The sequence below is a fragment of the Bacillus cereus group sp. BfR-BA-01524 genome, from assembly GCF_022662595.1.
Lineage (GTDB): Bacteria > Bacillota > Bacilli > Bacillales > Bacillaceae_G > Bacillus_A > Bacillus_A thuringiensis_S.
Genome location: NZ_JAKUDW010000030.1, coordinates 1 through 57,671 on the forward strand (window position 1 = coordinate 1; position 57,671 = coordinate 57,671).

A 57,671-nucleotide genomic window follows, 5' to 3' on the forward strand; every position below is an offset into this window, starting at 1 on the left:
GGGGGGGGGGTTGTTCATCCCCCACTGATTATTAGCCCTCACCAATCGGGGGCTTACTGCCCGTTAATGCGGAATAAAATGTCATATGAGGTTTCTCATCTCTATAATAATTTAAACGGTCTTGCAGTGTCCCTGAGTGAAACTCAAATTTATGACCGTCAGGATCAACAAAGTATATAGATTCACAATCTCTGATATCACGTTCTCTTCCTTGTAAAATATGAACATCATTTTCTTCTAATCGCTGTATTAAACATTCAAAGTCTTCTCGTTCAATAGAAAATGCTATGTGCGTATAGGATTGATGAATCTCATTTCTCGGAATATGCGCCTCTTCATTAAGCGCTATCCATACTCCACATATGTTAAAATAAGCTAACTTGCTTCCTTTAACTAATAATTCTCCTTCTAATACTTTTTCATAAAACATAATAGAGTTTTCTAAATTAGATACCGAAAAACAAATATGATTGATTCCCCTTAACAACTATAATTCCTCCTTATACAAATAAAAGATGAGCGAAAATTCACTCATCTTTTATTATACTATTTTTTTGTAATATATGCCCATTTATAACTGAAGTCCCCACCAAACGTATGATTAGCAATACCTTTTACAAATGGCTTCTCTAAATAAGCTGTACTTTGTTGGTACGTAGGAGAAATTGCTGCGTCTTGACCAATTAAGATTTTTTCAGCTTCCGCAAGTGCATTCCAGCGTGCTTTATCATCTTTTAATAGCTCTCCTTTTGATTTCGCTACTAAATCATCATACTTCGGATTAGAATAATCCATTTCATTAAATGAGCTTCCAGTAACAAACATATCAATATAAGTCATTGGATCCGGATAATCAGGGCTCCATGCAGATAATGAGAATTCATATTGGAATTTCTTTTCTAAATCTAGCTTCTGCTTATATGGTTGCTGTTTCAAATTCACTTTAATACCAGGCAAGTTTTTCTCTAGTTCTTCCTTAATAAAGTCGCCCACTTTTTTACGGCTACCGTTATCATCGTTTAGTAATTCAACCGTAATTGTATCTTGACCAAGCTCTTTCTTAGCTTCTTCCCATAATTTTTTTGCTTTCTCTGCATTATCTTTACTATCACGGAAATTTTTATTTACAGTACGGAAATCTTTTCCATCCGGACCTGTCGTGAATTTTTCAGGTACTAAGAAATATGCTGGCAATGAACCATCATTTAAAATAACATCAGCAATTCCTTTTTTATCATATGCTAGATCAATTGCTTCACGTACTTTTTGGTTTTTAAATGTTGCATTTTTTTGGTTAAAACGCAAGAAATACATACGTGGATCTAACTTCGTTTTAAATTCATCTGGCTTATTCTTTTTATATTTATCAACAAATTCAGAAGTTAAAATAACTCGATCTGCTTGATCACTATCATATAAATTTACTCCCGTGCTTGTTTCCTTCACAATACTTACATTAATTTCGTCTAACTTTACAGTATCTTTATCCCAATAATTAGGGTTTTTCTTCAATTGATAATTTTGTTCATGTTTCCATTGACTCATTGTAAATGGCCCATTATATACTAATTTATCTGCTTCTAATCCGTATTTATCTCCTTGCTCTTTCACATATTTTTCATTTAATGGGAAAAATGTAGGGAATGATGTAAGCTCAAGAAAATAAGGTGCTGGTTGCTCTAATTCTACTACCAACGTTTTATCATCCTTCGCTTTAACACCCAATTGATCTGATGGTAATTCTCCTTTATTTACTTTCTGTGCATTTTTCACATCAAATAAAATGAATGCATATTCTGCCGCTGTTGCTTTATCTAATGTACGTTGCCATGCATATACAAAATCTTGTGCTCGAACTGGATCACCATTTGACCATTTCGCATCACGCAATTCAAATGTATATGTCTTTTTATCTTCACTAATCTTCACATCTTTTGCCATGCCTGGTGTTGGTTTATTATCTTTATCTAGACGATATAAACCTTCCATTGCATTTACAAATACACGGAAAGATACAGAATCCGTTGATTTAGATGTATCCATTGAAGGAATTTCAGCTGTTTCTAGTAAATTTAAAACTTGTTTATCTGCCATTCCCTTATTCGATTCTTTCTTCGTTGTCGAAGCCTTCTCACCATTCCCACATCCTGCAACCAATACACTCGTCGTTAATGCAAGTGCAGCAATTGTTGTTGTCTTTCTCTTCATTCTTCCTTCCCCCAATCTATATGTATAAGTTAAATCCTATATAATATATTTTATTATACAAAAGATTCTGATTATTTTAAATATTTATTTTGACAAACATAAAAAAAGCGGTTAGAAATTTCCTTCCAACCGCTTTTTTGAATAGCATTTACTTGTAATCCATCCTCTATATCAAATGGATTTTGAACCTTAAATATTTCGTCCATCATCTTCAAAAACTCTTCTTCAGTTTTAGATTCACCATTAACCGTAAGTGAGTATGGTTCCACTTCACCCAATTTATAATCGACAACAAATTGAATCGCCACCTTTTGCCCTGGCACCTCGGCGTTATATCCTTGGAATTCTACTAATTCTAACCCTTCCGTTCCACGATAATATATCCAACCTGAATTTTGAAAATAATTTTCGAAAGATTCACCTATTGAAAAGAAAGGATATTCATAAAGCGAGCTTGTACGAACCTTTTGAATAACGTCTCGATCAGTCGGAAAAAAGAAATGACTAAAAAATATGCTAGCAACTGCTAAAATAGTAACAATTGTCGCTCCCATTTTGCTCGTTCCGCCACTATCATGAATGAGATAGTTTTCAACTGATTTATCTTTTATTTCTCTTGCTTTTATTCGGTATATACGTCTTTCCGCAAATTGATAGTATAATCCATTTGAAAAAATCCCCATTCCAAACAGAATAAAAATGAGTAATAAAAACGTAAGAGGCACCATATTAACGATTGGCAATGCTACATTAAATCCCATATAATACGAAAATGCATCACACGCTATTAATAACAACATAAATAAAGCAGCTGGTACATAATACTTACGATATCCTAGCCAGCCTATATTGAAAATAGTAGCCCAACCATTCCAGCTCCACCTAGCAATCCGCTTATTCTCAAGCTCCCATTTCCTTTTGTAATACGGATATTGTCTCCCTACATATACTTCTAGTTCTTTATCTATTAACGAGCTACCTTCATCTTGTTCATTATCCAAGTTTCGCTGACAACTTGCACAATTTAACTGTTCCTCCTCGCAAGGTTGCCCACAATTTATACATTTCAAAACAATCCCTCTTCCCATCCATTCGTCATTTCAAAATACCTTCGTGTTTTAATAACCACTCTTTCCTCCATAAACCACCGGCATATCCAACAAGCTTTCCACTCTTTCCTATTACACGATGACATGGAACGATTATTGAAATTGGATTCCGACTATTTGCCCCTCCTATTGCCCGTACAGCTTTTGTATTTCCAACCTTCTCTGCAATATCCAAATATGAAGCACTTACGCCGTATGGAATAGTATAAAGTGCATCCCATACATTTTTTTGAAATGCTGTCCCCTCAGCAGACAGCGAAACCGTAAACTCTTTTCTTTTCCCTTTAAAATATTCATCTAACTCATTTATACATTGTTCTATCATTTCATTTTTATTTTCTTCTTGTCGTTCATCAACAAATATAACAGACGTAATTCCTTCTTGATTCGCTGTAATTTCAAGCAAACCTACTTCGCTTTCATAATAAGCCTGGTACATATGTCATCCTCCAATTCGGTTCATATTAGTCATTGTAACACGAATAAACAAAATTTTTCGTATAAGCGTTTTATTAGAGAAACAAAAAAGAGAATGGTAAAATATAAGAAAATTCAATCAAGGAGGCTATTTGATGAATTCCAAGCTTTTTTCACCTTATACAATTAAGAACGTTACACTAAAAAATCGTATCGTTATGTCACCTATGTGTATGTATTCATCGGGGAATGAGGATGGTAGCGTTACGAATTTTCATCTCATTCATTATGGAACTCGCGCTGCTGGCCAAGTAGGTTTAGTTATGGTTGAAGCAACTGCGGTGTTAGCTGAAGGACGAATTTCTAACAAAGACTTAGGCATTTGGGATGACAACCTAATTGAAGGCTTACATAAAACGACTACTTTTATACATGATAACGGTGCGAAAGTTGCCATTCAACTCGCTCACGCCGGAAGAAAAGCTGAATTAGATACGAATGCTTTCGCTCCTTCTGCAATTCCTTTTAATGATACGATGAAAATACCAGTAGAAATGAATATACAGCAAATCAAAGAGACTATATTAGCTTTTCAGAAGGCCGCGTTACGTTCAAAACAAGCCGGATTTGATGTTATCGAACTACATGGTGCTCACGGTTACCTTATTAATGAATTCCTATCACCACTTACTAATAAACGAACGGATGAATACGGCGGCTCACCTGAAAACCGATATCGTTTCTTACGCGAAATCATCGACTCTGTAAATGAAGTTTGGGACGGACCAATATTCGTTCGTATTTCAGCAAATGATTATCATCCTGACGGGCTTACAGTTCAAGATTATGTTCAGTATACAAAGTGGATGAAAGAACAGGGAATAGATTTAATCGATTGTAGTTCTGGTGCAGTTGTACCAGCACATATTGATGTGTATCCTGGTTACCAAGTACAATACGCCAAACATATTAAAGAGCATACTAAGATTGCAACTGGTGCAGTCGGATTGATTACGACTGGGTCACAAGCAGAGCAAATTTTAAATAATAACGAAGCAGATTTAATTTTCATCGGACGTGAATTACTTCGCAATCCGTACTTCCCAAGAATAGCGGCCAATGAACTTGGCTTTGAATTGCAAGAACCTCACCAATATAAGCGAGCACCAGGAAAAATGCATACGAATAAATAAAACCGAGAAGTCATTCTTCTCGGTTTTATTTATTCTATCGTTGTAATTTCATTTGAATTATAAGTATGGATACCCGATTCTTCTCGCAGCGCGGTTATATACATCCCTTTCGCCACATCTTTAGCTGAAATTGGTTTATACTTTTTGAAAGCCCCTTTAAAAATAAAAGGAATAATACGAGATAACTTTTCAGCCATTCGTTCGCCGAAACGAAATTCTTGTCGGTTTCCTACTAATAATGATGGTCTAAAAATGTGAATACCACCGATCACTAACTTTTGCAATTCTTCTTCCATTTTTCCTTTCACTTGTGAATAAAAGAAAAATGATTTAGGATTCGCTCCCATAGAAGACACAACAAGGAAATTTTGCACCCCTTGTTTTTCAGCTAAACAAGCAGCTCGTAACGTATATTCATAATCTACTTTTTTAAAATTTGCTTTTGTTTTTGCTTTTTTTATTGTTGTTCCTAAGCAACTAAAAACATCATCCACAGCAAAGAACTCTTTATATTCCTCTAATACCGAAAAATCAACTTGTTTCTGCTGTAACTTCTCATGTTGCAATTGCATTGGCTCTCTTACAAAAATAGTAACCGAATCGTAGTAATCTGATTCAAGTAATAGACGCGTTATCTCTTGTCCAACTAAACCACTTGCACCAAGTATTAACGCTGTTCGCTTATTCATATATGCATATACCTCTTATTTTACTTTTCTCTCCTTCAGTAAAATACAACCTTTAGGAGTTTCCTGCTCTTATTTTACCACAAGTAAAACACTATGCGTACGCATAGTGTTTTACTCACTCTTTTTTCTCATCTCTCTCTTGTAATTTCGTTATTGTTGTAGCGTCCCCTAAATTACTTATTAATCTTCTTAAAAAAATTAATACGAAAGATAATGGCAATACTACCGCTAATATTAATAAAATAGCTTCCATTAAGTAACCCAAGCGCTCATCCCCCTCTTTAACCTCCTTTTCAATATATGAAAACAGCGTTGTCACATATGCATGCATTTGCAAAAATAATACACTTATATTTGACAACTTTATAACAAAAACAAATCGGAATGATTATTATTTATTGCAACTTTATTAAAGATGTATTATACTAAGTTCGCAAACTAAAACGTAATTATTCCGTTTTGTATTAAAATGATATTTTTCTTCTATAATTGGGGAAAATATATCCGTAAAAAAGAAAAGAGGAGAACTTCATGCCTAAAAGATTGACTATATTTTCATTCTTACTTATTTTTACCTTAATTTTCGCTGGCTGCTCAAATAAAAAAGAAAGTAATGCCAAGAAAGATGGAAAGCTAACAGTTTATACAACAATTTTCCCACTTGCTGATTTCGCAAAGAAAATCGGTGGCGACTATGTAAATGTTGAAGCAATTTACCCACCTGGTGCAGATTCACATACATTTGAACCAAGTCAAAAACAAACAGTACAAGTTGCAAAAGCCGATTTATTCGTTTATAACGGCGCTGAATTAGAACCATTTGCTGAAAAAATGGAAAAAACATTACAAAAAGAAAATGTTAAAATTGTAAATGCATCTAAAGGTATTGAGCTTCGTGCTTCTACTGAAGAAGAGCATCATGATCATGGAGATGGCCATAAAGAAGATGAACACCATCACGATAAAGACCCGCATATTTGGTTAGACCCTACTCTAGCAATGAAACAGGCAGAAAAAATTAAAAATGCACTTGTAGAATTACAACCTGAACATAAACAAGAATTCGAAAAAAACTTCGCAGCACTTCAAACTAAATTTACTGATTTAGACGATCAATTTAAGGCAGCTGTAGCGAACGCAAAAACGAAAGAAATTTTAGTTTCTCATGCTGCCTATGGTTACTGGGAACAACGATACGGCCTAAAACAAATTCCTATCGCTGGAATTTCAGCTTCTGATGAACCATCTCAAAAACAGCTTGCTGATATTACAAAAACAGTAAAAGAACATAATCTAAAATATATTTTATTCGAAACTTTCTCTACTCCAAAAGTAGCATCTGTTATTCAAAAAGAAACTGGTACAAAAGTTTTACGCTTAAATCACTTAGCTACTGTTTCTGAAGATGATGCAAAAAATAATAAAGATTACTTCACTTTAATGGAAGAAAACGTAAACACATTGAAAGAAGCAACAAACTAATCCATTATATTTTCTAGGCAGCTGAATCTAGTATTCAGCTGCCTTTTTATGTATTTATCCTTGACTTGACCAAAATAACAAGTAAAATTATCCATATTAGCTTTAAAGCTATATTAATTTAGAAGGTGAGTTGGAATTATGAATCTTCACATTTGTGAAGTAACAGCAAAAAATTGGCGTTCAGTAGTTGCTTTAGACGTCGCAAAAGATCAGCAACAATTTATTGAAAGTAACGCGTTTTCTTTAGCAGAATCATTATATGAAGGAAACGGAACGTCAGTAGGTTTATATGATGGAGAAACACTTGTAGGTTATGCAATGTATGGATGGTATTCAATAAAACATAAAAGCGTATGGCTCGATCGCTTTATGATTGACCAACAATATCAAGGGAAAGGATACGCAAAACGTTTCCTTCGCTTACTCATTCAATTCTTACAAGAAAAATTTGAATGCAAAATAATTTACTTAAGTTTACATCCAGACAACAAACTTGCAATGGGACTGTATGAATCATTTGGTTTCCGATTAAATGGTGATATTGATGATGAAGGTCCAGTTGTAGGTGTTGTAATGGAGTTACTAATAGACGAAAATACAAGCCTGTGAAAACAGGCTTTTTATTATACATGTATCAATTTTTAGTTTCTTTCCCTTATTTAATTCTGTTTTGTAATCTAATAGAATGCTCATAAAAAATAAGCCTGCAATTTACGCAGACTTATTTCACACACTCTTCAAAATGTTCTTGGAACCACTCTTTATTAATATCTCTTCCGATGAAAACTACTTCACTTATACGCTTTTCGCCCTCTTGCCACTCTCTATCGTACGAAGCGGCAAATAACGTATGTACACCTTGGAAAACGATACGTTTATCTACTCCGTCTATCGATAAAATTCCTTTGTAACGATATAAATATTCTCCTAGCTCTTGAACGACAGCTGACATCCACTCATTAAGCTTTTGTAAATCCAGCGGACGTTCTTCACGTAATACAAATGATTTCACACCTTCTAAGTGATTATGTTCTTTATGAGGGTAAATTTGCAACGTATCTTTCGTTTTAAACGTTTGGATTTGTAATAAAGATGGTATATCTACCTCACAGTTAGTCGCCTCGATTAACTTTGCAGTCGGGTTAATTCCTTGAAGTTCATGCAAGAGATTTTCTTTCTCACTCTCTTCAATTAAATCTAATTTATTTACTAAAACGACATCAGCAAACGCAATTTGCTCTTTTGCTTCTAATCCTTTTTCAAAATGTTTATGTATATGATAACTATCTACCACTGTTACAACACCGTTAATTTGGTAAGCAGATTGAATGACTGGATCTAAAAAGAATGTTTGAATAATCGGCCCTGGATTTGCAAGGCCAGTCGTTTCAATTACTAAACCATCAAAATCCATTTTTCCTTCTGCTTTTACGTCCAGTAACTGTTTTAAAGCAACAAGTAAATCTTCACGTACAGTACAGCATAAACAGCCATTTGTCATTTCCATAATTTCTTCTTCTACATTCATAATCAACTGATTATCAATGCCAATTTGCCCTATTTCATTTACAATCACCGCTAATTTCTTACCGTGATTTTCTGATAAAATACGATTTAATAAAGTCGTTTTCCCTGATCCAAGAAAACCAGTTAATATTGTTACTGGAATCATTCCTTACATCTCCTTATAGCTATATGTTTCTACATTATAGCATATAGAGAAAATCATTTTTTTAGCAAAACATATTTATTGTATGTACACCCCCCAAACTATATAATAATACGTAGTAAGAAAGCCTTTTCAAAATAATAATTATTCATCAAGGGGGTACTTATAATGGAACGAGTTCAAATGAATGAAACGCTAGAATTCTCTCGTATTATTCAAGGATTTTGGCGTTTAGCAGAATGGAATATGACGAAACAAGAATTACTTTCTTTCATTGAAGATTGTATGGATATGGGAATTACTACTTTTGATCACGCTGACATTTACGGCGGATATACGTGTGAAGGATTGTTTGGAGAAGCTTTACAATTAAAGCCTTCCTTACGAGACAACATGCAAATTATTACAAAGTGTGGAATCGCTCCCCCATCACCGAAATTTCCAGAGCGATATGTTGCTCACTACAATACTAGTGCAGAGCACATTATTCAAAGTGCTGAAGCATCACTAAAAAATTTACATACAGATTATATTGACGTATTACTTATTCATCGTCCCGATCCTTTTATGGATCCAAATGAAGTGGCAAAGGCATTTTCACAATTAAAACAAGAAGGAAAAGTTCGTCACTTCGGTGTATCTAACTTCTTACCTTCACAATTTAATATGTTAAGTTCGTACTTAGATTTCCCGCTTATTACGAACCAAATTGAAGTTTCTGCATTGCAGCTTGAGCATTTTGAAAAAGGGACAATTGATTTATGCCAAGAAAAACGAATCAATCCAATGATTTGGTCACCTCTTGCTGGTGGGGAAATTTTTACTGGTCAAACCGAACGTGCCGTACGTGTACGCGAAACTATGCAAAAAGTTGCTACTGAGCTAGGTGTTTCTAGTATCGATACGGTTATGTATGCTTGGTTACTTGCTCATCCAGCTAATATGATGCCAATCGTTGGCTCTGGTAAATTAGATCGCGTAAAAACGGCCGCTCTTGCTACAAACGTTAACTTAGATCGTCAACAATGGTTTACAATTTTCGAAAGCTCTAATGGACATCCTGTACCATAATACACAAAAAGAAGAGCTGTTTCTTTACAGCTCTTCTTTTTTATATGTATTTCTCGTCATTGCAAATACACACATATCCCTTAATCCATTTCCATCTACCGCAACACTCGCACTTTCTAACGTACCTTCTAACTTAAAGCCTAATTTCTCAGGTATCGCTCTACTCTTCTTATTTAAAGAATCACAACGAATTTCTACACGGTTTGCTTTCAATTCAGAAAAAGCGTAATCCGTTATACCTTTCGCAGCCTCTACCATATAGCCTTTTCCGCTAAACCTTGTATCAATCCAATATCCGATTTCAAATTGAGGTATATCCCAATTAATACGATGTAATCCGGCTGAAGCAATAAATTCACCTGTTTCTTTCGAAAATACTAGTAATCTTAAATCCTCACGTTGTAAAAATTGAATATGCGATTTTCTAATACTCTCTTCTATTTCTTCCTCTGTTTGCTCTTTTTGTGCAAAAACCATCCAAGGTTTTAGTTCTTGTATTGAAGCTTGAATTGCATCATATACAACTTTACCATCTCCTGGTTTCGGCATTCGAATAAAAAGCCTGTCAGTATAAAATTCAGAAGGAAAATCGAATAATAACGGATTCACTGTAAACACTCCCTATAATTCTTTTATATATAATAATATCCATCTCAAGTTATATAGTAAAGAATTTTCTGAATTAAACACATTTTACTCATTCACTTCCATCGCTACACGAATTCCAGATTCAATCGCACCTTGAATCCATCCGTGATATAGCGTTGTATGATCTCCAGCGAAGAATATTCTCCCCTCTGGTTTGACAATCACTGGTTGTAGCTCAGATTCTTGACCTGCTTGAAAAAGCGCAAATCCTCCAAGCGCATACGGATCCAATGTCCAGCTTTTTGATATTCCAGATATGAACTCATCATACACTTGACCACCTAATATTGTTGCTAAGTTGTGTAAGGCGTAATAAATACGATCGCCTTTTGATAAACCATCCCATAACAATGCGTCATAAGACCATGTATAGCTACCTAACATCATAGCAGGTCCTTTTTCTCCAATTCCATAACTTGGATAATAGGCATAACGAATTGGCAAATCTGTTATAATTCTGCCACCTAATTGTCCTTGTTCTTCCCAAAATCGGCTTTTAAATTGAATTCCTATTTTCGTCGCAGGCATGTAATGTAATTCACGAATTGCTTTCCATTTTTCATGAGATATAGAATCAAACGGATCTACTTCTACAAAGCGCATTGTCGAAAACGGGATAGTAACAATAACTAAATCTCCTGTAATACTACTATATTCAAAAGTTTCCTCGTTCCGATAGAAAGCTGTCACACCATTATCGTGTTGATGTAACTTCATTAATTTTTGATTATATATAATATTTTCTTCTAATTGCGGTAAAAATGACTTTGGTAATCTATCATTCCCGCCCACAATTTCACAAAATCCGCTCTCCTCTTGCATAATGTATAGAAAGCGTAAAGTCTCTACAAACGACCGTTCTAAAAAACCTTCTAGATCTAATAGAACACCGATCATCTCAATTGTTACTGGCGAAAAGTAAGTATTATACTGATAAGGATGATACTTCAAAAATTGTCCTGTGGAATATCTCCCAAAATCCTTCACTACAACATCCCAATTTTTCTCTGGATTTCTTTTAATAAAATTTATTATCGGCTGTACTGCTAGTAACAATAGTTCTTCAGACGTTTTTCCCACTTCGTTCATTTCCACGGGATACCTTAAAATACTCGGATCCTTTTCATATTGTTTCAACGTCGTTTTCCGTCCATTTACATAGATAATATCCGTCTCATTCCTATTAATAAAAGGACTCACCTGTAGCCCAAACTTTCTTATATATGCCATCGTTAATGTATGTGTATACGGAATTCTCATTGCTCCGACATCTAAATATAATCCGGTATCTTCCATTCTAACTGTCTCTATACGGCCACCTACCCGGTTGTTTGCTTCAAAAATTTTCACATCATGTCCTGCAGCCTTTAATAAAGATGCTGAAACTAATCCAGCCATACCAGCTCCCACTACAATAATTTGTTTTGGACTTATCGTCTTCCTCAATCCTTTATCTATAACTTTTAACGCTTCATCCATTTCAGTGTTATACATTATATCTTTCTGCACAATTCCACCCCTTACTTCATCAAATAGACGTTAGTGGTTTAGTGCATTTTATTCATAGATCCCCATAAACATAACACTATTGCAATTTGAATATTCACTAAAAGTACATAAGAGACAGATTTCATATTTCTTTATGCCTCGTATAATATAACAACCGCAACGAAGGAGTGACTAAAAAATGAAACATACTTATGATTACCACGCTACAAAAAAGCATTTAGAATTAAAGAAACAAAACTTATGTAAAAAACTTAGCAATATGACACTATCTGAAAAAGAACGTGAACAGCTAAAATGTGAAATTGACAACTATGAATATATTTTAAATCTGGTCGAAATGAATCATTATGAACGCGGATTTTCTCGTTAAAAACGGAAATAGAATTATCCGCTTTTCATTTTGAGCATTTCACTACGCATTTTTCATAAGTAAATATATAATAGGATGTACATTAAGATTGAGAGGTATATTCTATGATCAAGTTAAGTGTATTAGACCAATCACCTATTTCAGATGGTAGCACAGCAGCCCAAGCTTTTTCACATACAGTTACGCTTGCACAAGAAGTTGAAAAACTCGGATTCACACGTTTTTGGGTATCCGAACATCATAATTCCGTAAGCTTAGCTGGTTCAAGTCCAGAAATACTTATTTCTCATATTGCCGCGAAAACGGACCGTATTAGAGTCGGTTCAGGTGGTGTTATGTTACCGCATTATAGCCCATATAAAGTCGCTGAGAATTTCCGCGTTTTAGAAGCACTGTATCCAAATCGAATCGATCTCGGTGTTGGTAGAGCTCCTGGTGGTATGCCAATAGCAACTCGCGCACTTCAAGAAGGGAAAATGGTCTCACTTGATCAATATCCAGAACAAATTGCAGACGTTGCAATGTACATACATGATCAAGTACCAGAAAACCATCACTATGCAAACTTAAAAGCCACTCCAGTTATCCCAACATCTCCTGAAATGTGGATGCTCGGTTCTAGCGGAGAGAGCGCTAAAATTGCTGCAAACAACGGAGCTTCTTTCGCATTTGCACAATTTATTAATGGCTTCGGAGGCCCTGAAGTTATGAGGGCTTACCAAGAACAATATCAGCCTTCATTTTTAGGAGATAAACCAAAGTCAATCGTTTCTATTTTTGTTATATGCGGAGAAACAAATGAAGAAGCGGAAAAAATTGCTTCTAGTTTGGATTTATCAATCTTATTATTAGAGCAAGGAAAACGAACTACTGGTACACCTTCTATCGAAACTGCTCAAAATTATTCATACAGTGCTTATGATTTATTCCGTATAAAAGAAAATCGTCAACGTATGATTGTTGGTGATCCGTCTTCTGTAAAAGAAAAAATAATAAATTTAAGCAAAGCATACAATACTGACGAATTTATGATTGTCACGATTACCCATCAATTTGAACATAAATTAAAGTCTTATCGCCTACTAGCAAATGCTTTTAATTTATAACTCTAAAAAGAGATGCATCACATACGATGCATCTCTTTTTCTTACTACTTATTGTTTTTATTTCCTATATATTCAATAGCTTCTTTTAATAGTTCATCAAAGTTAATAGGATAATCATGATCTAAGTTAGGCACAACTTTATACTTATGTTTTATATTCTTATCTCTTAATAATCGTACAAATTGCTGCGTGGACTCGAAACAATCTTCATCTTGATCCCCGCATACTATATATCCTTTTATATGTTTATCCTGCAGCACTCTTAGCAACTCATCCCATTCTTCAATCTCAGGAAGCCATGGTGCCATAAAAATAAAACCATCCACATCTATATCTTTTTGTAAAATCGTATATAAAGCTACTCTTGTCCCTGCAGAAAAACCACCAATGATTACATTTTCTACTGTATGATTTTCTATAAACTTATTGTAATGCTCTTTTAATTCCCCTTTCCCTCTCTCAAGATTATCCCAAACAAATCCATCTGAAAACTGAATTTGTGAAGACTGTGGTAAAGCTAACGTGTAATCTTGTGTCAAAACTGATTTCCAATATGGCTCTACTATTTGAATATTTTCTTGGTCACCGTGTAATGTAAGTAGTAGATTTCCCTCTTTCTTGCTGTATATATATTTCACGTCTGGTCTTTCCGATTTATGTGCTAATTCTTCTCTTTCTTTACATAATTGAACCATTGTATGAAATTCTTCAAATTTATGTAGTGATTTTAAATCATCGTCCGAAATTAAATACTCATTTCCATACCAGAACCCCTTTTCTATAATGGCCTCTCTCATTAAATGTAATGCTTCTTTTTCAAGTCCCGATGCACTTGCGAGCGCATACTTAAAATTATATATTTGCGCCTCATTCCCTATTACACCTGTAGCATTTTCCATTATATAATTGTACGCTTCAAAACTTCCTTTATTTGCATAACAGCGTAACGTTTCATTTAATAATTGAATGTAAGTCATACTATTTTTCATATACCAATTCCCCCGAAACCTATTATAATATTTATTTTTCAAATCTTTATATCATTTTGTATAGCCCACGCTAACAATACCTTATTCTCAGAATGTTGCTTAATAGTTACTCTTCCCTTTCCAATATATTTAGTATAAATAAGAATAAACTGAAAAATCGATATTTTAACAAACAAAAAAAGACAACAATATATGTATTGTTGTTTTCATTACGTCTACCCGCTCTTTTGTTTTTTTCTATCTGGTTTACTTGAAACTAAATAATGTTTTTCTGAAATATATAAGTCTCTTTTTAAGCTACGATTTAAGTAAGGTCCTAGTTTCATTCCGCATATGAGGCGATCTTCGCTACCTTCAACAATTGGGAACATTTCTTTTTCTGTTACGTATTGATCTACTGCCTTTTGTACGACATCAATTTCTTTCACTAGGTTTAAATTTTCTGCTGTATGTTCAAATACCTCAAGCGTTTCCTTCGTTATGAGAAAATCATTTGTTGGAAATGCAGGTAAATATGGTTTTAACAAATCATAATTTACTGTATAATCTTCATTTACTAATACTGTATAAACGATATTAGCATTCGTTTCTAAAAACTGAGCCATCGCTTGTTCTAATTCATCTTTCGTAATTTCCCGCTCTTCTTTTCCAGTTCTGAAAAAGCGAAACATCGCATCGCCTCCTTTTTACTATATTATAGCATAAAAGAAAACTGAAAAATCATAAAAAACCCATTGAAATAATTTTTCAATAGGTTTTATATTTTTTATCGTTATTTTAAGAATGCACTTAGCATCCATACATGTTGTTCTAATGTTGTATGAATTGCTAACAGCATGTCAGCTGATGTTTCATCGCCAGCTTCACCCGCAACTTCCATACCTTCTTTTAATTCTTGAATAAGTGCAGAATAATCATTCACTAATGTTTGCACCATTTCTTCTGCAGATTCTTTGCTTGTCCCTTCGCTGACACTAGATGTTGCAAGATATTCTTTCATTGTCGCTAACGGTTTACCTTCTAAAGCTAAAATACGTTCTGCTAACTCATCAATATACGTTCCAGCTTCATTATAAAACTCTTCAAATTTCTCATGTAATGTAAAGAAGTGTGGCCCTGTCACATACCAGTGATAATTATGTAGTTTCACATATAACACATTCCAGTTTGCTACCTGCTTGTTTAATACTTCAACAACATTTGTTTTCGTACTCATACAATCCACTCCTCTTATCATTTTGTAATGTTTATCTTTTAATAACCTAATTACATTTTACCATACATTCCCTTTCCTTTCGAACAATCAGCTTATATGTAACAAAGTTTTAACACCTTTAATACTTCCCTAATATCATTTAATTCATGTATTTTTTCAAACACTTCATACGTCTAATTGTCCAAGCTCATACATATGCATAATAGTACATCAAGCTCATCATAGTAGAAAGAGGGATAACATGGACAATCAACAATGGCAAGTAGCAAAGAAAGTAGCTGCTACTTATATCGGAACTGTCGTTGGAGCTGGATTTGCTACTGGACGAGAAATTGTTGAATTTTTCACAGTGAATGGATTATACGGGACAATTGGCATATGTGTAAGTGGATTTTTTTTTATTTGGCTCGGCACAAAGATGATGTTACTTTCAACACAAATCGGGGCATTTTCAGCGCAAGAATTTAACAAATATTTATTTGGGGATGTATTTGGGAATGTTGTAAACACATTATTATTACTCGTTTTATTCGGCGTAACGAGCGTTATGTTATCAGGGGCTGGTGCAGTATTTGAAGAGCAACTTCGCTTACCAAGACAACTCGGTATTCTCATTACAGTTATCGCTTGTCTCATTATAAGTAGCCGCGGATTACAAGGTGTTTTTGAAGTAAATACACTTGTCGTACCTATTATGATGATTTTTATTATCGGACTTGCTATTACAACCTTTTTTCACGGTACACCTTCCATTAATAACACTATTCCTGCAGAGAGTTGGAATATGAAATGGATTACTAGCCCTATTACATATGTCGCCTTAAATCTTTCTCTCGCCCAAAGTGTTCTCGTCCCATTAGCCAGTGAAGTAAAGGATCGAAAAGCCATTTTTTGGGGTGGGATTTTAGGTGGTGCTGGACTTTCTTTAATTTTATTATGCAGCCATTTAGCAATCTTATCAGTCGATCAATTTTATCAATATAACATCCCAATGGCTGAAGTCATAAGAAGATTTAATGCAACTTTTCACTTCTTCTTCGTTCTCATTATTTTCGGTGAAGTTTTCACAACTTTAGTTGGTAATGTGTTCGGAATGACAAAACAGATGCAATCTATTACCGGGTGGAAAAATAACAATATTATTTTCTTCATTTTACTAATTAGTTATTGCTTTAGTTACATCGGTTACAGTGACTTACTTCACATTCTATATCCTATCATCGGATGGGTAAGTATTGTTATACTTCCAATCATTGCGTTTAAACAACTTCAAAAAACATAAAAAAGCATCCATGTTATTGGATGCTTTTTTATGTTCATTCACAATCATCACATACTTCCCAGTACGGCCCCATTTCTAATGCTAAATATGGCTTTAATTGCAACCGAATCATTCGACTAGGCATGCGCTCTAAAACAAATTGAATACCTTCTTCATCTTCGTCTAATTCAACTTTTGAAATCACAATTCTTTGTATAGTCGTAATGGGAATTCCATCTTTATATAAAGTGATTTTCACCTCATCGTATTCATTAAAATACAATTCGACACTCATTTGATTTTTCAGTATTTCATCAACAATTTTATATGTATCATTTTGTTCTTGGATTATATATTTCCATCCGCCTCTATCTTCTTTCGGAGCTGTTTGAAATAATGTCTCCAAATCCTCGTATAGCATAAGATAACCCCTCTCTTACTAAAAAACGATGAGTATTTTATATACCCTTTATCTCTATCACTATCCATAGCTATTGTACCATATATCACCGTTCTTACCGTATTCATTTGCTTTATAAATACTTATAAAATAACTAACTCTATCTCCATTATTATGTATATTACCTCATTACTCCATACACTCTTACAAGTTCAAATAACATCAGACTTTAATCCATACAAATATTGTCTACTCTCTTCTTTTATTAGCTCACAGCATTCACACTTATATATAAATAAAAAAGGAGCGTGACTTATACCACTCCCCTTAAAAGAACTTCCCTATAGCTGCTAAAACTAATACGATTATTAAAATTGCAAATAATAATGAGACAATGAAACTAAAAATAGGTAACGCTTTCTTTTCATTCTTCTTAAATAGTAACTTTAAACTAAGAAAAATATTTACTGGTACAAGTATAAAATAAAAATATTTAACAATTTGTACCGAGCTATTCGAAAGTGTTTTTAATATAAACACTTCAATTAGAAAAACAATAAAAAATGAAATACTTAGCCAAAATGAGACGTAACTAAGCCAAGAATGTCTTTTTGTCCCCCAATACACTCCCATAATACTCTCCTTTTATTTGTATTCTATACGTTAATAATTATACACAAAGCTAACAAATACCTCTATTTTTCGACAAACATTATGCAAAATGCCATTTTAAACGTCATAAAGGAAGTCTACATCCCTATTTGATTTTACACAATAAAACAGACTACCCTCTAGTGGCATAATGCTACTAGGGGATAGTCTGTTCTCTATTAAACTTTAAATCTGTCAATTAGTCCTTGTAACTCTTCAGCCATTTGAGATAACGTGCCCGCTGCGGATCCAATTTCCTCCATCGAAGCTAGCTGTTCTTCAGCTGAAGCCGCAACATTTTGTGTGCTTGTCGCATTATTTTGCGCTGTCATTGCAATTTGTCCTACCGAGATAGATACTTCATTTGCCCCTTTTGACATTCCATTAGCCGTTTCAACCATCGTCTTAATTTGATTAGCTATTTCATTTGTAGATTGTAAAATTTCAGCAAAGTTTTGCTTCGTTTCATTTGCGATAACAAGTCCAGATTGAACTTCCTCATTTACATGATTCATAGATTTGACTGTCTTACCCATATCATCTTGTATTTCACATATTAATTTACTAATTTCACTAGAAGATACGCTAGACTGCTCTGCCAATTTACGCACTTCATCTGCAACAATTGCGAAACCTCTTCCATGCTCACCGGCTCTTGCGGCTTCAATCGCCGCATTTAGAGCTAGAAGGTTTGTTTGATCTGCAATATTTTGAATTACTTCTAAAATATCACCAATTTGTTTTGATTTATTATTTAGTAATTGTATAACTGCATCTGATTGTGACACAGATTCTGCAATAGACTGCATCTGGTTTACTGTTCTTCCTACTAGTTTCCCACCATCTTCTGCTTTTTCACGAGTATGTGCAGAAGCCGTATTAATAGATGATGAACTATTTGCTACATGTTGAATTCCTTCCGTTACATCAAACAGTAACATAGCGCCATTTTCTACGCTTGTTGTTTGCGTCGTTGCCCCACTTGATATTTCATCCATTGCGATTGTGATTTGCTCAGTCGCTTCACTTGCTTGCCTTACACTTGCAGTTAGCTCTTCTGATGCCGCTGCAACATGCCCAGCTGAATCGTTAATTCTTCCGATTAACGTCCGTAACGAATTCGTCATCTCATTAAAGCCTTTAGCAAGTTGGCCGATTTCATCATTAGAATGAATTTCAATTGTTTGCGTTAAATCCCCCTCACTTATTTCTTTAGAGGTAACAACTAATCTCTTTAAAGGCTTCGTAATTGAAAGTGTTACAAAATAAATAAGTGCTCCACCTATTACTAATGAGATAAGCATAACAATTAACATATTATAAAATACAGGTTGAGCAGCTTCAATTACTTCACTTGAGTACATAGTCCCACCAATTTTCCAACCTGTTTTTACATTTGTAGCAAATACCATATTCTTTTCACTACCGCCATAAGAATATGAAAAAGCACCGTGATTATCTTCATAAATTTTCTTTGCCCAAGAATCAGCCGCTTTTTCCCCTGATTTTTCTTGTGGATGAGCAATTATTTTTTGCTTTCCATCTAAAATGAAGGCATATCCTTTTTTACCAATATTAATTAACTTTGATGTTTTTAATAAATTATCTAAACTTAAATCTAGCGCAACAACCCCATTTTTATCTTCTGTTTGTTTTGCGATTGTTACGACAATATGTCCATTTCCTTTTGCCTTATATGGCTCAGTAACAACAATACCACCTTGTTTTGCAACCGCATCTTTATACCAAGAACGCTCTGTTGGATCATAGTCTGCTGCCATTTGTATATTTGGTTCTTGTACAAATTTTTTATCATTTCCGGCAACATATACTTGTTCAATATCTTTATTTAAATTTATATATTGAGATAACATTTTTTTTAATTCATCCTGATTATCTCCTTGATACATATTCCCCTGAATCACCCGTGCAAAATTATTCACATCATTAAATTTTGCATCAATCATTTGATTGATTAAATTATCCAGTATTTTTATATTGTCGTTGGCACTACTCTTAATTTGCGATTCAAAATTCTTTTTGGCTGTTTGATAAGACATGCCTCCGATAATAGATACAGCCGCAATTAAAATTACAAAGAATGAAATTAATAGCTTTTTTGCTACTTTCATATCACGAAACAAATTTAATAGTTTACCCATTATGAACCTCCTAATTTTCAAATTTAAAAGTTAAATTGAGTTAATTATGAATATTTCCCAATCCCTAATTATTATTTTCATAACCTATTATGATGAATACTTTGTAAAGTTTAAACAATTAATTTCCCTTTGTCTATATATATAAATAATATTATTATAAAATTTACAAATAGAAAAAACCAAAGGGGCACCCTTTGGTTTTTACATTTTTTTATGTTGTTTAGAAAGCTTTTTCCACTTATCACGCTCTGCTCTGGCAAGGATTGCATCTTGTTTTCTCATAAAATACGCCAGTTCTCTTTGTAATTTTTTATAGCTTTTCAAACGATCTATCGTAATAAGTCCGTTATCAATTGCACTATGCACCGCGCATCCTGGTTCATTCTCATGCTTACAATCACGGAAACGGCATGTTGTCGCAAGTTTTTCAATATCAGAGAATGTTGTTTGAATCGCTTCGCTTCCTTCCCAAAGTTGCAATTCTCTCATGCCGGGAGTATCAATTACGAGAGCGCCACTTGGCAATTGAAATAACTCTCGATGCGTTGTAGTATGCCTCCCCCTACTATCCTCTTCACGTATATCTCCCGTTTTTGCTACCTCAATTCCTATTAGCGCATTTAACAAAGTTGACTTTCCTACCCCTGATGACCCAACTAAAGCAATTGTTTTCCCTGAAGAAACGAATTGTTTCAACGAATCAATACCTGTATGCTCTAAACTATCAACAACGAAAATAGGAACACCAATTGCTATAGCTTCCGTTTCTACAATTTTCTGTTCTACATCATTACATATACTACTCTTTGTTAAAACAATAACTGGCATAGCGCCACTTTCATACGCTAATAATAAATAACGTTCCATCCTTCTAACATTAAAATCATGATTAAGTGCATTTACTAAAAATAAATAATCTACATTTGCTGCTATTACTTGTTCTTCTGTTCGAGTACCAGCCTCTTGTCTAGAAAAAGAGCTTCTTCTCGGAAAAATACGATGAATGATAGCTTTCTTTTCATTCTCTATTTTCTTTATATACACCCAATCACCAACAGCTGGATAATCTCCCTTCGTTACTGCTTCATGCCGAAACTTTCCAGACAGTTCTGCCATATATTCACCGTCATTACAAATAATTCGATATATATGCTTATGCTCAAGTAAAATACGCCCTACTTCAAAGTTCTCTACAGCTTGTTCCTCAAAAAAAGAATCCCAGCCATACGATTCTAAAATATTTTGATTCAAATTGATATCCTCCCTAGTTTAAGCTAAGTGGAAGGATAGTGCGCTCACTTATATCGTTTCGCCCTTTCCATCCACCTTTGTATTTGGTTTATTATTCATATAAGTTATTTTCGCCATAATACATCACCCCGTTCTTATTTTAATTACTCTCATTATATGGAATTCTCCTATAAAAAGCTACATCATTTAACGCAATTTTCAAATAACTTGTTTTTGAGCATTCTAATTTGTCCTCGGTGACTAATTTCATCTTCTAGCACATGAAACCAAAGATAGTGCTGGTTATATACTACACCGTTAGGCCACTTTCTTTCTGACATGAGCCACTCATTACCTTGTTCACTTAAATACTTCAGAGATTCTTCTCGAACACTTTGTAGAAGTTGTACATAATACTGTATTTCATGACCACAGATCGCTCTACCTGCTTCCCCTAAATACAATGCATCTTCCCATATTTCTAATTCTTCTTTTGTAAAGTCACGATCTTGAAATGAAATAAGCTGATGAACTTTTTCAATAGCTGCTATATGCTTTAATAAGGCGCCAATTGAATTTCCGCTGCTCTGCATAATTAAATCTAATTGCTCAACTGATAAATTTTTTACTTCGCCTAATGTTACAGCTCTCGTATGCTCAAGCATGCTTACTAATTCCCCTATTTTTTTTGTATAACCATCTACACTTCTTATTCGATAATCTATATTCATATGACGCACCCCTTTCTGCATTCATATTATTGTAAAAATGATTCATATAATAGACTGAAATCTATCGGAATTTTCTGTTATAATTAAATTGAATACAAAATATACCCAAACAAACTTTCTCAATATGCTTATATGAAATATTAAAAGGAATCAATATAAAATAATCGAATCTTATTCACTAAAAGGAGTGGATTCGATGGAAATGTATCAATGGCTAACCGCTGTTCTCGTTGGTGGCATTACTGGCTTCGTTTCCCATCTAATCAATAACCAAGGTAAGTTATTGCTTCCACGCCGTTTGAAAACTTTTTTTCACTTTGGATTTTTAACTGATGTTTTTACCGGTAGCCTAGCTGCACTTCTTGGACTCGTTTTATTCGATGTCACCGCAATAAAAGAAATTATAAAAGTATCCATTGTAACTGCTATTTCCGGTCAAACTTTCTTACTACATCAAGCTCTTGGTGGCGAACAGGCTAAAAATACACAAATTGGGAAAGCTGATGAGAAGATTCAAGAAATTGACAAATTATTGCGACGTTAATGTATACTTTCTTTTAAAATTATTGTTATAATGAGAAATAAATATTTTCTATTGCGTCGTTTGTCAGGAGAAAGGGTGTTTCGTATGACAAAAAAGAAAATAGAAGATTTCTTAACAAACTCCGAAAAAGAGGAACTGCTAGAAAACTATAAATGTTTACGAGAAGCCCGCACAAAAAGCGAAGCTAACTATTTTGGTGAAGCAGTAAACCATCTATTAAATAAAGCAAAACAACGAATTATTAAAGATGCAGGTATACATGATGAAAATGCTGCAACTGTTCAATCAAAGAGAAAAGCACTGTTTTAGCTACATTAGCTAAAACAGTGCTTTTTATTACAACATTTTTCACATTACTTTCACATCTATTTCACAATAATAAGTACTCCTATATGTTAAACTAGGTATATCCTTTTCCGAGGAGCTATATGCCGATATATAAACCCCTATCTATTTAGGGGTTTTTTATTTTCCCATAATTTTATTACAAATCCTTTTCAATCATACAGCTCAACGACGAATTATTAAAAATACAGCAACTAAGCAATCAAAAAGCAACTTTTAGACTTATCCTAAAAAATTGTTTTTTGATTTGCTAAAACTTTATGATGCAATTCCTTTTTCATTATCTTTACTAATGTTTTCACTTTTTCTAAACAGAAATAAAGCTACAACATATAATAACGCAGTAAAGCTACCTACTAGTATAAAATTGTGAGATGTTGCAAATAACATTCCTGCTATTACCGCACCAATCATTTGACCAATGTACATCGAGGCGTTAGCAAGGGCAGCACCTGTTCCCCGTGCTATAGTAGACATGTTTTGTAAATGTCCCATCATTAATACAAACAAAATTCCTGTCACAAAAAATAAAACAAAGAAAAAGAATTCAACAAAAATAAGATTCTTTAAATAGGGAAGTATTACATATAACACTGCCGTAAATACAATTCCAACATAGAAAGAAAGATTGTATCCAATTTTATTTACAAGTCTAGGGCCAAAAATATTACCAGCTAAATTTCCTAATCCTAGTACAAGCATAGCCGTACCTACTTCATGAACCTGTAAGCCAAATTGCATGGAAAGCCATACACCAAAGAATGAAAATGCAGCAAAATTTCCGGTTTGAAAAACAAAGTATGCAAAATAAGAAAGTGAAACCTTTGAATCTGTAAGTAATTGTTTATAACGCTGTAAAATAACTTTTTTATTTCCACCTATATGAACCGACTGTATTTCTGGTAATACAACATAAATAAGAATGACAAGTAGTGCTGATAATATACCAATGAAATAGAATGGGATTGTATAATGTATCGTTGCTAAATAAGCTCCTAGTGGCAGCCCTAAAATTTGAGAGATTGATAACCCTGCTGTTGCAACCCCAATTGCTTTCACAATTTGCTTTTTCTCTATAAGGAGCGGAATGGATGCCCACACTTGTGGAGATACAAAAGCTGCACTTACACCTGCTAAAAATCTAAATGTTAGCATCCATAAAAAACTCGGTGCAATTCCACACAAAAACGTACTTATTGCAAAAAAACTCATACCTAGTACCATCACTTTTTTTCTGTTTAATCCATCTGATATAGGACCAGCGATAAGCGCAAATCCAGCATACCCTAGAGCATACGAACTCACCATCCATCCTGACAGCTCAGTTGAAACATGATACACCTGTTGTAATGTCGGCAGCAGTGGTGAAATTAAGAAAGTATCTGTACCGATCATAAACATTATCGTGAAAAATACAGCTAGTACTCTGTTCATTTAGACCTTCTCCTTATATAAACAGAGGGTACTATCCCTCTGTTTCACTAATCTTCTAAAATAGATTGGATTTCTTTCATGACTCTTTCATTCAATGAAACGTGTACCGCTTTCACACTTTCTCTTATTTGCTCTGCCCGCTTTCCACCAGGTATAACAGTATCAATTCCTTCTTTATTTAATAACCATGCTAACGCTAAATGAGACACTTCAATATCATTTTCTTTAGCTAGCCCTTTTAACTTTTCCACTTTCTTAAAGTTACTCTTATATGTATTTTCTTCAAATAGATTTACATTTTGGCGCCAATCGACTTTGTTTAATTTAAAACCTTCTGTATATTTCCCGCCTAATATTCCAAAAGCAAGAGGCCCATATGGAATAAATGAGATACCCGCTTCTATACAATACGGCAACAGTTCTTCCTCAGCCGTACGTTCTAACATATTGTACGGAGATTGTACAACATCTATATGACCATGTTGGTTCGCTTCTTTTAATTGTTCTATATTTACGTTCGATATTCCAATTGAACGAATTTTCCCTTCTTCTTTTAAACGAGTAAGCTCTCCGATTGAATCTATGTAACTTGTTTCAGGATTTGTAAAATGTAAATAATATAAATCAATATAATCAGTCTGTAATCTTCTTAAGCTATTCTCCACAGCATTTCTTAAATAACTTGGTTCATTGTTAATATACGTTTCTCCATTTAATAACGGTTGAATTCCACCTTTTGTAGCAAGTATAAACTTATGGCGTTTTCCCTTTAATACTTCTCCTACCAATTCCTCAGATCTACCGACACCATATGAATCTGCTGTATCAAAAAATGTAATCCCTTGCTGAATAGCTTCTTCTACTAATTGCTTTCCTTCTTCTTCATTCACATTAGCATATAAATTATGTCCCCCTACTGCATTTGTACCTAAACCCAACTTTGAAATATTTAATCCTGCCTTTTGCAATTTTGTATACTTCATTTTTTCTCCCCCTATATTTCTATTGTTCGAATATATTCGAACAATAGAAATATATCACTTTATATGTTATAGTGCAAATATCTTAACTTATACAAGTAGGTGAAATATGCGTACACTCTATCATCCAAATCGAGAAGAAATTCAATTTTCTTCTGTCTTATATGCACTTAGCGATCAAATTCGTTTACAAATTGTAAATATGTTACTAGAGCAAAATGAACAATCTTGTGGTGCTTTAAACATTCCTATTGCGAAATCAACTTTATCTCACCATTTCAAAGTTTTACGTGAGTCAGGTGTTATGTACACACGCCTTGAAGGAACACAACGTTTCATTTCAATTCGTGAAGAAGATTTAAATGCTAGATTCCCAGGTTTGTTACAAGTTGTATTACATGCGACAGAGCCATATTAAAAAACATCTCATATGAATATGAGATGTTTTTTAATATGGCTATTCTTTTAATAAATCTATTAATCCATTCCCTTCAGATGTACGTTCGTACCCTAAAGGTACAGTTCTTTTAATGAGTTGTGCATATATTTCCGGCTCTGATAACTTTCGACCGTATTCTTTCTCACACTGTTTAATGAGCAAGGCGAGCGCCCCAGCAACATGCGGCGTCGCCATGGAAGTTCCACTTAACACAGCATATTTCCCATCTGGATACGTAGATAATATTTCATCACCTGGCGCTACTAGATCAATTTCTTGATTTGAATTACTAAAACATGCAATCTTCCGCTCTAAATTAACAGCACCAACTTCAATTACCTCAGAGTAAGCACCTGGGAAATCTAGTTCCTCTGTTTCATCATCGCAATCTCCATTATTTCCAGCAGCACATACAACGAGAACATCCTGCTTTACCGCATTTTGAATTGCTTCATGTAATTCTGGAACATCTTGCGGACCACCAAGTGACATTGAAATAATGCTCACTTTCTCTTGATTCGGCCCTCTCCAATTTACAGCATAATGAATTGCCTCAATAATTTGCTCATAACTTCCAGAACCATCTCCCGCTAAAACTTTTAATACTAACATTTTAGCAAGTGGTGCAACTCCTAATACACCGACACCATTTTCAGTTGCGGCAATCGTCCCCGCTACATGAGTACCATGTCCGTTATTATCAAGATACACATTTGGATCAGCTTCATAATCTTTTGTGAAATTTCTTCCGCCGATAATACGATCCTTTAAATCTATATGATTAGTATCACACCCTGTATCTAATACGGCAACGACTACATCTTGCCCCTTCACACTTTTTTCCCATACTTGCGGAGCGTGAATCATTTGTACACCTGGTGGAATTTCATTTACTTGTTCTACCACCTTATTTACGGTAAACGGAATCAATTGTATACCTTTTTGTTTATTCACTGTACTACTCATCGTAATCCCTCCTGAAAATGTATTATTTTCATTTCAGACCACTTTTGAATACGTGTAAATGTAACATTCGTTTTATTCTTTTTGTTTTCCTTCTTTTCAAATATTTCTCAACATCATTTACTAACTCTATACTACTTTTTTATTTTCCCTATGATTTGTAGGAAGTAACACCCCATGTCGTTCAACTAATAACCAAAATAAGAGGACCAATTAATGGTCCTCTTACATTCTTTTAAAAGAATGATATGTAATTTGAAAAATAATATAAATTAAGACTAAACCTCACTCTTGTTTAAAAACTTTTCTATTTCTTTTACTAAATATTCCGCTCCCTCTATCCCAACAGTAATATTTCCATTAGCTAATGATATGTTCTGTTCTGAAACATCACCTGTGATTTGGCAAGCATTGTAAGGTTGATATTTTTGTAAAATGATTTTATCTGCTTCTACAAAAATTTCAAGCGGTGATTTGATTTGTATTCCCAATACATCGCGTAATTCTTTAGGGATAACAATTCGTCCTAATTCGTCTACTTTTCGAATAACTCCTGTTGCTTTCATATTTCTCCCCCCTTACTCTATATTAATTTTTTTCACCTCGCTTTTTCCATTTTATCACTTTTTGGCAATACTTGCCTCTTTTTAGAAAATTTTGTACTCGAGTTAAAAAAACACATTTAATGCATACGTAATCTCTCTTTCAATTGTTTTACATAACGGGATCTTATAAGTAAGAAGTATACAACTTGAATACCTATGAAAATACTTAATACAACTGTATTTTCTTTAAACAATGAGTACTCAAACATTTGCCCTAACGCAGTTAAGGCTACTGCCCCATGTAATGTTGCAACACCAATTGGAACGAAGAATAAAAGCGCCAATCGAATTGTAACTACCTTCGATAATTCCCCACTCGTCAATCCAACTTTTCGAATCATTTCGAACAAGCGAACATCATCCTCCAAATCGGCGAATAAACGGAAGTAAAGGAAACTTCCTGCACAAACGAAAAATACTATACCAATAAAGAAACCTACAAATAAAATCGGTCCTGCAATTTGTAAACTTTGGTTTTGTTCGTACTCTTCCGCACTAAACGTTGACTGTTCTTGATACGGTTTAATTTGATGAGTAAGCTCTTTACCAATTTCAATCTCATCTTTCGTTCTTTCAGTTTTATACATATAATCTTTTGTCTCTATAAATCCATCTTGTAATGAATCATATTGATTATTAGAGATTACATAAACATTTCCTCTTAATATTTTCCCCAATGAAGATGAAGTAACTTTTTTCACCTTTAAACTTTCATTCATATTGGGTAAAGTAATTTCTTTTCTTTCTTTCATCGCTGGCCCTGGTATATCAGCTGACAAAAATACAACCTCTTTATTTGCTACAGTATTAAATGGTTCTCCTGTTAACTTTGCATATTCCTTATAGTCTGATTCTTTTATAAAAGTGGCGCTTCTTAACGACTGTTCCTCCGTTTTCTTTGTCGAAATATTAGTTTTTGAAGCTGCTATATTATGTTTCTTTAATCCTTTGTCAATCATTTGTATATGTTGTGATTCGTTACTATTCCCTTGCTTAGAATGGTAATGAAACGCAATTGGTCTCTCCATTATCCCTTTCGTCATGGATGCGAAGCCAACTAATGTCCCTATTGCTGAAAATGCTACAGTAGAAATAATGGTTACAATAAAGAACATTCTTGCGTTATCTCTCATGCGATACGCTAAATCTGATAACGTAATAATATTAGTCTGTGTCCAATAGAAACGTTTACTTTTTTTACATAATCGAATAATAAAGACACTCAGCTGCTTATACAACAAATACGTCCCAATAATAACTACCGTTGTAACAGGAATCATCATAATAAATACCATTGCGCCATGCGATAGAAGAGCTCCTACATAGCCAGCACTAAGCAATACTACTGCTAATATTGAAGAAATGATTGATGCTTTCGGTTCCGGTTTTGCCTCTGCTGAACCTCTAAACAACTTCATAATTTTATTTTTACGAATCATTCCTGCACTAAACAATGATATGATCATAAATAATATGAAAAACATAATACTCGTTACAACAATTGCTTTCATCGGTATGTAATAGGATAAGGAGATATCTAGTTTTAATATCATCGGGGCGACAAATATTAATACCCCTGAAAATAACATACCTGAAAGAATACCAAAAATAATTGCCCCTATTCCAATCATAATATTTTCAAAAAAGATAAGACGCTTTAATTGATATTTCGTCATACCTAGCATCATTAAAATTCCTAGCTCACGCTTTCTCGTTTTTAAAAACATTCCCATCGAATATAAAATAAAGAAGAATGTAAATAAGTAAATAATAGACTGTGCAAAAGACATACTTACGAATACGTACTGACCCAATTCTCCTGCACTTAATGCCGGATGAAACGCAAAAAATGAATACACAAAAAAGGCCATAATAGCAAATGCACTACTCAAAAAATAGGCTGAGTATGTCCGTCTATTTCGCGTTACATTCCGATATGCGAGTTCTCTAATGTTCATATTACTTCTCCGCCCTTCTTTCTACTAACTATGTTTTTATATTAGTAAAGTACGGAAATACCTTCCATCGATTCAAATGACAAAAACCTTACAGTTTTGAAAGGTTTAAAAAAATTGCTTATACGTAGTACTTTATTTATAATGACTACATTCATATTCATACACACATCCTATTGTATATTCGTTAGTTTTGCGAAATAATAAAGGATAGAAGTATGTACCATTATACATATAAACTTATTTACCGCTTTAATATGAATAGGAGGAAAACATAATGACATTACAAGAACAGATTATGAAAGCATTACATGTTCAGCCTGTAATTGATCCAAAAGTTGAAATTCGTAAACGAGTTGATTTCTTAAAAGATTATGTAAAAAAAACAGGCGCAAAAGGATTTGTACTTGGTATTAGCGGCGGCCAAGACTCTACATTAGCAGGACGCTTAGCACAACTTGCAGTTGAAGAAATTCGTAACGAAGGTGGTAATGTAACGTTTATCGCCGTACGTCTTCCTTATAAAGTACAAAAAGATGAAGATGATGCACAATTAGCATTACAATTCATCCAAGCAGATCAATCTGTTGCATTTGATATTGCTTCAACTGTTGATGCTTTTTCAAATCAATATGAAAACTTATTGGGTGAATCATTAACAGATTTCAATAAAGGTAACGTGAAAGCACGTATCCGTATGGTTACTCAATATGCAATTGGTGGACAAAAAGGGCTACTTGTTATCGGAACAGATCACGCTGCAGAAGCTGTAACAGGGTTCTTTACAAAATTCGGAGATGGTGGTGCAGATTTATTACCATTAACGGGATTAACGAAGCGCCAAGGACGTGCATTATTACAAGAGTTAGGTGCAGACGAGCGACTTTACTTAAAAATGCCAACAGCTGATTTATTAGATGAAAAACCAGGTCAAGCTGACGAAACAGAGTTAGGTATTACTTATGATCAATTAGATGATTATTTAGAAGGTAAAGCAGTTCCAGCTGACGTTGCAGAGAAAATTGAAAAACGTTACACAGTGAGTGAGCATAAAAGACAAGTACCAGCGTCAATGTTTGATGATTGGTGGAAATAAATAAAACATAAAAAAGAAGCTAATCTCATTTAGCTTCTTTTTTATATGTTAACGATATACCCCTACTCTTTTCTCCAATAAATCTTGCAGGCAATCTTCATGCTGTTTACAAAATAACGGTGGCATGTCGTCTAACGGGAAAAACTTCAAATCCAACGTTTCATCACCATCTACTTTTTTGTCGCCTCCAACTATTGAGAATGAAAAGAACATCGTAATTGACTGTGCCTTGTCTCCATTTGGATATGATTGAAAATATTTTGTATACACTCCAATAAGCTCATTTATTTCTACATCATACCCTGTTTCTTCTTTTATTTCTCGGATTGCAGTTTCCGCAGCCGATTCTCCTATCTCCATTGCGCCACCTGGAAAGCCCCAAGCGTTAAAGTCTCCTCTTTTTTGCAGTAATACTTCTCCTTCTTTATTAAATACACTACCACCGGCAAAGTTTAAGAAAACATAATCATGCCCTACTTTTTCACGTAATTCTTTTATATAATTGGCCATTCTCTTTCCCCTTTTCATACTTCTTCTATCGCTATTTCTTATCTTTTTCAAGCAATTCAATAATTCGATCTAGCTTCTGGTTCATATTAATCACGTGGTGTTTCTTTGCAGCACTGCTTTGTAATACTCTTCTAATAAACAAAGTAAATGATATGAAAAACAAAACGATAAGTCCGATTACTAAACAAGTATATATCAATGTAAAAATATTACTTTCGAACAAGTTCATTCAGCATTCACATCCTCTCCTTTTTATTTTATCACATAATTCCCAATATTTTAAAGTGATCAACAAATATAAAAAGAGCATCTTTTACAGATGCTCTTTCTCATTTCTTAATACGTAAATGTAATTGTCGCCAATGAATAACCCGCCAGTGCACTATAAGGTGCTACTTGATAAGACACATGCTTTGCACCTTTTGGCCAATTTATTTCATTTAATACTTTCTTTATATCTTGCATCGTTCCATCCATGGATTGCTTATACCGTACTTCTACTTTTTCTGGTTTTGCTGCAAACTTTTGCTGCAACTTTTGCTTAAATTCATTATAATTTTCTGCTCCGTATTCTGCAGATAAGTATTGTAAATTTGTTTCTTTTAACATTTGCTCATATATGATAGTTTTTGAGCTACCAGCTTTTATTTTATTTGTTAATTCACCAAAATAACTTGTAGTAGCCGCTGGATATTTGCTACGATCCCATTCGTGATCTTTACTTAACTGTTCGTCAGACATATTAAAATATGAGTAAGTTATACGCCCTGCTTTATCTGGTACTGGATCATCAAATGTAGTATCTAGGTGATACCATTTGTTTTCGATGTTCACTAAATTCCACGCGTGAGCTTGTCCATTTCCTGTGCCTGTTACAATATGGTTTTGAATACCTGCCTCTTTTAACAACTCATACGTTAATAAAGTATATCCTTGGCAAACGGCAGAACGATTCGCTAACGCTTCATATGCTGTATACGCTTGATAAGACGTATCATAAGACACATGCTTCACAACGTAATCGTGAATAGCTTTTACTTTCTCATGCTCATCCATCCCTGGTTTTACAATTGATCCAACAATTGCTTTCGCCTGCGCTTTTACATATTGAGTTTGTTCTTTTGATTCACGGTATTTTACTTGCAGTGTAAACGTATAGTTCCCTGGCATTCCTTTAATAGAATATCTAGTAGACGCTACATTATATTTTACATACTCATCAGCATCTACAATTTTATTAAACTCACCATACAATTGATCCATAATATTTCTAGCATTTCTATCTTTTGTTTTATATGTGATTGTAATATTTTCTTCTCGATTATCAATCTGTTTTTTTAATTCTTTTCTGAAATCATCTAATAACTTTACATCTGATTGTGCTGTCACTGCAGTCGGATTTGTAGCTGCATAAGATACAGATGACGCTTGTAAGCCTCCCATTACTATAGTTGAACAAAGTGCGGCAGCTGTCACATACTTGCTTGTCTTTCCCATCTTGTCACTCCTTACATTCTATAACTATACGAAAAAGTATCGTATAGTTTCAGAGTATACAATACTTTTTCGTATAGGTCATATGAGATTATGCATATTAACTAATTCACATAAAAAGGTTGTTCTTTTTAAAAGAACAACCTTTTTTCATTAGCAAGTTTGTAATACGCAGCATGTATTTTCAAAACGTTGATTTTTCAAATCTTCATTACTAATACAGAAATATAGCATCCCTAGTTCTCCCCAAACCATATTACAATTTTTATGATCTGAATCAATTTGGAATAAAAGAGTCATTTGCTGCGGGTTTACTCCCATATATTCTCCTGTCTCATATAACACTTCTTCTTGTACAGAGAATGGTTCACCAAACATTTGATGGTTATCGTAGTTATCCGGAATTAGCTCTTCAAGTAATTGTAAGAAACGATCTGAATCAGCCTCATCTTCAATGAAAAGCTCTGGTAATTTGTATGTCAGTTCAAAAGTAATTGCACACTGGTTATATTTCGTTTGTATTTCATTTTCTCTTCGTAGTTGCTCTACAGGAACATCATAATAAAGTACACGCCCAGCTTCTGTTAGATTCACATTTTCTTCAAAATAATTTTCAATGCAAAAGAAATACAGCATCCCCGTCTTAGGAAGATTGTGATCCATACCAACGTTTTGTAAATCACTTAAGTTAAATTGCACGATAAATTGTAGTGGCTTTCCTTTATGCTTTGGATATTCAAACAAAGCTGGTAAATCAGGAACTCCCCCCATTTTCGAACTACCTATCGCAACAGTTTCCTGTTGCTTTGGCACAACTTTTATACAAGGAAATACAGTATTAATAAGTTCCTCTTTCAAGTGTGTTAGTTCATATTTATCAATTAATACTTCAATTTTTTTATTCATAAATTCTCCTTACATTTACATACTTATTTATATCATAGTACAAAGATTATACTTCATTCTTTACAAAATCAACAAGCCTCCAAAAAACGGGCTTATCCTTCGTACGCGAACAAGTTTAAAAAAGCATACTATACATTGTTCCTACAAACACGATAATTCTTTAGTTCTTCCAGTACATTTTCCCCTCGTTCATTTTCATTTTCAATATAAGGAGGAATTCCACATGGGTTACGGATATAGTTGCGGCGGTTACGGTTACGGCGGTAGCTGTGGTGGTTGTGGTTACGGCGGTTTCGCTTTATTAATCGTTTTATTTATCCTTCTAATCATCATCGGAGCTAGCTGTTGGGGCGGCTTTGTAGGCTGCTAGTAAACTTAAAAACTATTTAAAAAAAGCACGTACAATACGTGCTTTTTTGCCATTTCCAAATCTTTCATTCGAAAGGAAGTATGTTTAATGAAGATTGATGGTGTTTTTGAAGGAGGCGGTGTGCGCGGTATTGCGCATGTCGGGGCAATTTGCGCGTTAGCCGAAAAAGGTTATGAATGGGAACGTGTAGCTGGTACATCGGCTGGTTCGATTATTGCAGCGCTCCTAGCGGCAGGATATTCTTGTTCAGAGTTAAAAACGATTATAACTGATATTGATTATAATAAATTTACGAAAAGAACTTTTATTGATAGAATTCCTTTTATCGGTAAGGGACTAAGTGCATGGACTACTCTAGGTATATACTCTAATGTATTTATAGAAGAATGGATTGAAGAATTACTTCGAAAAAAAGGTATTCATTTATTTACTGATTTACCAGATCTAAACAAACTAAAAATCATCGCCTCTGATATTAGTAATGGTAAAATGGTTGTCTTTCCTGACGACTTACCAAACTACGGATTTTTAAATTATCGCTTCTCTATCGCTAAAGCGGTAAGAATGAGTAGTACAATCCCCTTCTTCTTTGAACCCGTAAAATGGAGAACTCCAAAATGGAAGCAGCCTTGTTATATGGTTGATGGAGGAATTCTAAGTAATTATCCAATTTGGATCTTCGATTCACCTACCGCTCCTCGCTGGCCGACTTTCGGATTTCATTTTGTAAAAGATGAGATTCAAGCTGACCCTGCTCACTATAACGAGCCTATTTCTATGTTCAAAGGACTATTTAAAACAATGATGCAAGCTCACGATTTACGTCATTTAGATAAGGAATCAAAAGCAAGAACCATTACAATTCCAACAGGAACGATTACAAGTACTAATTTTGAACTGACAAAGGAAGAAAAAGAATGGCTTTACAATTCTGGTTATAACTCTGCTAATACATTTTTACAAGCTTGGAACTTTAGGCAATATATCGATGAGTATAGAAAAGGAAATCAAGACCGAAAGACAAATCGATTTTTCCGTCAACTTGACTCATAATATTATTACTTTGCATATAAATACGAGAACGTTTAACAACTTAATAGTAAATAAGCCTAGTAATTTCTTATATTACTAGGCTTATTTACTTCTTATATAATCTCGGACATTGTTTAAGGGTACGTTAACCCTTCGGCTTCCTCTGCAGTAACAACTATGTAACGATTTCCCGTTCTTAATCCTAACAGTTCTGCTTTTTCAATCGCCTCTTGCTTCGTCTCCGCATAAGCAGCTAAATATTTTTCTCCATTGATCATTTGGCAAATTACATATTGTTTCATTACTTTCTCCTCTTACTTTTTCATTAGTTGTGCGAGTTTTTTTATACCTATTTCAATTTCTTCTAACGTTGCGTATGAATACGATAGGCGCAAAAATTGATTTGCACTTCTATCATATAAAGTACCTGGGTTTAATAAAACCTTTTCTTGCAGAGCTTTATCAAATAAACTGCGATATGAAATGGGTACTTTTATATGTACCCATATATAAAACCCGCCTGTTGGTTCATGCCAAGTTGCTATTTCATGAAGATATTTATCTAACATTAGTAACATAAAGTCTCTTCGTTTTTTCAATTCACTTCTTACAAATCGCAAATGCTCATCATATAGACCATTTGTAAACCACTCTGCTGCAATTTGCTGGGATATAGTGCTTGAACCATAATCTGTTTGCATTTTTATGTCTGACAATCTTTGAATTACTGGCTCGGGTCCAACAATCCATCCAATTCTTAAACCTGGACTAATTACTTTGGACATGCTTCCAATATGTAGTACAATTCCATTTTTATCATAGGCTTTTAAAGGTTTCGAACTAGGTGCATCAAACCATAAGTCTTGATACACTGCGTCCTCTATAATAGGTAATCCAATTTCATTACATACTTCCATTATTTCTTTTCGCTTCTTAGTATTCATACTAAAATTCGTCGGATTATGAAAAGACGGGATTGTATATAAAATAGAGGCATTGAATTGCTTCTTATATTTCTTAATATATGATGTATGTAACCCGCTCTCATCCATTGGGATTCCAATTAAACGTACCCCTGCTGATTGAAAAACATTAAGCGAATACAAATAGGATGGTTTCTCTAATAAGATTGATGCCCCTTTCGAAAGAAGCCCCATAGAAATAAGTTGCAGCGCTTGAATTGCTCCTGAAACAATTAATATAGAGGCAGGAGATACATATACGCCATGCTCCTTTAAGTATTCGGAAATCTTTTCCCTTAAATAAAGATTTCCTTTCGGCTCTTCATACCCAAGCGTCACATTTGACTTTAAAAGCTTATTCATAATTTCTTTCATCTTTTTCTCAGGTAAGAGACTCGGCGCGAGCTCACCCGTTCCTAATCGAATTACATGTGGATAAAATTCAGCTTGATTAATCTCTTGAATAGCTGGGAGATTCGGATAATGAACTCCTGTTTCTACATAAGACTGCCAATTAGGCGGGGGTGCGTATGTTGAAGCATTCTCATTATTATTTACAACAATTGTTCCTTTCCTGCCATTCCCTTCAATATATCCCTTCGCAACTAGTTCATCGAAAGCCATTACAATTGTGCTTCGATTCACACCAAATGTATGGGCCAAATCTCTTTGTGAAGGTAATTTTGTTCCAACAGTCCATTCTCCATTAACGATCCTTTCTTTTATATACGTTTCTATTTGTTTATACAGCGGCGTCGCTAGAGACATATTCGGTTTCCAAACGAATCTTTCCATCATATCACCTTATATTCTTTTTGGTTGGTAACCTCCCCAACCATATGGATGGATACAAATTTTCATTTCTTCTATACAATATACACTATCATAATGAATTAAAATAGGAGGTAATATGATGAGTGAAGCAATTATTCATGGTATCATTCTTGCATTTGGACTTATCATTCCATTAGGTGTACAAAATGTTTTTGTCTTTAACCAAGGTGCTAGCCAACCAAACATTTGGAGGGCAGCCCCTGTAGTATTAACTGCCTCTATATGTGATACGTTACTCATATTGATTGCGGTGCAAGGTGTCTCCCTTGTACTCCTTACTTTTTCTTGGTTAACTAACTCGTTATATATAATTGGATTTTTCTTTCTCCTATATATGGGCTTTGTTATTTGGAGAAGTAACCCTTCCAACGATGTAAAACAAGAAAAAAGTATGCCATTAAAAAAGCAAATCCTTTTCGCAGCATCAGTTTCGTTATTAAATCCACATGCAATTTTAGACACAATCGGTGTAATTGGAACAAATTCTATTCAATACATAGGAAGTGAAAAATGGGCTTTTACACTTGCAACTATTATCGTTTCTTGGATTTGGTTTATAAGCTTAGCTTTGGCGGGGAAATTTCTAAAAAGACTAGACTCAACCGGAAAGACAATCTTATTATTAAATAAATTTTCTGGTCTCATCATATGGGGTGTCGCGCTTTACATGTTAAAACAAGTTATTTATTCTTAATGAACGAAAGAGAATTGCATGTTACTGAAAACATCATGCAATTCTCTTACAAATTATGAAGTAGGTTCCGGTTTCTGTTTTACCTTCTTTGCATCTTTTGCTGGTTTAATCCAAATGATTGCTATAACAGCACCAATGGCAGCGAAAATACTTGTCAAATAAAACACTTCATGGTCCGCCCCTTTCATAAAAAAAGAATATAAAGGTGGTCCAGCTGCTACACCGATAAATCGCATTGAACTATAAAAGGACGTAACCGTTCCCCTTTGCTCCTTTTCAATTCCTTGTGTAATGAGGGCATCTAAACATGGGAGTGCCATACCAATTCCTATCCCCATAATAACGAGACAAAGAAGTAGTAAGTAAATCCCTTTTATAAATAAAGGAATGATGACTGATGCAGCTGCCATTAAAAAACCAATATAAATACACTTCTTCATAACATTTTGATTATCTCCAATTTTTTTACCGGCCATATAGGAACTAAGTGACAGTACAAGTAACGGGATAGCAAGCACACACCCTTTCCATATACCATGAATGTCATACTTTGATTCCAGTATAGTCGACAAATAAAAGAGAATTCCGAATAAAATAAGCATAATAATTGCACCTAATGCAAAAATGGCAATTAACCATCTTCCCTTTTCTCGAAACGTAGAGATAATAGATCGAATAAACTCTTTTAATGGCGGTACTTCCCCTTCTTGTTTTTTTGCCTTTACTAATACCAGCAATAAAACAATTGATACGACACATAAAACTGGAATCGCCCAAAATGGTAAGAACCATACAATGGCAGCAAGAGCAGATCCTAAAATAGGGCTCAACACTTTTCCAAATGTATTGGATGTCTCAATGATTCCCAAACCTGTACTAACTTGTTTTTCATCTTTGTATAAATCACCAACACACGGTATAACAACCGGCATTGCACCAGCAGCACCAATACCTTGAATCGCTCTACCGATTAGTATCCAAATGTAGGGATTATCAACTTTCCATGATACCCAACCAGTTATCGCTCCTCCTATAGCCGCAATCAGCAAACTCGGAACCATTACCATCTTTCGTCCCCATCTATCTGATAAATAACCAGCAATCGGTATAAGTAAAATGGCTACGATAGAGTAAATTGTAATAATCATGGATACTTGAAACGATGAAATATGTAATTTCTTTTCAATTGTCGGCAAGATTGGAATGAGCATTGAATTCCCTAATGTCATGACAAGTGGAACTGATGCAAGCGCAATTAAACAACAGTTTTCTTTTTTTAACATGTTGATTTCGGAACCTTTCATCATATATTTCTTACCATATAATAGCCCTGCTGGAACATAATTTTCATTCCATCAGGGCTATTACACCTTTAATACTTCCCATTCACAACAAAAGAAATTGGGTAAAATATAGTATTACTTCTATTCTTTGAATTCTGTTCGCTATATATCCATACCAATTAATTGAAAAAAAAAGAAAGGAAGAATCCTTCCTTTCTCCTATAACCTTCTACATTTAGCGAGTATATCCGCCACCAAGCTGTTGTTCTGCCATCGCTACTAGGCGTTTTGTGATTTCACCGCCTACAGAACCGTTTGCACGTGAAGAAGTATCAGCTCCAAGTTGTACACCGAACTCTTGTGCAATTTCATACTTCATTTGATCTAAAGCTGCTTGTGCTCCATGTGATGCTAATTGATTAGAATTACGATTTCTAGCCATTACCAATCACCTCCTTATTTATATATAAATTGTGTAAAATTCGAATTAAAATACATGGAAATTTTTGGATATTTTCACAGTAAAAAAAGAGCCTCTAAACGAGACTCTCACATCATTTCACATTATGAAGTTACTACTTCTAAATTTCTATTTATTAATACTTTCATTTCTTCTTTTAATATCTCTTTTGAGTTATGTCCAAACCATTCTAACGAAGCAAAAAGATCCGTGTCTCTCACTTCCTGAATAATCTCATCATAATTTACAATACCTTCAAATAACGGAACCATACCAATACGGCTTCCTGCTGCAGCATATACATTATTAGGTTCAAACACATGCAAATAATCCGCTGAAGATATATTCTTAAAATGGTAATGTAGTGTCCACGGCTTTAATCGATGGAAACTGTCTATTGGATCTGCGCCAGACTCCCATATATGAAGAAAATCAAGATTTATTTTTAAATTCGGATGATTTACTTCTTCTAATAGTTCTATAGTAGAAGGCAATGTGTCTGTTAGTGTATTAGGATGTGTTTCTAACAGCACATACATATTGTGCTGAGCAAACACATCACAAATCTTACGTATTCGCTTCACATACTCTTTCCTCTCTTGTTCCGAGAAGTCCTCGCTCCCTTTTTGCCCAGCAAACGTGCGAATTTTATTTGTATTAAACCAATTAGCTAGTACTACAAGTTGTTCACTTTTCTCTATCGTTTTTTCAAAATCTGCTGATAATGATATATCTAAGTAATCACTTATCATCGTAATTTCTAAGTTTTTATCCATTAGAAAATTCAATTCTCGTTCTGTCGTTTCACGCTCTTGCATATACAAATTTTGTGCATGAGTCCCCCATAATTCAATTCCTTCAAAACTGTTTTCATATGCAAATTGAACAATATCAGTAAATGAAATTAATTGATGACGAAATGAAATGGTACATAGCGAATATTTCATAGCTTTAAACTCCCCTATCTTAAATTAAGTTAGCTTCTTAAAAAGTTACGACAGACTGATTTGTTTTCATACCTTTCCATGATAGAAACTGTCTCTCTAATTCCTTCTTAATTTGCAGCTCAATTGCATTCATTTCATCCAGTTTTTCAATAATCGCTACTAGCATATCTTTATTGTTCGTCATCGCCATTTTAATTGCACGATACTGTACATTTGTAAATCCTTGTACAATATCCTCTACCCGATCACACCAATAATCAAATTCTTGCTCCGAATATTGCAACGTTTCACGGAAGTATGCAAAGGCATGCTCATAACTATATTTACGAATTGCAAGTACTGGTATTTGTTTTACTGCTGCTACAAGTCCAGAAAGCGCATATCCTTCTTCCTCATTTGCCATTTTTACAATTAAATTTTTCAGTTCCATAGTCAGTTCATTGTCGTTCTTTTTGAATGTTTCTGTGAAATAACTAGCTACTGTTTCTTGTGTTGGCTCCCCAATTCCTTCTATATCAATGAAATATCCTCCACCAAATGGGTTATCTTGAATAGAGTGAAGCACTTTTTCTCTTTCCATATTCCCTTCCCAACGAAAATCAGGATCTAGCATGAACCACTCTTCTTCTTTCTCTGTTTTTGATATCATTAAATAATGTGGAAACGGTTTTTGATGAAATTTATTTTCCCTCTCTGGTAATAGAGACATATCAACCATTACAATGACATAACGATTTTCCGGCTTGTTTTCTACTAATTCTAAAAACATTTCTACATTGCTATCTTTATCTTTTGCATGATCATACCATTCGTTTACTTTAATACCGTACAATTTTTCAAACCAAAGTAAATAATGATCATGGTTAATGTTTTCAGAGTGATACGAAATAATTCCGCCTTCTGTTATATCAAAATCTCCATCCCATAGTCCAAAATAAAATGGACGAAAATCAATGTCGCTACGCCTTTTTATAATTTCACAAAAACAACTCACTAAACAGTGCACTTTAATTGAAGTCATACTCTCATCCACTTTCTTAAAGGTTAGTTATTTACATTTACTTCCTGCAACGGCTGTAACTCCTCCATAAAATCAAGCAAAGATCCTACAGTAAGAAATGCCTTTGGATCTACCTCATCCTCTGGAACGCATAGCTTTACATCCATTTCTATGTATACAATAAGCTGCAACATCATTACCGAATCTATATATAAATCTTGATTTAAGCGCATCTCTTCTTCTAAATACGTTACATTTTTCAGTTCCATTTTTTCTACCATAATTTTTAACACTGCATTCTTTAACGCTTCTCGTCTCATGTTGTAACCTCTCCCATCTCTAGTAACTTTCTACTTACTTTTCCAGTTTTATTTTTCGGAATTTCAGTTACACTTTCAATTTCATGAGGAACTTTATAAGAAGGTAAGTGCTGAATACACCATTCTCTTATTTGCACCGGATCAATATGAGAGATCACTTTCGCTTTAACTATTTCTCCCATCACAGGATGTTTCCCTCGATATACAATTGCCTCTTGCACACCTTCCAATCGAAGCATCGTTTCTTCTACCTCTATAGGAAAGACTTTTAATCCTGAAACGTTAATTACATCGTCCATACGCCCCATAAAATGAATGCCACGCTCAGATTTATACCCTAAATCTTTCGTGAAAATTTCCTTACCGTTCATTTTCACGACGATTTCTTCCGGTGCATTTTCCTCTGAACCTATGCTTATACTCGCATGAGGTAGAGGGTTTCCTAAATCTAAATGGCTTTTCATATCATGGCATATACTAATACAACCTGCTTCAGAACAACCGTATTGCTGCATCATATATGTTGTCATTTCTTTTAGTTTATAAAATAGTGCTTCTGGCAAAGGCGATCCTGATGTCATAATTTTATGAAACTGGAACGTTCCTAATGGAAAACTTCCCATAATGTGTAACATAAGTGGTACTGCATATATGATATGTTTTTCTGTATTACGAACTATATTTAATGCGAATTTAGGATTTTTGTTCGTAATGATTACAGGCTTGCTCCCCCTCGTAATTGCTGATAACGTACCACATATTAGTCCGTATGAATGTGAAACAGGAGCCATAACGATTGGCACTTCATCTACTTCACAGTTTAAAGCTTCATTATAGGCAGTAATTTCTGTATCAACTTCCGTCCATGCTCTACGAATCAGTTTCGGTTCTCCCGTAGTTCCCGAACTATATTGCAATAAAGAAGGTTCTTCTAGTAAAAAGTTCCCTACTTCTAATTTTGTAAAATCGCCATATTCTCCATATAAAACTCCTACACTATTTGCACGCTTTGCCATTTCAATAGCCGTTTCTTTTGGCGTATCTTCATGTATAAGTAATACTGATGATTTCTTTTCTTTTAAGAAAAACACAAGCGTAATAATATCGAATGGATCTTTCAGACAAAGTGCAAATCTATTTCCTTCTGCTTCTTGAAATTGTTCCATTTCCTCATAAACTTGTAATCTCAAATCAAAATCACTTTTGCTATACTCTTGTTTATTAACGATTAGCATAATTTCCCCCTGTAACAACTGATTTTTGTTTCATAAGTTGTCTTACTCTATACAATGGATTTGGAACTTCATGAACAAGCGATTCCACATCCATATATAATCGACGTTTCGTTAATTGTTCAGCATAGAATGTAGGTGCATATAATTGAATATTTTCAAATCTACCTTTCAAATGTGGATATATTCTTAAATGATCTTCAATTTCTTCAACAACCATCATCCAAAAATGTTCTTCTTTCAATCCATATTCATCCGCAAGTACGAATGCTAATTCTCCTAAATTAAACAGGAAAAGTGCATCTAACACCATCTCTTGCAAACATTCGATGCGATCCATTTCAAAGAAATCATTCATTTTTCCATTCGCATATGTTTTATGCATTTTAGTAAAGTCGGGACATTTGTCAACTTCTTTCAAATATGGACGATAAAACTCAAGCCCTTCATGAAAATCCTTTAACGCAATACGAACAGGCACCCCTTCTTTATGGACTAGAATCATATTTTGTCCATGTGATTCCAGTGCGATACCATGCTCTACAACAAGATGTATAACTGGTATTATCGCTTTTTGAATAAGTAATTGTAGCCAATCCTTCATTCCATATTTGTTCAACCACGCATCAATAATTGGTGTACCATCTTTCTCTTTAGCGTATAAACCATTAAAAGGAATTGCATCCTCTTGTGCATCTAAATACTTATGAATGCTTTCGCGCCAAATACATCCTAATGAACCATATATAGCTTTCTTATTCGTGTCATACGTTACACTTGAAAACTCGCTTAACAAGATTAAACGTGCTTCATCGCTTAAATAGGCGTCATTACTTACAACATCATTTAACCAATTTGATATTGCTGGTGCACTCACAACAGAGTATGGTTTCAGTGTACGGAGTGTTGAAGTGTTGAGTAAATTCATCGATAATTTAACGTACGGTTTCTTTGGACTCGTAATATTTCTTAACGTTCTCATTGACTGTTGCGCGCAATAATCGTCCTCTGATGTTCCTAAATAAATAATAAAATTACCCTGTATATGATCCCCATAATTTGAAATGATGAAATTCTCCCACTGCCATGGGTGAACAGGTATAAACACGTACTGTTTTGGATTACATCCCTTATTACGAATTCGTTCCATAAACTCTTCTAATTTACGATCGCCAATCTCCTCTTTTAAAAGGTCGTTATACATCACTTCATTCTCATAACCTACAGTCGCATAATTCTTATGCGCTGCAATCCATATGAGTTTTATTGGCTGCATAAATTCATATCCATATTGAAAATTGTCACGATATTGAAATCCAACACGTGCTTTATAACTAGGGTGATATGGATGGCCGTCTATTAAATGGCTTTCAAACTCATCGTAAGATTTTTGAGTATATTCTTTCTTATTATTTCTTTCATATCGTGCAATCGTGTCTTTAAATATTGTTTGTTCTAATTCGTGCATAAAAGAATCTAATTTAGCTTGTTCTACACTAGCAACCCGAAAAACTTCTTCTAGAAATTGCGAGACAGATTGTATTTCTTGCTGTTCATCTTGGACTCTTACTATTAATGAGTCTAAAGAAATACGTCCAAATGTCATCCGTTCCCTGCCATAGCATTTGTACGTGACACTTTTGTCTTCTTCATCAAGTCCTTGTATTATAAAAAGAATTTGTTCTTCTTTTTCTATGCGAACCGGTGTAATAATCCCCTCATAAATTAACGATTCTACTAATTGACGTAGCACTCTTCTTCGTACTGAAATGTAATCTTCTGATTCGAGCGCCTTCAATACTTTCGTATGATACATGTCCACTCTCATAAAACCCTCCACCTTATGACAAAATACCATTATTTGTATTACGTGAAATTTTAACGCTATTTATGAACGAACAGCCACTTCTCTAACGAGCGGATTATGTACTTGCACATAAATTGCTTGCTCTAATGGATTACTTAACTCATCGACATCGAAAAATCTCGTTAGTAAATTTGCTTTACACGCTAACTTATCTTCGTCCAATAATTCTCTTAAAAATGTTGAAGGTTCCCGGTTATACGGAAGGAATGATTCAAGTACAGACCTTAATTCCGAGAGAAGAATTTCCTCCTTAATTAATCCTGCTGTGCCAAAACCATTAATGAGGCCAAACATATGATTGAAAATTAAGTAGTAACGAAATCTCTCATCCACAATATAGTCGTCATATAAATTTCCAGTACGTTCTCCAATACCAACTAATTCATTATTAAGCATCTCTTTCATTGAATTACAGAAATAAAATCCTTGATTATCACGGAAATAATATTTGACCGGATAACCATCCTTTAGCTGCACAACGCTATTTTGCTGATGAGCTTCTAGTGCAACACCGTACTGTAAATACATCCATACCATCGGCTTTAAAGAAATATTCATATATCGTCTAAACCACTCTAAACTTACTTCTTCACAGCTTTTACCTTCTAAATCTGCTAGGCGATGAATAATATTTGATAACCGCGTACGCTCCCCAGGTATAGCATCTTGAACTAGCCCAGCAATTAATGTTGCGTCGTTTGCATGTTCACTATAAAAAGGGTTCTCGCGAATAATCACTTCAAATCCAGATTCTTGTGTTCCATAATTTAATGTAATATATGCTGGATCACAAATAAAATCAAAGCCTGGAAATCTCTCTCGTACTTCACCAATAGCCGTATTTAACATTTCCTTCCCTTCAAGACCACTCTCAAGTTCTTTCAGTTTATTAATACGCATTGAATTCGTTACTTTCACCGGAAATGAAAACTTAAGCATATACTTCGAATCGGGATGATACAGCGTCCTTAGCGATGATGTTGCCATATAATACTTACCTACAGGTCCAATATACTCAAGCAATTCTTGAACTATCCAATCTTGTACGTAAGCTTGATGCAAGAGCCATTCTGCCTGAAGCGGATGAATTGGAATTAATGCATATTGATCTTCCTTACAGTACTTCGCTATAAATTCCTTACTAACCATCTCATCATTACTTAATTCTTCTTTTATAATCGTTGTTGTAGAATCTGATAATAATGATTTTTCATTTACTATACTTTTATGGGCCCGAAAATAATGAAGCTGACATTCTCCTTTTAATTCTGGAGAATAAATTGCATTTTTCCAATCCAATATCCCCTGTCTACTCTTTGGTGTAGGATGAGTTAAATGCCCAAATAATAACGACTGCTCCGCTTCTATAAAAGTTGTATGGAAACCGTATAATGCGGACGTATCTTTTATTCTCTCTTTTGTAAATTCCTCAATATTTTGACAACTACGGATAACTCGAAGCATAAGTTCCGCAGGATTCGTCCCTTCTCCGTAGTTGATAGACATCTCTTTTATTAAAAATGTAATAACTGTAACGTAATCTGCTTTAATAACAGAATTACTATCTCCAATTTGATAATAAAATTGTTCTCCAAACAAATGACGATCTGTTGATGATTTATATATAACTTCTCCATACAAAGTAACGTTCTGTGCCGATAGCCGACAACATAAATATGTGGGGACTGTATCTCTATTCAACGTATTACTGAAGATACTTTTCATTCTTTCATCCTCTGTAATCCATTCTCCACTCCCTGTTTCTCTTAAATAACAGTTTAAAAAGCTTTGTAATGTTGCATGTTCTGCGATTTGTTTCGCATGCTGCATGTTGGTCCTCCTCTTTATATTAAAGCTATCGAAATTTTATATAATAAACGATAATTGAATGTCGTTATCAATTATGATTCTAATTGATAATGATATTCAATTCAATAGTATATTTCAGAATTTTTTTATCTGATTTAATCTTCCTTGTTTTCCCACTTTTCTTTAATCTAGTTAAAAATACGCGAAAGAAATACTCAGTTTCAAAGTACATACTTACTATTTTTCATTAGTAATCTATCCAAAATGGTTAAACAAAAGAGGTATACCTTAATTGGTATACCTCTTTCAAACATAAAGTTTACATAATAATATTATTTAAGCAAATCTATATAACTGTTTGTATAACAAATTCAAATCTCTCCAACAATACGCTGTTTCTTCTATCTTTACTCTCTCTAAAAATTTCATATCTATTTTTTCAGGGTTAAATTTTTCATAAAACTTTGTAGAAGGATTATTCGTAACAACCCAAACTAAAAGTGATTGCATATCATTGTTTATACAATCCGATAATAAAGCTTGAAATAACTTTTGTCCTATTTTCATTCCTTGATACTCTTGTAAAAGGTAGATTGCATATAATTCTCCGTCACAATTATATGTACCAGTTCTTTCTACTCCCCCATCGATAAATCCGACTATTTCTCTATTTGAATTCTCTGCTACAAATCTAAATTGATGATTACCTTCTTTTTGAAAAATATCTTCCCATTGTTTTTCTCGTTTCTCATATGCTATATTATCTAAAATTTCGTCAGCAAATATCCCTTTATACGTTGTTTTCCAACTATCAACATGCACCTTTGCTATACCTGGTATATCATCCTTTATTGCTCTTCTAATATGTATTCCCATCATTTCTCCCCCTCGTTACTCATCATTATATCAATTTCATTCCTTAAAAATCCAAATAAAAAAGAGTGAATTCACTTCACTCTTTTTTATCACAATTATCTACTTTCCACTTCAACTGAAACTACTCGATCAATCTCTTTCAGGGAACTATATAACTCTGTTGTATATAAATCTTCTGGAGCTAAAATAACCATCTCCAGTTGCTGAAATGCTCCACTATCTATATCTTTAATTTTCACGCGTTTCACATGCATGCCTAAATTTTTAATTTGCTTAAATATACCATCTAACTCATGATGCTCTTTAACAGTAATTTTTATAGATAAATCCTTTTGTCTTAATGAATACGGTCCTGCAATTTTCACAAGTTGCGGAAGTACATTAATCGCTAAAATAATTAAAACCATAGCAACTGTCGCTTGTAAATAAAATCCCGCACCAATTGCAATCCCTAAAGCTGAAGCAGCCCACACCATAGAAGCTGTCGTTAATCCAGAAATAACGTCATTACTTCTTCGTAAAATGACACCTGCGCCAAGAAAACCAATTCCACTAACAATTTGAGCAGCCAGTCGCATCGGATCCATATTTGTATGTCCTGGAACAGAATATACATGCACAGATTCAATTGAAACCATCGTAATTAAACAACTTGCTACAGAAATAACCATACTTGTCTTCACACCAAGTGGTTTATTCTTTAGCTGCCTATCTATCCCGATGAATAATCCTAAAAAGAGTGCTAAACCTAATTTGAGTAAAAATTCATATGACATATTTCCATTCTCCTTACTTTACAATGTTTCCCTTAGAATAACTCACTATAACTCTTTTGTGATATCAATTCCAGTCTTTTCTATTCATTTAACGTAAAAAACCGAAAAAACATTTATAACGATGTTTCTCCGGCTTTTTATTACACTTTAGATTCTTCTTTATTTCTGATCTTTAATCTTAATTTCTGCATCTTTGTAGAATGCTAATTTACTGTCATTATACTCTTTTGTAAATTTGTTAAACTGCTCTTTCGACTTTTGTGCTTCCACATTTAATTCATTAACAGTTTTAACTTTTTCACCGATTTCTTTTAATTTCGTTTCTTTTACTTTTAATTTTTCATACAGTTCTTTTTCAGTCACTAACACTTTCGTGTAATTTTCATTCATCTTTTTGAATGCATCATAACGATTCTTATACGACTCTTCTACTGCTTTTGCTTGTTTTTGTAACTTCTTATCTTCAATCTTCTCTATATTACTTTGAACAGATTTCGTTTCCTTCTGTGCTTTTTCTAGCATTTCTTTCTCACTTTTCAATACTTTTTCACGATCATCTACATTTGCAGTAGCTTGCTCTATTTTCTTCACAACTGCTTCATTATGATCTTTACCTTCTTGCAAAATTTGAGCATATAGTTCTTGACCTTGTTTCTCTAACTGCTCTAATTTTTTTGCTTCATCCACTAAAGATTTTTCTTGTGTTGCTGCTGTTTCAAAAGCTGTATATAAATTTTCTTCTGGTTTTTCACCGAAACAACCTGTTAAAAGTCCTACTGATAATGCTCCAACTACTGCTACTTTTCCATACTTCAACGTTCATTCCTCCATTACATACGGTTATCATGCCAGAAGTTCACTGGGAAGTGACTCTCTTCATGATAAGCTTCAAACTCATAACCCTTTTCTTTTAGCCCTTTTAAAATTGCTGGCACAGCAGCAACTGATTGTGGGTGAATATCATGCATTAAAATTACTTCTTGTGGTTTTGTTGCGTTAGTTAATACGTTTTGAGCAATTTGTGCTGCAGCTGCATCAACTGGCATTTTATTGTATTTCCAATCTAATGAATCAATTGTCCAATCCCATACTTTAAATCCGCCTTCTACCACTTTATTTCGAAGACCTTCATTCAATCCAGGCATCGAACCATATGGAGGACGTGTTAATTTAGGTGATTTCCCAATAATATTAGCGATTAAACCTTGATCTTCTTTCATCTCATTTACATACTCGCCATTTTTATATAACTTTGCGAAATTATGTGTCATACTATGCATGCCTACATAATGACCCTCAGCATTTTCACGTTTCACTAAATCAGGAAATTCTTTGACATTCGCTCCAATTAAAAAGAACGTTGCCTTCGCATCATGTTGTTTTAGCGTATTTAATAATTCAGCCGTATATTTCCCTGGCCCATCGTCAAATGTAAGATAAGCAACTTTTCTTTCTTTTCCATTAAAACGACTTGGTGCCGTTTTATTCATTTCAACTTTCGGCTGTTCACTTGCAAGCTGCACTACATTTTCTTGTTTCGCGACAGCTTTTGCTGGTGAAGTAATTGATTGGAACATGTAATACCCAATAGCTACTGCGGCAATCGCTATTAAAACGACTACTATTTGTTTAATTTTTAAAGCTTTTTCCATTCTATCGAATTCCTCTCCCTATTAATCTTATATATAAATCGCCCAATATAATTATACATCTATTTATTTTTATTTCACCATGTAAACAGATTTTTTTGTATTATAATGGGAGTTTTATCAAAAGTATTGTTCCATGTATTTATACGACTAAACGTATCTCCATGAAGGTCCACCATTTTTTTGACGATAGCTAAGCACCTATTGTATGATTATTAATCTGGTAAAATAGCTGGTCAATATATGATACATGATCTTTCGCAATTACTATCTCTTCGTCTTTCACCTTAATCGCTTCATTGTGTATAAATATGTAATTGCATTTTGAACAGTCTTTCTTTAACCTGTTTCAATTTCCACCAATTCAATTGTTCTATAAATAGTAATAAATTGAATTTCCTTCCCTTCAACTTTAGGAGCTAATTTCCAAATAGTCCCCTCTAGTATATCGTATAATTACACCTTTTGTTTATATAAATTAAAATGATTTTAGTATAATTTTTCCGCAACAAAAAACCGTTATTAAAAAGTTGCTAATCCACTTCAAAAAAAAGATTGGCAAAAGCCAATCTTTTTTTATTATTCGTTTCGAACTGGTTTTGGCGTTACACCTAAATGATCATTTAATTTTTTTGAAATATCTTTTACATTTTTTTCATTTGGAATGTAATAATAAATACCACCGATACGTTTATCTGTACCTTCTATTTGCATTTTTTCCATTTCCAAATTAGATCCTGCCATATTTTTTGTAATGGCAAGCATATCGTCAAATGTTAAGTTCGTTTTCATGTTTTTATCAACCGCATCTAGTAAAGAGCCCATTTTGCTAATTGATTGAACAGACATCGCTTTTTTGGCAATTGCTTCTATTACAAGTTGCTGTCTCTGTCCACGCATTGCGTCACTATCAATTTTACGCGTTCTTGCAAGTGCAAGTGCTTGTTCTCCATTTAAATGTTGGTAACCTTTTTCTAAATGGATCATACCAGCTTGGTCTTTACTATCTTGTTCAGTGAAAGTAACTGGTACATCAATATCAATACCACCAATTGAATCGACAATTTGTACGAATGATTCAAAGTTAAACTTCACATAATAATCAACAGGTACATTTAAAAATCGTTCCACCGTATCGCGTGTGCTTTCTACGCCACCAAATACGTGAGCATGAGTAATTTTATCTAATTTTTTTCTAGTTGGAATATAAACACGTGAATCACGTGGAATACTTACTAGCTTAACAGATTTATCATCTTTATTAATTGTTGCTAATAAAAGTGCATCTGTTCGAACTGCTTCGCCATATTGGCTTTTTCTCATTTCACTTCCATCTACACCCATGATTAATATTGAAATATTATCCTTTAAAGGTTCAACTTCTTTATCACGCTTTGATGACTTTTCAATTTTTGCATACGCATCATTTACAACAGCTTTTGCTTTATTATATATAAACGAACCATATCCTACTCCTCCAAAAATAAGTAGGAAAAATGGAATTAATATGAACCATTTTATTGACTTTCTTTTAGAACGCTTTTTATTACTTCTCGTATTTTGTTCTAATTCAGAGCTCATACCCATTCGCCTCTCTTTCTCTTTACCAAGTATAATGTAAGTCTATTTATCTTCATATTGAATTTCCTTTCATTAACCTTACAATTTTGTAAGGTTACTACTTAAACCCAATATGTATTCCATTTCACATTATACTCTCGTACTTATTTTTGGCAAGTCACTATTTACCAATTTCAAAAATTTAACACTTCGCAACATGCGAATTTATAAATTCATTAACTCTTTCATTTTAAATTAGGATATCTTTTTCCAGATAAACGATATGAATAAAGAGTCCAGCTAATGATAAAACCTCTATGAATACAATATATTTCACGTTATTATTTCTCAAACGGCGTATACATGCTTTTCTTCCCCTGATTATCAATAAAAGCCGACTTTGCTTTTATTTTCGTTTTTTCTACTTCCATGTCTTCATTTGAGAAGTTCACAATGATTTTAATATCTTTTCCATAAGAAACAGATTGTACTAGCTTATCTTCTGACAAATACGCAAAATTCGTCATCTCTTCTTTTACTGCTTTTTCATGAACTTCATTCCAAACTTTTAGATGCTCTGTAATTTCTTTTTTATGTTTATTCCACTCTACTTCATCTAAATGGTACAACGGAGGAACATTATACAATAATTCAGACAGCATTCGATTTCCAACTTCATCTTTTACCTTTAAACTTCCCCATTCCCAATGGTGCGTTGTAATAACGGAATCATTGTATACTAATTTATATAATGGTACCGAATATACTGGGTTTAAATATACTTGTTTATATTCTTCTTTCAATGGTACTTGTTTTGCATATTTTTCGGGAACATTTTGATTTGGTGACCAATATCCACCGACATAATACGGGCTTGTTTTATTTTTTCGCATATCTTCATCGTCCCATTTAATAACAGGTGTTTCAATTCCGTGTGCAAATGCAATCGTACTACTAGCAAAATCATTTCCACCTTCAGAACCAACGACCATACCCTTTTCTTGCGCAATGTAGTCCATTCGTTTTAAACGTGCTTTTAAATCTTGCTCTTGTGTCGTTATATGTTTCGCTGAATAGTCATCGTAAATTTCACCTGTCGCATCACAATCAATAAACCATGAATTATATTTAGGACCATTTTGTAATATATCATTCATGCGTTCCTTTACACTAGGCAGCGATAAAGTCGGGTTTAACTTGCGACCTCTGCCTAAAAAGCCTTGCACCTTTTCTCCGTTTTTCTTCGTTACAGTAGCCTCTTCGTATAATGATGGGTCATTAAAGGATGCTGTGTTCCAATTTTTATCACTTTTTTCGTGAATGGAATGATATGAATCATACGGACCAACTAAATACCCCATTTCCTTAGCTTTTGCCACGAAATTCGGTTGCATAAATCCTTGTTCCCAGTTCGGCAGACCAATCCACGCTTTTTCTATTCCGGCCTCTGTCATTTCCTTTAGTATGTCCGTTCCATCTGCATTACCCCATTTACTTACCTCTTCAACCGCATCGCCAAGTAGCGACTTTAATAAATGCTTATTTAAGCTATACAATTCTGTATTCGTTAAGTGACCTACACCTTTCTTTAATAGCACACTAGCTTCCTGGTCAACGTTTTGAAAAATATCCTCTTTATAAAATTCCTTCATGGATAATACTTCGTTTATATAACGTAAAATAACATTTTTTTGATACTTATCAATGAAATCTTGTTTACTTACTTGATCTAATACATTCAGTTCCCCAGGCTCTGAACTATTCTTTTGAATAAGTTCTTTTATATGACTAAACAGCGGGCTATTTATTTGCTCCCTTAGTTTTGGCCAATTTATATTATTTTCTGATAAACCATTTTGATTCCAAAAATAAAAATGCGCCGCTCCATATAACTTTTCGATTTCTTTATTTTTTCTAGCCTTTTCTTGTAATGTTTTAAATTCACCTTTTCGAACAATATCATCCTTATACAGTTTAGCAATACTTACCGCATCATTATTTGTCACATATAATTGAAATCCATATGTTTTATTTTGATTTATGCTCGGAAATTCATGTGTAAAATCAAATCCTATTTTCGGATCCGAATGAAATTTCAATTCATTATTAAACATATTGTTTGCAATATATACAATTGAATATTTCGAACCATTTAATGCGAAAAACTTCATAGAAAATGATTCAGCAAATGAATATGCATCATCCTTTAAAAACTTCTTCCAATTCTCATCATTGCTCGGAATTTGCTTACCCTCCCATAACGGAAGTGTATAATTTTCAGCTTCTACTTTCGGCCATGTAAAGCTTTCTGCACCAGTCGATTCCACTTCAATGTTTAAGTGGTCTTTTTTCTTTTCTAATTTTATTTTTACTTTTTGATCTGGATATTCCCACGATGTACGATCCTTTTCTTTTTTTACATTCGATACCTTCATTTTCGGTAGGGGTTGTGATGCCTGTTCCTTTACACCCTCATGTTCTACAGTTAATGTGAATGTTTCTGGATTTACATCATAAGTAAAATCTTTATACGTCGCTTTCTTTATTTTAGACTCTTGTACAGCATTACTACCTTTTACGTCACAACCGACTAAAGTCGAAAATGACATAGTTGTAAGAAGACATATCGCTATCATTTTTTTCATCCTCTGCACCTCCACCAATGAATATACAGGTGGTTTGTTACAGGAATGTGGCAAAAAATAATAGAGCTAGCATTTTGCTAGCTCTATTTGGAGTATTAAAAGTTGATATGAACAACTATAATTCGCTTAAAAGATATGTAATACAGTAACTGCATTTTTTTCTCAACAATTATGAAACTAAACAAATCAAAATTTTAACAAGCATTCTTTAACTGAAAAAATAAGTGTATACAATGTATCCTAAAAGTAGTACTAAAATGATTATCCCTGTACTTTTCCAATTCATACCGCCTGCTATATCAACTGGACTACCTGTTTCCGCTCTATTGAGTCCGTCATGTAAAGAACCAGTAAGATTACTTTTTAATTCACTTTGTCTCATACGCTCTCTTTTTTCTTCTGGTGAATCTTTATTCATTTAATCACCCCCAAAATGAATGCACTCTTTGCTACATTATTCAAAATTAACATTTGTTTTATATTTTTCCCGAAAAAACCTAATTTAAAATAGGTTTGCAACGTAAAGAAAGCTAGCCATGCCAGCTTTCTTTATAATCCAATATGCTCTTCCTTATTTACAATAATACCTTTATGGTCGATTTCAAGCTCACATACTTTCATATCTGTAAATACTCTCGCTAATTGCTCAGCGATTTCTTGACGTTTCTCATACGGCGTTAAAATAAAAATAGATGGTCCCGCACCGCTAAGTGCTGTGCCGTATGCACCAAATTCTTTTGCACATTTACGAATAGATGGTAATAACGGTACGAGTTCTAAACGATACGGCTCGTGAAAATGATCTCTTTCCATCATTTCACCTACAACTTCCCACTTCTTTTGACAAAACGCAGCTACTAATACGTTGCTGATTGCACTAGCCTTAACTGCTTCATGAAACGGAAACACATCTGGTAATACAGATCGGCTTTCCTCTGTATTTAACTCTTCATTCGGAATAAGAGAAATTACACCTAATTCCTTACTTTCAATTCTTACAACCGAAACATTCTTTCCATCAAGTGCTCCGATTACAGTTCCTCCTAGAATGGAGGCAGCAACATTATCAGGATGTCCTTCAAAATTTGTAGCAATTTGAACTTTTTGATCAGCAGTTAAGTTCAAATTGCCTAGTTGATTCGCAACCTCTATCCCAGCTACAATCGCTGATGCACTACTTCCTAGCCCTCTTGTTAATGGAATATTACTAGTAACTTCTATTATATGGGATGATATAGAAGGACATACTTTACATGCCGTGCTAACGATTAAATTTTTATCGTCTGTCGGAATTGATTCTTCAAAGGAATGGATTACTTGCCATTTATCAGCTTTTTCTTTGACCACCACATCTAAATACAATGACAAAGCTATTCCAACTGAATCAAATCCAGGACCAACATTTGCCGTACTAGCAGGGACACGAACGCTTAATGGTATCACGACATAATCACCCCTTTAATATGATCTTTAATTTGTTCTATATCATTTGACAAACTTGCGATGTCTAGTTGATTTGAAGAAATAGCGATATCAGGATCCTTCAAACCATTTCCAGTTAATACTGCAACAACTGTTTCTCCCTTTTTGATTTTTCCAGATTTAACATGTTTAATTACGCCGGCTAATGAAGCATTTGATCCCGGTTCAGCGAAAACTCCTTCAGTTTTTGCCAATAACCTATACGCATGTAAAATTTCTTCATCTGATACCATATCTATTTCACCACAAGACTGCTCGGCAGCCTCTACTGCATACGACCAACTTGCTGGGTTACCAATGCGAATTGCTGTTGCAATTGTTTCAGGCTCTTCAATTACATGCCCTTTTACAATTGCCGCTGCTCCTTTTGCTTCAAAGCCATGAATTCTTGGCTTCTTATAACCTTTTTCTTTCTCATATTCACAGAAGCCTTTCCAATATGCTGTAATATTCCCTGCGTTCCCAACAGGGATAGCTAGAACATCTGGTGCATTTTGCAATTGGTCACAAATTTCAAATGCTGCTGTTTTTTGTCCTTCAATTCGATAAGGATTCACTGAATTTACTAATGTAATCGGCTCTTCTGCAGCAATATTTCTTACAGCCTTAAGTGCATCATCGAAATTCCCTTCTATTGAAATAATTTCAGCTCCATAAGCGACCGCTTGCGCTAATTTTCCATGCGCAATCTTTCCTTCAGGGATGACGATTATACATTTCATCCCAAGGCGTGCCGCATATGCTGCAGCTGATGCTGATGTATTACCTGTTGATGCACAAATGATTGCTTCTGAACCTTCTTCTTTCGCCTTAGCAACTGCCATCACCATACCACGATCTTTAAAAGAACCTGTCGGATTCGCTCCTTCGTACTTACCATATAGCTGAATCCCTAATTGCTTTGATATATTTAATAACGGAATAAGAGGTGTGTTTCCTTCCATTAAGCTGACATTAGGTGTGTTTTCATTCACCGGTAAATAAGAAGCATACTGTTTTAATAGTCCTTTATACATATTGTTTTTCCTCCTCGATAATGTAGTAACTGTTTATTTCACTTGCGACATCTTCTATCGCTCCTAAAACTCGTTCGAATTGATACTTTGAAGTTCGATGTGTCACAACAACAACTTCTGCCAGTTCACGGTTTAAAGGTAATTGAATAACTTCTTTTAAACTTACAGAGTAATTAACGAAACATTCTGTTATTTTTTGTAACATCCCAGGCTCATCTCGTAATGAAATACGCAAGAAATATTTCGAAACTACTTCTTCATCACCTTGTAATTCATAAGGAACTGGTTCTTTTAACGCACTTTTATTTTTCGGCACTTGATTCATATTTTTAACGATGGAAATAATATCACTTACTACAGCAGAACCAGTTGGCAACTTTCCAGCTCCAGGTCCGTAAAACATTACTTCTCCTACCGCTTGACCGTGAACATATACTGCATTAAATTCATTATTTACATTCGATAATGGATGACGACTTGGTAAAAGTGTCGGTTCTACACTTAAATGAATGGCTGATCCTTGTTTTTCTGCTTTCCCAATTAACTTCATAGTAAATCCTAACTTTTCAGCCATTTGTAAATCTTCTTTTTCAACCTTTCGAATCCCTCTTACTTGCACATCATCTAATGAAACATTCATCGAAAAACCTAAGTTTGCAAGAATTGCTACCTTTCGCGCCGCATCTAGTCCATCTACATCTGCTGTCGGATCCGATTCTGCAAAACCTAATTTTTGAGCTTCCTGTAAAGCCTCTTCATAAGACCACCCATTTTGACTCATTTTTGTTAACATATAATTTGTTGTACCATTTACAATTCCCATTATTTTTTCAATTTGATCTGATGCTAGCCCGTCAGTTAGTCCTCTTAACACTGGAATACCGCCTGCTACGCTCGCTTCATAACATAAATCACAATCATTATCGTTCGCCAGTTGAAGAAGCTCCGCACCATATACAGCCATTAAATCTTTATTTGCTGTTACGACATGTTTTTTATTTCGTAAAGCCTTAACAATATGCTGTTTTGCTTCTTCAATTCCGCCCATTACCTCTACTACAATATCAATATTTGAATCATTTAGAACTTCATCTGCATGACTTGTTACTGCAATTCCATCAATACAAACATCGCGTTCTTTTTCCAAATCACGTACAACGACTGTTTTCACTTTCACTTCGTATCCTGTATCAAGAGCGATTTTTTTATAATGTTCTTTCAAAATATGAACAACACCACTTCCGACCGTACCTAAACCTAATACCCCAACATTTATAACGTTATTCATCTTCTAATCTCCTCCTAAAAGTTTAATTGTTACACCTATAAATCACCTTATCCTGCTCTTTGGCCATGCAGGTGGTGGTTATTTCCGTACGTACAAATTGTTTCATGTTACAAGCACCTCCTTTCAAAGTAATAAAAAAACACACTCATCCCTAGGAAAGGGACGAATGTGTTTTCGTGGTTCCACC

General features: G+C 34.2%; 60 protein-coding genes, 1 pseudogene and 1 other annotated feature (1 of these 62 running past the window's edge). Of the genes and pseudogenes, 14 read left to right on the forward strand and 47 right to left on the reverse strand.

All coding sequences use genetic code 11. The features are described 5' to 3' along the window. Positions 1–31: 31 nt before the first annotated feature. The 4 genes from fosB to MR170_RS12925 form a co-directional block, all read right to left on the reverse strand. A complete protein-coding gene (fosB, locus tag MR170_RS12910) occupies positions 32–487 on the reverse strand; it encodes a FosBx1 family fosfomycin resistance bacillithiol transferase (protein WP_016081961.1) in 456 nt (151 codons plus the stop codon). A gap of 59 nt (positions 488–546) precedes the next feature. Next, complete coding sequence (locus tag MR170_RS12915) at positions 547–2,208, reverse strand: peptide ABC transporter substrate-binding protein (RefSeq protein ID WP_016081962.1); 1,662 nt, start codon at positions 2,206–2,208, stop codon at positions 547–549. 71 nt (positions 2,209–2,279) lie between these two features. After that, positions 2,280–3,278 carry a DUF2628 domain-containing protein gene (locus MR170_RS12920; protein WP_016081963.1) on the reverse strand — a complete coding sequence of 333 codons (999 nt, stop codon included), beginning with the start codon at positions 3,276–3,278 and terminating at the stop codon, positions 2,280–2,282. A gap of 25 nt (positions 3,279–3,303) precedes the next feature. Then, complete coding sequence (locus MR170_RS12925; RefSeq protein ID WP_016081964.1) at positions 3,304–3,756, reverse strand: methylated-DNA--[protein]-cysteine S-methyltransferase; 453 nt, start codon at positions 3,754–3,756, stop codon at positions 3,304–3,306. Between the two features lie 133 nt (positions 3,757–3,889). On the opposite strand from MR170_RS12925, the gene namA reads away from it, so the two are divergent. Then, entirely contained in the window at positions 3,890–4,927 is a 1,038-nt protein-coding gene (gene namA / locus MR170_RS12930; RefSeq protein ID WP_048565058.1) for an NADPH dehydrogenase NamA, read from the forward strand. A 29-nt stretch (positions 4,928–4,956) separates the two neighbouring features. Here the strand turns inward: namA and MR170_RS12935 are convergent, their stop codons facing one another. Then, complete coding sequence (locus tag MR170_RS12935; protein ID WP_001042736.1) at positions 4,957–5,616, reverse strand: oxidoreductase; 660 nt, start codon at positions 5,614–5,616, stop codon at positions 4,957–4,959. Between the two features lie 115 nt (positions 5,617–5,731). Further along, positions 5,732–5,881: a hypothetical protein gene (locus MR170_RS12940; RefSeq protein ID WP_000540932.1), complete on the reverse strand. Its 150-nt coding sequence runs from the start codon at positions 5,879–5,881 to the stop codon at positions 5,732–5,734. A gap of 266 nt (positions 5,882–6,147) precedes the next feature. On the opposite strand from MR170_RS12940, the gene MR170_RS12945 reads away from it, so the two are divergent. Beyond that, positions 6,148–7,098 carry a metal ABC transporter substrate-binding protein gene (locus tag MR170_RS12945; RefSeq protein ID WP_048565059.1) on the forward strand — a complete coding sequence of 317 codons (951 nt, stop codon included), beginning with the start codon at positions 6,148–6,150 and terminating at the stop codon, positions 7,096–7,098. A gap of 138 nt (positions 7,099–7,236) precedes the next feature. Further along, the gene (locus tag MR170_RS12950) at positions 7,237–7,707 is read left to right on the forward strand and encodes a GNAT family N-acetyltransferase (protein WP_226603195.1); all 471 of its coding nucleotides are present in this window, start codon (positions 7,237–7,239) and stop codon (positions 7,705–7,707) included. Between the two features lie 112 nt (positions 7,708–7,819). Here MR170_RS12950 and MR170_RS12955 read toward each other — a convergent pair whose 3' ends face one another. Then, the gene (locus MR170_RS12955) at positions 7,820–8,770 is read right to left on the reverse strand and encodes a CobW family GTP-binding protein (RefSeq protein ID WP_242308387.1); all 951 of its coding nucleotides are present in this window, start codon (positions 8,768–8,770) and stop codon (positions 7,820–7,822) included. A gap of 165 nt (positions 8,771–8,935) precedes the next feature. Here MR170_RS12955 and MR170_RS12960 point away from each other — a divergent pair, with 165 nt between their 5' ends. After that, positions 8,936–9,838: an aldo/keto reductase gene (locus MR170_RS12960; protein ID WP_242308388.1), complete on the forward strand. Its 903-nt coding sequence runs from the start codon at positions 8,936–8,938 to the stop codon at positions 9,836–9,838. A gap of 24 nt (positions 9,839–9,862) precedes the next feature. Here the strand turns inward: MR170_RS12960 and MR170_RS12965 are convergent, their stop codons facing one another. Further along, positions 9,863–10,447, reverse strand: coding sequence for a GNAT family N-acetyltransferase (locus MR170_RS12965; RefSeq protein ID WP_016081970.1), 585 nt, complete (start codon positions 10,445–10,447; stop codon positions 9,863–9,865). Positions 10,448–10,531: 84 nt separating this feature from the next. Further along, complete coding sequence (locus tag MR170_RS12970) at positions 10,532–11,995, reverse strand: flavin monoamine oxidase family protein (RefSeq protein ID WP_016081971.1); 1,464 nt, start codon at positions 11,993–11,995, stop codon at positions 10,532–10,534. A gap of 178 nt (positions 11,996–12,173) precedes the next feature. Here MR170_RS12970 and MR170_RS12975 point away from each other — a divergent pair, with 178 nt between their 5' ends. Together MR170_RS12975 and MR170_RS12980 are read left to right on the forward strand one after the other, a co-directional pair. Beyond that, a complete protein-coding gene (locus tag MR170_RS12975; RefSeq protein WP_000683366.1) occupies positions 12,174–12,365 on the forward strand; it encodes a DUF3896 domain-containing protein in 192 nt (63 codons plus the stop codon). A 104-nt stretch (positions 12,366–12,469) separates the two neighbouring features. Then, positions 12,470–13,471 carry an LLM class flavin-dependent oxidoreductase gene (locus MR170_RS12980; RefSeq protein WP_016081972.1) on the forward strand — a complete coding sequence of 334 codons (1,002 nt, stop codon included), beginning with the start codon at positions 12,470–12,472 and terminating at the stop codon, positions 13,469–13,471. A gap of 44 nt (positions 13,472–13,515) precedes the next feature. Here MR170_RS12980 and MR170_RS12985 read toward each other — a convergent pair whose 3' ends face one another. From MR170_RS12985 to MR170_RS12995, 3 genes are all read right to left on the reverse strand, one after another. After that, positions 13,516–14,460 carry an alpha/beta hydrolase gene (locus MR170_RS12985; protein WP_242308390.1) on the reverse strand — a complete coding sequence of 315 codons (945 nt, stop codon included), beginning with the start codon at positions 14,458–14,460 and terminating at the stop codon, positions 13,516–13,518. Between the two features lie 215 nt (positions 14,461–14,675). Then, on the reverse strand, positions 14,676–15,131 hold the full coding sequence (locus tag MR170_RS12990; protein ID WP_000488209.1) for a DUF3939 domain-containing protein: 456 nt from the start codon (positions 15,129–15,131) through the stop codon (positions 14,676–14,678). A gap of 101 nt (positions 15,132–15,232) precedes the next feature. After that, entirely contained in the window at positions 15,233–15,676 is a 444-nt protein-coding gene (locus tag MR170_RS12995; RefSeq protein WP_000105199.1) for a Dps family protein, read from the reverse strand. 241 nt (positions 15,677–15,917) lie between these two features. Between MR170_RS12995 and MR170_RS13000 the strand changes: the two genes are divergently transcribed. Further along, entirely contained in the window at positions 15,918–16,958 is a 1,041-nt protein-coding gene (locus MR170_RS13000; RefSeq protein WP_242308392.1) for a YkvI family membrane protein, read from the forward strand. Between the two features lie 34 nt (positions 16,959–16,992). On the opposite strand, the gene MR170_RS13005 is transcribed toward MR170_RS13000, so the two are convergent. From MR170_RS13005 to MR170_RS13025, 6 genes and pseudogenes are all read right to left on the reverse strand, one after another. Beyond that, positions 16,993–17,358, reverse strand: coding sequence for a DUF3979 family protein (locus MR170_RS13005; RefSeq protein WP_000965063.1), 366 nt, complete (start codon positions 17,356–17,358; stop codon positions 16,993–16,995). A gap of 306 nt (positions 17,359–17,664) precedes the next feature. After that, positions 17,665–17,970: a hypothetical protein gene (locus tag MR170_RS13010; protein WP_000539571.1), complete on the reverse strand. Its 306-nt coding sequence runs from the start codon at positions 17,968–17,970 to the stop codon at positions 17,665–17,667. 197 nt (positions 17,971–18,167) lie between these two features. Next, positions 18,168–19,115 carry a methyl-accepting chemotaxis protein gene (locus MR170_RS32705; RefSeq protein ID WP_406566133.1) on the reverse strand — a complete coding sequence of 316 codons (948 nt, stop codon included), beginning with the start codon at positions 19,113–19,115 and terminating at the stop codon, positions 18,168–18,170. Continuing rightward, positions 19,110–20,150 (reverse strand): annotated as a pseudogene (locus MR170_RS32710) (HAMP domain-containing protein); the annotation flags it as partial. The gene MR170_RS32705 and the pseudogene MR170_RS32710, both read right to left, overlap by 6 nt. Before the next feature lie 201 nt (positions 20,151–20,351). Next, positions 20,352–21,401 (reverse strand): ribosome small subunit-dependent GTPase A, encoded by a 1,050-nt coding sequence (gene rsgA / locus MR170_RS13020; RefSeq protein ID WP_043935047.1) that lies wholly within the window; start codon positions 21,399–21,401, stop codon positions 20,352–20,354. A gap of 182 nt (positions 21,402–21,583) precedes the next feature. Next, entirely contained in the window at positions 21,584–22,111 is a 528-nt protein-coding gene (locus tag MR170_RS13025; RefSeq protein WP_242308394.1) for a DinB family protein, read from the reverse strand. Positions 22,112–22,307: 196 nt separating this feature from the next. Between MR170_RS13025 and MR170_RS13030 the strand changes: the two genes are divergently transcribed. Both MR170_RS13030 and MR170_RS13035 read left to right on the forward strand, forming a co-directional pair. Beyond that, on the forward strand, positions 22,308–22,655 hold the full coding sequence (locus MR170_RS13030; RefSeq protein ID WP_000426321.1) for a DUF4257 domain-containing protein: 348 nt from the start codon (positions 22,308–22,310) through the stop codon (positions 22,653–22,655). Positions 22,656–22,739: 84 nt separating this feature from the next. Further along, complete coding sequence (locus tag MR170_RS13035) at positions 22,740–22,964, forward strand: hypothetical protein (RefSeq protein WP_000162602.1); 225 nt, start codon at positions 22,740–22,742, stop codon at positions 22,962–22,964. 294 nt (positions 22,965–23,258) lie between these two features. On the opposite strand, the gene MR170_RS13040 is transcribed toward MR170_RS13035, so the two are convergent. Both MR170_RS13040 and MR170_RS13045 read right to left on the reverse strand, forming a co-directional pair. Beyond that, on the reverse strand, positions 23,259–24,434 hold the full coding sequence (locus MR170_RS13040) for an MFS transporter (RefSeq protein ID WP_242308395.1): 1,176 nt from the start codon (positions 24,432–24,434) through the stop codon (positions 23,259–23,261). Positions 24,435–24,481: 47 nt separating this feature from the next. Then, complete coding sequence (locus MR170_RS13045) at positions 24,482–25,417, reverse strand: aldo/keto reductase (RefSeq protein ID WP_242308396.1); 936 nt, start codon at positions 25,415–25,417, stop codon at positions 24,482–24,484. Between the two features lie 106 nt (positions 25,418–25,523). Between MR170_RS13045 and MR170_RS13050 the strand changes: the two genes are divergently transcribed. Next, positions 25,524–25,832 carry an ArsR/SmtB family transcription factor gene (locus MR170_RS13050; RefSeq protein ID WP_242308397.1) on the forward strand — a complete coding sequence of 103 codons (309 nt, stop codon included), beginning with the start codon at positions 25,524–25,526 and terminating at the stop codon, positions 25,830–25,832. 39 nt (positions 25,833–25,871) lie between these two features. On the opposite strand, the gene MR170_RS13055 is transcribed toward MR170_RS13050, so the two are convergent. From MR170_RS13055 to MR170_RS13065, 3 genes are all read right to left on the reverse strand, one after another. Continuing rightward, positions 25,872–26,819 carry a serine protease gene (locus tag MR170_RS13055; protein WP_043935044.1) on the reverse strand — a complete coding sequence of 316 codons (948 nt, stop codon included), beginning with the start codon at positions 26,817–26,819 and terminating at the stop codon, positions 25,872–25,874. A 275-nt stretch (positions 26,820–27,094) separates the two neighbouring features. After that, a complete protein-coding gene (locus tag MR170_RS13060; RefSeq protein WP_000648324.1) occupies positions 27,095–27,382 on the reverse strand; it encodes an AbrB/MazE/SpoVT family DNA-binding domain-containing protein in 288 nt (95 codons plus the stop codon). Positions 27,383–27,498: 116 nt separating this feature from the next. Continuing rightward, positions 27,499–29,379, reverse strand: a complete 1,881-nt coding sequence (locus MR170_RS13065) for an FtsX-like permease family protein (RefSeq protein WP_242308398.1) — start codon at positions 29,377–29,379, stop codon at positions 27,499–27,501. 274 nt (positions 29,380–29,653) lie between these two features. On the opposite strand from MR170_RS13065, the gene nadE reads away from it, so the two are divergent. Further along, the gene (gene nadE, locus MR170_RS13070) at positions 29,654–30,472 is read left to right on the forward strand and encodes an ammonia-dependent NAD(+) synthetase (protein ID WP_000174904.1); all 819 of its coding nucleotides are present in this window, start codon (positions 29,654–29,656) and stop codon (positions 30,470–30,472) included. A 48-nt stretch (positions 30,473–30,520) separates the two neighbouring features. Here nadE and MR170_RS13075 read toward each other — a convergent pair whose 3' ends face one another. The 4 genes from MR170_RS13075 to MR170_RS13090 form a co-directional block, all read right to left on the reverse strand. Beyond that, positions 30,521–30,982 carry an NUDIX hydrolase gene (locus MR170_RS13075; RefSeq protein WP_016081980.1) on the reverse strand — a complete coding sequence of 154 codons (462 nt, stop codon included), beginning with the start codon at positions 30,980–30,982 and terminating at the stop codon, positions 30,521–30,523. A gap of 31 nt (positions 30,983–31,013) precedes the next feature. After that, entirely contained in the window at positions 31,014–31,211 is a 198-nt protein-coding gene (locus tag MR170_RS13080; RefSeq protein ID WP_001048102.1) for a DUF4083 domain-containing protein, read from the reverse strand. A 107-nt stretch (positions 31,212–31,318) separates the two neighbouring features. Further along, positions 31,319–32,479 (reverse strand): transglutaminase domain-containing protein, encoded by a 1,161-nt coding sequence (locus tag MR170_RS13085; RefSeq protein ID WP_242308399.1) that lies wholly within the window; start codon positions 32,477–32,479, stop codon positions 31,319–31,321. A 150-nt stretch (positions 32,480–32,629) separates the two neighbouring features. Further along, the gene (locus tag MR170_RS13090; protein WP_242308400.1) at positions 32,630–33,382 is read right to left on the reverse strand and encodes a YwqG family protein; all 753 of its coding nucleotides are present in this window, start codon (positions 33,380–33,382) and stop codon (positions 32,630–32,632) included. Positions 33,383–33,605: 223 nt separating this feature from the next. Here MR170_RS13090 and MR170_RS13095 point away from each other — a divergent pair, with 223 nt between their 5' ends. After that, entirely contained in the window at positions 33,606–33,752 is a 147-nt protein-coding gene (locus MR170_RS13095; RefSeq protein ID WP_000540425.1) for a YjcZ family sporulation protein, read from the forward strand. Positions 33,753–33,839: 87 nt separating this feature from the next. Further along, complete coding sequence (locus tag MR170_RS13100; protein ID WP_242308401.1) at positions 33,840–34,805, forward strand: patatin-like phospholipase family protein; 966 nt, start codon at positions 33,840–33,842, stop codon at positions 34,803–34,805. Between the two features lie 113 nt (positions 34,806–34,918). On the opposite strand, the gene MR170_RS13105 is transcribed toward MR170_RS13100, so the two are convergent. Beyond that, complete coding sequence (locus tag MR170_RS13105; RefSeq protein ID WP_050843318.1) at positions 34,919–35,086, reverse strand: DUF3933 family protein; 168 nt, start codon at positions 35,084–35,086, stop codon at positions 34,919–34,921. A gap of 12 nt (positions 35,087–35,098) precedes the next feature. Beyond that, positions 35,099–36,541 (reverse strand): aminotransferase-like domain-containing protein, encoded by a 1,443-nt coding sequence (locus MR170_RS13110; RefSeq protein ID WP_050843316.1) that lies wholly within the window; start codon positions 36,539–36,541, stop codon positions 35,099–35,101. A gap of 118 nt (positions 36,542–36,659) precedes the next feature. Here MR170_RS13110 and MR170_RS13115 point away from each other — a divergent pair, with 118 nt between their 5' ends. Then, entirely contained in the window at positions 36,660–37,274 is a 615-nt protein-coding gene (locus MR170_RS13115) for a LysE/ArgO family amino acid transporter (protein WP_001287303.1), read from the forward strand. 53 nt (positions 37,275–37,327) lie between these two features. Here MR170_RS13115 and bcbE read toward each other — a convergent pair whose 3' ends face one another. From bcbE to MR170_RS13210, 18 genes are all read right to left on the reverse strand, one after another. Next, positions 37,328–38,557, reverse strand: a complete 1,230-nt coding sequence (gene bcbE / locus MR170_RS13120) for a bacillibactin exporter BcbE (RefSeq protein WP_242308411.1) — start codon at positions 38,555–38,557, stop codon at positions 37,328–37,330. Between the two features lie 235 nt (positions 38,558–38,792). Continuing rightward, positions 38,793–38,999 (reverse strand): alpha/beta-type small acid-soluble spore protein, encoded by a 207-nt coding sequence (locus MR170_RS13125; protein ID WP_000113545.1) that lies wholly within the window; start codon positions 38,997–38,999, stop codon positions 38,793–38,795. A gap of 122 nt (positions 39,000–39,121) precedes the next feature. After that, positions 39,122–39,964, reverse strand: coding sequence for a sugar phosphate isomerase/epimerase family protein (locus MR170_RS13130; protein WP_242308403.1), 843 nt, complete (start codon positions 39,962–39,964; stop codon positions 39,122–39,124). Between the two features lie 37 nt (positions 39,965–40,001). Beyond that, entirely contained in the window at positions 40,002–40,985 is a 984-nt protein-coding gene (locus tag MR170_RS13135) for a DUF6005 family protein (RefSeq protein ID WP_043935041.1), read from the reverse strand. Between the two features lie 23 nt (positions 40,986–41,008). Then, complete coding sequence (gene asbD, locus MR170_RS13140; RefSeq protein ID WP_043935040.1) at positions 41,009–41,284, reverse strand: petrobactin biosynthesis protein AsbD; 276 nt, start codon at positions 41,282–41,284, stop codon at positions 41,009–41,011. Further along, a complete protein-coding gene (locus MR170_RS13145) occupies positions 41,281–42,519 on the reverse strand; it encodes an AMP-binding protein (RefSeq protein WP_242308405.1) in 1,239 nt (412 codons plus the stop codon). Before MR170_RS13145 ends, asbD begins: the two co-directional genes overlap by 4 nt. Then, positions 42,506–44,344 carry an IucA/IucC family protein gene (locus MR170_RS13150; RefSeq protein ID WP_242308406.1) on the reverse strand — a complete coding sequence of 613 codons (1,839 nt, stop codon included), beginning with the start codon at positions 44,342–44,344 and terminating at the stop codon, positions 42,506–42,508. The genes MR170_RS13145 and MR170_RS13150 overlap by 14 nt, the downstream gene beginning before the upstream one ends. A 60-nt stretch (positions 44,345–44,404) precedes the next feature. Then, positions 44,405–46,213, reverse strand: a complete 1,809-nt coding sequence (locus MR170_RS13155) for an IucA/IucC family protein (protein ID WP_242308407.1) — start codon at positions 46,211–46,213, stop codon at positions 44,405–44,407. Positions 46,214–46,528: 315 nt separating this feature from the next. Then, the gene (locus MR170_RS13160; protein WP_050843309.1) at positions 46,529–47,071 is read right to left on the reverse strand and encodes a GNAT family N-acetyltransferase; all 543 of its coding nucleotides are present in this window, start codon (positions 47,069–47,071) and stop codon (positions 46,529–46,531) included. A gap of 92 nt (positions 47,072–47,163) precedes the next feature. Then, a complete protein-coding gene (locus MR170_RS13165; RefSeq protein WP_000119510.1) occupies positions 47,164–47,844 on the reverse strand; it encodes an MgtC/SapB family protein in 681 nt (226 codons plus the stop codon). A gap of 159 nt (positions 47,845–48,003) precedes the next feature. Then, entirely contained in the window at positions 48,004–48,660 is a 657-nt protein-coding gene (locus MR170_RS13170) for a YkyA family protein (protein WP_016081993.1), read from the reverse strand. Positions 48,661–48,674: 14 nt separating this feature from the next. Beyond that, positions 48,675–49,496, reverse strand: a complete 822-nt coding sequence (locus MR170_RS13175) for a peptidoglycan-N-acetylglucosamine deacetylase (protein ID WP_000409482.1) — start codon at positions 49,494–49,496, stop codon at positions 48,675–48,677. Positions 49,497–50,072: 576 nt separating this feature from the next. Then, positions 50,073–51,074, reverse strand: coding sequence for an LCP family protein (locus MR170_RS13185; RefSeq protein ID WP_002093954.1), 1,002 nt, complete (start codon positions 51,072–51,074; stop codon positions 50,073–50,075). Between the two features lie 320 nt (positions 51,075–51,394). After that, positions 51,395–53,698, reverse strand: coding sequence for a glycoside hydrolase (locus MR170_RS13190; RefSeq protein ID WP_016081994.1), 2,304 nt, complete (start codon positions 53,696–53,698; stop codon positions 51,395–51,397). Between the two features lie 208 nt (positions 53,699–53,906). Next, positions 53,907–54,116: a DUF6366 family protein gene (locus tag MR170_RS13195; RefSeq protein ID WP_016081995.1), complete on the reverse strand. Its 210-nt coding sequence runs from the start codon at positions 54,114–54,116 to the stop codon at positions 53,907–53,909. A gap of 131 nt (positions 54,117–54,247) precedes the next feature. Continuing rightward, a complete protein-coding gene (gene thrB / locus MR170_RS13200) occupies positions 54,248–55,141 on the reverse strand; it encodes a homoserine kinase (RefSeq protein ID WP_242308408.1) in 894 nt (297 codons plus the stop codon). Further along, positions 55,138–56,196: a threonine synthase gene (gene thrC / locus MR170_RS13205; RefSeq protein WP_242308409.1), complete on the reverse strand. Its 1,059-nt coding sequence runs from the start codon at positions 56,194–56,196 to the stop codon at positions 55,138–55,140. The genes thrB and thrC overlap by 4 nt, the downstream gene beginning before the upstream one ends. Then, positions 56,189–57,484, reverse strand: a complete 1,296-nt coding sequence (locus MR170_RS13210; protein WP_016081998.1) for a homoserine dehydrogenase — start codon at positions 57,482–57,484, stop codon at positions 56,189–56,191. Before MR170_RS13210 ends, thrC begins: the two co-directional genes overlap by 8 nt. A gap of 155 nt (positions 57,485–57,639) precedes the next feature. Beyond that, positions 57,640–57,671: a binding site (T-box leader), on the reverse strand; it runs 200 nt beyond the window's last position.

Coding starts and splice junctions, on each gene's coding strand:
- MR170_RS13195 (WP_016081995.1), bottom strand. CDS start 54,116: ATGAATAAAGATTCACCAGAAGAAAAAAGAGAGCGTATGAGACAAAGT.
- asbD (WP_043935040.1), bottom strand. CDS start 41,284: ATGAGACGAGAAGCGTTAAAGAATGCAGTGTTAAAAATTATGGTAGAA.
- nadE (WP_000174904.1), top strand. CDS start 29,654: ATGACATTACAAGAACAGATTATGAAAGCATTACATGTTCAGCCTGTA.
- MR170_RS12980 (WP_016081972.1), top strand. CDS start 12,470: ATGATCAAGTTAAGTGTATTAGACCAATCACCTATTTCAGATGGTAGC.
- MR170_RS13145 (WP_242308405.1), bottom strand. CDS start 42,519: ATGCTAATCGTTAATAAACAAGAGTATAGCAAAAGTGATTTTGATTTG.
- MR170_RS13045 (WP_242308396.1), bottom strand. CDS start 25,417: ATGAAGTATACAAAATTGCAAAAGGCAGGATTAAATATTTCAAAGTTG.
- MR170_RS13050 (WP_242308397.1), top strand. CDS start 25,524: ATGCGTACACTCTATCATCCAAATCGAGAAGAAATTCAATTTTCTTCT.
- MR170_RS12950 (WP_226603195.1), top strand. CDS start 7,237: ATGAATCTTCACATTTGTGAAGTAACAGCAAAAAATTGGCGTTCAGTA.
- bcbE (WP_242308411.1), bottom strand. CDS start 38,557: ATGTTAAAAAAAGAAAACTGTTGTTTAATTGCGCTTGCATCAGTTCCA.
- MR170_RS12960 (WP_242308388.1), top strand. CDS start 8,936: ATGGAACGAGTTCAAATGAATGAAACGCTAGAATTCTCTCGTATTATT.
- MR170_RS12995 (WP_000105199.1), bottom strand. CDS start 15,676: ATGAGTACGAAAACAAATGTTGTTGAAGTATTAAACAAGCAGGTAGCA.
- MR170_RS13065 (WP_242308398.1), bottom strand. CDS start 29,379: ATGAACATTAGAGAACTCGCATATCGGAATGTAACGCGAAATAGACGG.
- MR170_RS12985 (WP_242308390.1), bottom strand. CDS start 14,460: ATGAAAAATAGTATGACTTACATTCAATTATTAAATGAAACGTTACGC.
- MR170_RS13115 (WP_001287303.1), top strand. CDS start 36,660: ATGAGTGAAGCAATTATTCATGGTATCATTCTTGCATTTGGACTTATC.
- MR170_RS13060 (WP_000648324.1), bottom strand. CDS start 27,382: ATGAAAGCAACAGGAGTTATTCGAAAAGTAGACGAATTAGGACGAATT.
- MR170_RS13185 (WP_002093954.1), bottom strand. CDS start 51,074: ATGAGCTCTGAATTAGAACAAAATACGAGAAGTAATAAAAAGCGTTCT.
- MR170_RS13090 (WP_242308400.1), bottom strand. CDS start 33,382: ATGAATAAAAAAATTGAAGTATTAATTGATAAATATGAACTAACACAC.
- MR170_RS13100 (WP_242308401.1), top strand. CDS start 33,840: ATGAAGATTGATGGTGTTTTTGAAGGAGGCGGTGTGCGCGGTATTGCG.
- namA (WP_048565058.1), top strand. CDS start 3,890: ATGAATTCCAAGCTTTTTTCACCTTATACAATTAAGAACGTTACACTA.
- MR170_RS13160 (WP_050843309.1), bottom strand. CDS start 47,071: ATGATGGGAATACATATTAGAAGAGCAATAAAGGATGATATACCAGGT.
- MR170_RS12935 (WP_001042736.1), bottom strand. CDS start 5,616: ATGAATAAGCGAACAGCGTTAATACTTGGTGCAAGTGGTTTAGTTGGA.
- MR170_RS13085 (WP_242308399.1), bottom strand. CDS start 32,479: ATGGGAAAGACAAGCAAGTATGTGACAGCTGCCGCACTTTGTTCAACT.
- MR170_RS13095 (WP_000540425.1), top strand. CDS start 33,606: ATGGGTTACGGATATAGTTGCGGCGGTTACGGTTACGGCGGTAGCTGT.
- MR170_RS13135 (WP_043935041.1), bottom strand. CDS start 40,985: ATGACTTCAATTAAAGTGCACTGTTTAGTGAGTTGTTTTTGTGAAATT.
- MR170_RS13210 (WP_016081998.1), bottom strand. CDS start 57,484: ATGAATAACGTTATAAATGTTGGGGTATTAGGTTTAGGTACGGTCGGA.
- MR170_RS13190 (WP_016081994.1), bottom strand. CDS start 53,698: ATGAAAAAAATGATAGCGATATGTCTTCTTACAACTATGTCATTTTCG.
- MR170_RS13125 (WP_000113545.1), bottom strand. CDS start 38,999: ATGGCTAGAAATCGTAATTCTAATCAATTAGCATCACATGGAGCACAA.
- MR170_RS12925 (WP_016081964.1), bottom strand. CDS start 3,756: ATGTACCAGGCTTATTATGAAAGCGAAGTAGGTTTGCTTGAAATTACA.
- MR170_RS13075 (WP_016081980.1), bottom strand. CDS start 30,982: ATGGCCAATTATATAAAAGAATTACGTGAAAAAGTAGGGCATGATTAT.
- MR170_RS13175 (WP_000409482.1), bottom strand. CDS start 49,496: ATGGAAAAAGCTTTAAAAATTAAACAAATAGTAGTCGTTTTAATAGCG.
- MR170_RS13010 (WP_000539571.1), bottom strand. CDS start 17,970: ATGGGAGTGTATTGGGGGACAAAAAGACATTCTTGGCTTAGTTACGTC.
- MR170_RS12955 (WP_242308387.1), bottom strand. CDS start 8,770: ATGATTCCAGTAACAATATTAACTGGTTTTCTTGGATCAGGGAAAACG.
- MR170_RS13155 (WP_242308407.1), bottom strand. CDS start 46,213: ATGCAGCATGCGAAACAAATCGCAGAACATGCAACATTACAAAGCTTT.
- MR170_RS12975 (WP_000683366.1), top strand. CDS start 12,174: ATGAAACATACTTATGATTACCACGCTACAAAAAAGCATTTAGAATTA.
- thrC (WP_242308409.1), bottom strand. CDS start 56,196: ATGTATAAAGGACTATTAAAACAGTATGCTTCTTATTTACCGGTGAAT.
- MR170_RS13040 (WP_242308395.1), bottom strand. CDS start 24,434: ATGAACAGAGTACTAGCTGTATTTTTCACGATAATGTTTATGATCGGT.
- MR170_RS13080 (WP_001048102.1), bottom strand. CDS start 31,211: ATGAACTTGTTCGAAAGTAATATTTTTACATTGATATATACTTGTTTA.
- MR170_RS13165 (WP_000119510.1), bottom strand. CDS start 47,844: ATGTCATATGAATTTTTACTCAAATTAGGTTTAGCACTCTTTTTAGGA.
- MR170_RS12990 (WP_000488209.1), bottom strand. CDS start 15,131: ATGTTTCGCTTTTTCAGAACTGGAAAAGAAGAGCGGGAAATTACGAAA.
- MR170_RS13000 (WP_242308392.1), top strand. CDS start 15,918: ATGGACAATCAACAATGGCAAGTAGCAAAGAAAGTAGCTGCTACTTAT.
- MR170_RS13110 (WP_050843316.1), bottom strand. CDS start 36,541: ATGGAAAGATTCGTTTGGAAACCGAATATGTCTCTAGCGACGCCGCTG.
- MR170_RS13055 (WP_043935044.1), bottom strand. CDS start 26,819: ATGAGTAGTACAGTGAATAAACAAAAAGGTATACAATTGATTCCGTTT.
- MR170_RS13150 (WP_242308406.1), bottom strand. CDS start 44,344: ATGAGAGTGGACATGTATCATACGAAAGTATTGAAGGCGCTCGAATCA.
- MR170_RS13035 (WP_000162602.1), top strand. CDS start 22,740: ATGACAAAAAAGAAAATAGAAGATTTCTTAACAAACTCCGAAAAAGAG.
- MR170_RS12915 (WP_016081962.1), bottom strand. CDS start 2,208: ATGAAGAGAAAGACAACAACAATTGCTGCACTTGCATTAACGACGAGT.
- MR170_RS13025 (WP_242308394.1), bottom strand. CDS start 22,111: ATGAATATAGATTATCGAATAAGAAGTGTAGATGGTTATACAAAAAAA.
- MR170_RS13030 (WP_000426321.1), top strand. CDS start 22,308: ATGGAAATGTATCAATGGCTAACCGCTGTTCTCGTTGGTGGCATTACT.
- MR170_RS32705 (WP_406566133.1), bottom strand. CDS start 19,115: ATGACGAATTCGTTACGGACGTTAATCGGAAGAATTAACGATTCAGCT.
- MR170_RS13005 (WP_000965063.1), bottom strand. CDS start 17,358: ATGCTATACGAGGATTTGGAGACATTATTTCAAACAGCTCCGAAAGAA.
- MR170_RS13105 (WP_050843318.1), bottom strand. CDS start 35,086: ATGAAACAATATGTAATTTGCCAAATGATCAATGGAGAAAAATATTTA.
- MR170_RS13130 (WP_242308403.1), bottom strand. CDS start 39,964: ATGAAATATTCGCTATGTACCATTTCATTTCGTCATCAATTAATTTCA.
- MR170_RS12945 (WP_048565059.1), top strand. CDS start 6,148: ATGCCTAAAAGATTGACTATATTTTCATTCTTACTTATTTTTACCTTA.